Here is a 54,988-nt window from a genome sequence, read left to right on the forward strand (position 1 = left end):
CGCCGCGGCCACCCGGATCAGGACCTCGCCCGGCCCGGGCGACGGTGCCGCCACCTCCTCGAGGACGAGACGGGAGTCGGGGCCGGGCTGGTCGACGCGGATCGCAAGCATGCCGCGATGCTACGCCGCGCGCCTCCGTCGACCCCCTGCGCGGTCTACAGGTCGCGCGAGCTCGGCAGGCTCACGCGTGCTCCGCGAGGAACGCGAGCACCGCCTCCTTGAAGCCGCGCGCCGGCACCGTGCTCGTGTGGTCGCGGCCGGGGACGCTCACGAAGCGCGCACCCGCCTCGGCGGCCAGCCGCGCGCCTCCGGGGGCGATGGGGTCGGCGTCGCCGGTCACCATCAGCGTCGGCAGCTCCGGATGCTCGCCCGGCTCGGGGTGCGCCCCGCCGCGCACGCCGTCGGCGACCGCGACCAGCGCTGCGAGGTCGTTGCCCGCGACACCCTCGGCCATGCCGATGAACGCGCGGGTGAAGCCCTCGTCGATCTCGCCTCCGCCCGCCGCGCGCGCCCGCGCGGCCTCGGCGTCGAAGTGCCGCAGCGGCTCGCCGACCGTGAGCCCGCCGAGGCTCAGGGTCGCCAGGCGCTCCGGGTGCCGGAGCCCCAGGACCCAGCCCATCCGCGCGCCGAGCGAGTAGCCGAGGTAGTGGGGCTCGACGAGGTCGTAGGAGTCGAGGACGCGCACGATGTCGCCGACCATGACGTCGACCCCGTACGCGTCGGCGCGGTGCGGCTTCTCGCTGGCGCCGTGCCCGCGCTGATCGAGGGCGACGACCCGGTAGCCGGCGCGGACGAGGGTCCGCAGCCAGCCCGCGGTCTGCCAGTTGAGCACCGCGTGGGAGGCGAAGCCGTGCACCGCGAGCACGGTCGGCGCCGCCTCGTCGCCCACGGAGTAGGTGGCGATCCGGGTCCCGTCATCGGCCACGACGAACACGGGGGAGGGGAACTCGATCACCCCACCACCCTGCCACCCCGCGGGGGCCTCAGCGCGCCGGGCGGGAGGAGCGGACGAAGGGGACCGCGATCAGCAGGCGCACCGCCCTGCCGCGTCCCGAGCGGACGCCGAGCACGAGGCACAGCACGATGTTCAGCACGGCGAGCAGGAGGATCGCCGCGATCGTGAGGGTCGGCCACCCGCCGCCGAGGGTGTCGCGGACCGAGACGAGCGCGAGGTGCAGCGGCACCAGCATGAGCTGCAGCGCGAGGTAGGTGAGCTGCCAGTTGACGGCCACGACGCCGTTCCGATCGCTCAGCGGACCGGTCCGGCGCTTCGCCCCCCACGTCATCACCGTCGCGATCAGCGAGATGATCGGCGAGAGGATCACGAACCCGGCGAGCGCCGCGAGACCGGCGAGCCAGACGGCCCGGGCACCCTGGGCGTCCCGCGTGCGGAACCGGGTCTCGTCGTCGTCCATCCGCCGCCTCCTCGCGCCCGTCCGGCGACGCGCCGGCACCTCAGTCTCGCACCCGCCCCCTGGAGGACACGGGGGCTGTCCCCACCGCTCCGGGGGTTCGCCGGATGGGGGGCGTGCGAGCGCCTCCGTAGCGTGGAGACATCGCCGGGACGACCACTCCGGCACCCCGAGAAGGAGCACCCCATGACCACCGACGGCACCCAGACCCCGGCCGCTCAGACCCCCGCCGACCGGCAGCCGACCGAGGACCTCGGCACGACCGCCGTCCTCACCGCGCCGGAGCCGCAGCCGCAGCGCGCCCAGGCCCCCTACGGCACCCCGCCCGCCCCGTCCGTCGCGACTCCCGCGCCGTCGACCCCGTTCTCGCTCACCAGCCTCATCCTCGGCGTCACCTCGGTCTTCTTCGGCCTCACCGTCATCGCCCCGGTCGCCGGTCTCGTCTTCGGCATCCTCGGCCTCCGCCGCGAGCCGGCGGGCCGCACGCTCGCGATCTGGGGCATCGTCCTGAACGCCGTGATGACGGGAATCGCCCTCCTCATCGTGGTCGGGCTGCTGTTCTTCGGCCTCCTGATCCCGTTCATCGCCCTCGTGTCGGGCAGCGACTACCGCTGACCCCTCACGCCAGGAAGGCGCGCAGCAGCGCCGCCGAGGCCTGCACGTGCTCCGACATCAGCCGTTCGGCCTCGTCGGCGCGTCCGGTCAGGATCGCTGTGACGAGGGCCCGGTGCTGCTCGTCGGCGTGGGCGATGTTGCGCGGCAGCAGGGGGATGTCATCGAGCAGCGCGTTGACGCGCATCCGGCTCTCGGCCACGAGCGGCAGGAGCGACGGGACGCCCGCCAGCTCCGCGACCGCGAGGTGCAGCCGGGAGTCGAGCCGCCGGTAGTCCTCGGGGCTCGCCGCCTCGACGTCGGCGAGCGCCTGGAAGAGCTGCCCGCGGTCGGCCGCGGTGAGGTCGGCGGCCGCCGCCAGCCGGGCCGCTCCTCCCTCGAGGATCTCGCGCAGCCCCACCACGTCGTCGATCTCGGCGCGGTCGAAGCCGCGGCGCCCCGGCACCTCCGCCGGCAGCTCGTCGGCCACGAACGTGCCGCCGTAGCGTCCGCGCCGGACGCTGAGGAATCCGGCGTCGGCCAGGGACGAGATCGCGTCGCGCACCGTGTCGCGCCCGACCCCCAGCCGCGCGGCGAGCTCGCGCTCCGGAGGCAGCCGCTCGCCCGGCGCCACGAGCCCGAGCTTCACCGTCTGCATCAGGCGCTGCACGGTCTCCTCGAAGGAGTTGCCGGTCCGGACGGGCCGCAGCACCGCCTCCTCGGCGCTCGCCGCGGGGGCGGAGACGTCGCCGTCGCCGCCCGTCGTCCCGAGCCCGTTGTCGGTCACTCCGGAGTCACGTAGGCCGACGAGATGCCGCCGTCGACGAGGAAGGTCGACCCGGTGATGAAGGAGGCGTCGTCGCTCGCGAGGAACGCGACGGCGGCGGCGAGCTCCTCCGGCTCGGCGAAGCGGCCGACCGGGATGTGCACCAGGCGGCGCTGGGCCCGCACCGGATCCGCGGCGAACAGCTCCTGCAGCAGCGGCGTGCTCACCGGTCCGGGGCAGAGCGCGTTGACCCGGATGCCCTGGCGCGCGAACTGCACGCCGAGCTCGCGGCTCATCGCCAGCACGCCGCCCTTGGACGCCGTGTAGCTGATCTGCGAGGTGGCCGACCCGAGCACCGCGACGAACGACGCGGTGTTGATGATCGATCCGCTGCCCTGCTTCGTCATGTGCCGCAGCGCCGCGCGGCAGCAGAGGTAGACCGACTTCAGGTTCACGTCCTGCACGCGCTCCCACGCGGGCAGCTCGGTGATCTCGATGGAGTCGTCGTCGGGGGGCGAGATCCCCGCGTTGTTGAAGGCGATGTCGACCGAGCCGTAGGCGTCGACGGCGGCCTGGAACAGCGCGTCCACCTCGGCCTCGCTCGTCACGTCGACCTTCACGAACAGGCCGCCGAGCGCCTCGGCGACCTCGGTGCCGCGCGCCTGGTCGACATCGGCGATGACGACCCGTGCGCCCTCGCGGACGAAGCGCGTCGCGGTGGCCAGGCCGATCCCGCTCGCGCCTCCGGTGACGACCGCGACCTTGCCGGCGAGGCGCTGCCCGAGGTCGAGCGGGGTCGTGTCGAGAGGGGGGATCGCCATGGTCGGCCTTTCGAGAGAGGTGCAGAGGTGCAGAGGTGCGGGGGAGTCGCGGCTCAGTCGGCCGCGAAGAAGATGTTCTTGGTCTCGGTGAAGCCCAGCGCGGCGTCGGGCCCGAGCTCGCGTCCGAGTCCCGACTGCTTGAAGCCGCCGAAGGGCGTCGAGTAGCGCACCGACGAGTGCGAGTTGACCGAGAGGTTGCCGCTCTCGACCGCCCGCGACATCCGCAGCGCGCGGCCGAGGTCGCGGGTCCAGATCGAGCCCGAGAGGCCGTAGTCGGAGTCGTTGGCGAGCCGGACCGCGTCGGCCTCGTCGTCGAACGGCAGCACCGAGACGACCGGCCCGAAGACCTCCTCCCGCCACACCGCGTCCTCGCTCGAGGGCAGCAGCACGGTCGGCGGGAACCAGAAGCCGGAGCCCGCGGGAGCCGAGCCGCGGAACGCGACGGGCGCCTCCTCCGGGACGAAGGACGCCACGCGCTCGTAGTGCGCCGCCGAGACCAGGGGACCCATCTCGGTCGCCTCCTCGCGCGGATCGCCCACGACGACGCCCTGCACCGCGGGCTCGAGCAGCTCGAGGAAGCGGTCGAAGACGCTCCTCTCGACGAGGATGCGGCTCCTCGCGCAGCAGTCCTGCCCGGCGTTCTCGAACACTCCGTACGGGGCGGTGGCCGCCGCGCGCTCGAGGTCGGAGTCGGCGAACACGATGTTCGCGCTCTTGCCGCCGAGCTCGAGGGTCACCCGCTTCACCTGCTCGGCGCAACCCGCCATCACCCGCTTGCCCACGCGGGTCGATCCGGTGAAGACCACCTTGCGGACCAGCGGATGCGTCACGAAGCGCTCGCCGACGACGTCGCCCCGGCCGGGCAGCACCTGGAAGAGACCCTCCGGGAGCCCCGACTCGAGCGCCAGCTCGGCCAGGCGGAGACTCGTCAGCGGAGTCCACTCGGCCGGCTTCAGCACCACGGCGTTGCCCGCGGCGAGCGCCGGAGCGAAGCCCCACGAGGCGATGGTCATCGGGAAGTTCCAGGGGGTGATGATGCCGACGACGCCGAGCGGCTCGTGCACGGTCACGTCGAGACCGCCCGCGACGGGGATCTGCGCGCCGAGCAGCCGCTCCGGAGCGGCGGAGGCGTACTCGAGCACGTCGCGCACGTGCCCCGCCTCCCAGCGGGCCTGGGTGATCGGGTGGCCGGAGTTGCGGGTCTCGAGCGCGGCCAGCTCCTCGATCGCGCCGTCCACGGCCGCGGCGAAGCGGCGCAGCGCGCGGGCCCGGTCGACGGGGGCGAGGGCGGCCCAGCCGCGCTGCGCGACGGCCGCCCGGGCGATCGCGGTGTCGACGCCGGCGAGGTCGACGAGCGCGATCTCGTCGAAGGCGGTGCCGGTCGAGGGGTCGACGAGGGACTGCGTGCTCATGCGTGTGATGCTTCCGTTGCGAGGGCGGCGCGCCGGGCGAGTGCCGCGGCGACGAGACCGGTGAAGAGGCGGGCGTCCGAGGCGTCCTCCTCCGGATGCCACTGCACGCCCAGGGCGAAGCGCCGCCCGGGCACCTCGAGCGCCTCGATGGTGCCGTCGGCGGTGCGCGCGGCGACCTCGAGGCCGTCGGCCACCCGGTCGACCGCCTGGTGGTGGTAGACCTGCGCGACGACCGCGTCCTCGCCGAGGAGCCCGCGCAGCCGCGACTCCGGTTCGACCGCGACGTCGACGTGCGAGAACACGCCGCCGCCCGCCTGGTAGCGGCGGTCGCCGACGAGATCGGGCAGGTGCTGGTGCAGGGTGCCGCCGAGGCTCACATTGAGCAGCTGGGCGCCGCGGCAGATGCCGAGGAACGGGGTGTCGCTCTCGAGCGCGGCGGTGACGAGGTGGTCCTCCCACGCGTCGCGCTCGGGGCGGGGAGCGTCGGTCTCGGGGTGCGGCTCCTGGCCGTAGCGGGCGGGGTCGATGTCCTTGCCGCCGCAGACGATCAGCCCGTCGAGCCGGTCGACGACGGCGCGCGCCGTCTCGGCCGAGGCGGGCTGCGGAGGCAGCAGCAGCGCCACGCCGCCCGCCCGCGTCACCGAGTCGATGTAGTTCGCGGGGAGGAAGGACGCCTCGACGTCCCAGACGCCCGAGACCGCGCGCTCGCGGTACGTGGTCAGCCCGATGATCGGCCGCGGCGCGGCCGGGGCCTCAGAGCCGTTCAAATCCGCGCACCCTCTCCCAGTCGGTCACCGCCGCGTCGTACGCCGCGAGCTCGACGCGCGCGTTGTTGACGTAGTGGTCGACGACCTCGTCGCCGAAGGCGGCCCGCGCGAGGGCGGAGTGCTCGAACAGGTCGGCCGCCTCGCGGAGCGTCGTGGGGACCCGCGGTGCTCCGGAGCTGTAGGCGTTGCCGGTGCAGACCTCCTCCAGCTCCAGCTCGTTCTCGATGCCGTGCAGACCCGCCGCGATGAGGGCGGCGACGGCCAGGTACTGGTTGACGTCGCCTCCCGGCACGCGGTTCTCGACGCGCAGCCCCGGGCCGTGACCTACGACGCGGAGCGAGCAGGTGCGGTTGTCGAGCCCCCAGGCGACCGCGGTCGGCGCGAAGGAGCCGTCGACGTAGCGCTTGTACGAGTTGATGTTGGGCGCGAAGAAGAGCGTGAACTCGCGCATCGCGGCGAGCTGCCCCGCGAGGTAGTGCCGGAACAGCGGTGACATCCCGTGCTCGCCCTCGGCGTCGGCGAACACCGGAGTGCCGTCGGTCCCGCGCAGCGACAGGTGGATGTGGCACGAGTTGCCCTCGCGCTCGTTGAACTTGGCCATGAAGGTCAGGCTCTTGCCGTGCTTGTCGGCGATCTCCTTCGCGCCCGACTTGTAGATCGAGTGGTTGTCGCAGGTGACGAGCGCGGTGTCGTACTTGAAGCCGATCTCCTGCTGGCCGAAGTTGCACTCGCCCTTGATGCCCTCGCAGTACAGGCCGGCGCCCTCCATCGAGACGCGGATGTCGCGCATCAGCGGCTCCATCCGCGTCGAGGCGAGTAGTGCGTAGTCGATGTTGTAGTCGCTCGCCGGAGTCAGCTCGCGGTAGCCCTTCTTGAAGGCGTCGCGGTAGGAGTCGTCGAAGACGATGAACTCCAGCTCCGTCGCGACGAGCGCCTCGAGACCGCGCGCGGCGAGGCGGTCGAGCTGCGCGCGGAGGATCTGCCGCGGTGCCTCGCCGACCGGCGCCTCGTCGAGCCAGGTGAGGTCGGCCGTCACCATCGCGGTCCCGGGCAGCCAGGGCGCGAGCCGGAGGGTCGAGAGGTCGGGGACCATCGCCATGTCGCCGTAGCCGCGCTCCCAGCTCGAGATCGCGTAGCCGGCCACGGTGTTCATCTCGACGTCGACCGCGAGCAGGTAGTTGCAGCACTCCGCGCCGTGCTCGGCGACGTCGTCCTGGAACAGGCGCGCCGAGATGCGCTTGCCGACCAGGCGCCCCTGCATGTCGGTGAAGGCGACGATGACGGTGTCGATCTCGCCCGCGGCGATGAGCTCGTCGAGGCGCTCGAGCGTGAGCATGCCCCGTTTCGTCGTCGGATCGGTGCCGGCTGTGCTCATCGTCTGCCTCCGGGTGCTGGCTCCGCCGGTCGGCCGAGAGGAGGCGCAAGGTCGGATCGGGGACCATTAGACCACAGGCGCGACGGGCGGGCGGGTGACCCGCGCGCCAGAGCAAGCGGCGTCCGCCGACGGTTTTACCTCCCCGAAACGCCATTGGCCTTCACAGCGTCCATTGAGGTCCCTATGCTCGGTCGCGACGACCCGAGGAGACCCGATGACCCAGCAGTCCGACGCCCCGAAGTCCCCGCCCCGGAGCGCTGAGGGGAGGGCGCGCACGAAGAGCCCCGACTCCGCGAACGTGACGAGCACCGCGGGCGTGAGCTACCGCAAGGCCGAGGAGGGCTACTTCGAGAAGCGCACCCTGCGCCGCTCGGCGGGAGTCTGGGGCCTCTGGGGCCTGGCGGTCGCGGCGGTCATCTCGGGCGACTTCTCGGGCTGGAACTTCGGCATCGCCTTCGCCGGCTTCGGCGGGATGCTCATCGCCTTCGCGATCCTCGTGGTGATGTACTACGGCCTCATCTTCTCGATCGGCGAGATGTCGGCCGCCATGCCGCACACCGGAGGCGCCTACTCCTTCGCCCGCTCGGCCATGGGCCCCTGGGGCGGTCTCGTCACCGGGCTCGCCGAGACGATCGAGTACGTCGCGACGACCGCGGTCGTCGTCTTCTTCTCGGCGCAGTACGCGAACGGAGTGACGAGCGAGCTGCTCGGCTTCGACCTCTCCGGCGCGATGTGGATCTGGTGGCTCGTCCTCTACATCGTGTTCGTCGCGCTGAACTCGGCCGGAGCGGCCATCTCGTTCCGCTTCGCGATCGTCGTGTCGATCGTCTCGATCGCGATCCTGCTGGCGTTCTCGGTGATGGCACTGTTCTCGCCCGCTCTGGACTGGTCGAGCCTCTGGAACATCGCCCCCGATGCGGGTCAGAGCGAGTTCCTCCCGCACGGAGTGATCCCGATCCTGTTCGCGCTGCCCTTCGCGATGTGGTTCTTCCTGGGCATCGAGGAGCTGCCGCTCGCGGCCGAGGAGGCGCACGACCCCGTCCGCGACATCCCGCGCGCCGGCTTCTGGGCCCGCGGCACCCTGATCGTCACCGGCCTGCTCGTGCTGTTCCTCAACACCGCGCTGATCGGCTCCGAGGACATGGGCGTCTCGGCCGAGCCCCTGCTCGACGGCTTCCGCGCGATGGTCGGCGACGGAGCCGCGGCGGTGCTGGCCCTGTTCGCGCTGATCGGTCTCCTCGCCTCGCTCCAGGGCATCATGTTCGCCTACGGACGCAACATGTACTCGCTGTCGCGTGCCGGCTACTACCCGCGCGTCTTCTCGCTGACCGGCAAGCGCCAGACTCCGTGGATCGCGCTGACGGTCGGCGCCGTGATCGGCTTCGTCGCGCTGGTGGTCGTCGACCTGCTCACCGCGATCAACCCGGACACCGTCGCCGGTGCCGTCGTGCTCAACATCGCGGTCTGGGGCGCGGTCATCGCCTACTTCATGCAGATGGTGTCGTTCGTGCTGCTCCGCCGCCGGTTCCCGAACGCCTCCCGGCCCTACCTCAGCCCGTGGGGCGTGCCCGGTGCGGTCATCGCGGGGCTCATCAACGTGCTGATCTTCTTCGGATTCCTGCTGAACGAGGCCTTCCAGCCCGCGATCGTCGGCATCGCCGTGGTCTACGTCGTGATCCTGATCGGATTCGCCGTCTGGGGCCGCAAGCGCCTCGTGCTCTCGCCCGAGGAGGAGTACGCGCTGAGCGGCGGTCTGCACGCCTCCCCGACCATCCCGGAGCCGGACCGGGTCGACTGAGTCAGGAGTCGCCTCCGCGGCTGTCGTACTGCGGATCGACCGCGACGGGACGGTACCCGTCGCGGTCGACCGCGCGGACGAGGAGGAGCAGCCCGACGGTCGTGAGGACGGCGAGGGCGAGCAGCAGGACGAGCATGAGGAGTCCGATCCATTCGAGAAGGCGGCCACTTCCGGCCGTCGACCTCAGAATGGACCGCTCCTGTCTCGCTTCACACGTCGATGACCAGGCCAATGGCTCGTGGGAGGCTCGGAGGACTCCAAGATGACGCAGGTGGACTGCTGAGGTGCGGTCTGCCGGCTCTCATGCGGTCTGCGGGAGACCTCGAACGAGCCTTTCTCCGCATGACTCGTCGACCCCCCTCATCGCCTGCAGATCGCACCATCGCCTGCACCGCTCCCCGTCCCGGGAGCGGGCAGGCCCGCGGCGTAGGCTGGAAGGAGCAGTTCGCGGACCCCCTGCACTCCCGGGGCCGCACGACGACAGCAACGGAGCTGACGTGACCCTCGCCACGAGCACCCTCCCCGACGACCAGCCGGAAGGACGCGACCTGACCACCACCGCACCGGGTGACGCGGCGGAGCCCGCCCCCGCCGTCCGCACCGAGACCGACTCCCTCGGCTCGCTCGAGATCCCCGCCGACGCGTACTGGGGCATCCACACCGCCCGCGCCCTCGACAACTTCCCGATCTCGAAGCGGCCCATCTCGATCTACCCCGATCTGGTGAAGGCGCTCGTCACGGTCAAGCTCGCCGCCGCGCGCGCCAACACCGAGATCGGCAGTCTCTCGCCCGCGAAGGCCGAGCTGATCGAGGCCGCCTGCCGTCGCATCATCGACGGCGAGTTCCACGACCAGTTCGTCGTCGGCGTGATCCAGGGCGGAGCCGGCACCTCCACGAACATGAACGCGAACGAGGTCGTCGCCAACGTCGCACTCGAGATCGCGGGGCACCCGAAGGGCGACTACGCCTTCCTGCACCCGCTCGACGACGTCAACCGCAGCCAGTCGACCAACGACGTCTACCCGACGGCGATCAAGATCGCGATGACCTGGTCGCTCCGGCGCCTGCTCGACGAGCTCGCCCTGCTCCGGCAGTCGTTCTCGCAGAAAGCGGTCGAGTTCGGCCAGGTGCTCAAGGTCGGCCGCACGCAGCTGCAGGACGCGGTCCCGATGACGCTGGGCCAGGAGTTCCACGGCTTCGCCACCACGCTCGGCGAGGATCACGCGCGCCTCTCCGAGACCATCTGGCTCCTCGCCGAGGTCAACATCGGAGCCACCGCCATCGGCACCGGGATCACCGCCGATCCGCGCTACGGGGCCGCTGCGGTCCGCCACCTCAACGAGATCACCGATCTCGACCTCGAGATGGCGCAGGACCTGGTCGAGGCCACGAGCGACACCGGCGTGTTCATGTCGTTCTCGAGTGCGCTCAAGCGCTCGGCGATCAAGCTGTCCAAGATCTGCAACGATCTGCGGCTGCTCTCCTCCGGCCCGCAGGCGGGCTTCGGCGAGATCAACCTGCCGCCGCGCCAGGCGGGGTCGAGCATCATGCCGGGCAAGGTGAACCCGGTGATCCCGGAGGTGGTGAACCAGGTCGCGTACTCGGTCGCCGGCGCCGACGTCACCGTCACGATGGCCGCCGAGGCGGGCCAGCTGCAGCTCAACGCCTTCGAGCCGGTCATCGCGCACTCGCTGCTGCAGAGCATCACCTGGATGACGCAGGCCTGCCTCACCCTCCGCGTCAACTGCATCGACGGCATCACCGCCAACGAGGACCGCCTCGAGGCGATGGTCGCCTCGTCGGTCGGAGTCGTGACGGCGCTGACCCCGAGCATCGGCTACACCGCCTCCGCCGCCCTCGCCAAGGCGGCGCTGTCGACCGGCCGCAACGTGGCCGATCTCGTCGTCGAGGCCGGGCTGATGTCCAGGGAGGAGGTCCTGCGGCTGATCTCGCCCGCGCGCCTCTCGGGGATCGAGGCGATGACCGCGGCGATCCCGGTCGTCCCGCCGGGGAGCTAGTCCGCCCGGCCGCCGGCCCGCAGGGCGGCGACCCGCCAGAGGTGCATCCCCGCGTAGCTGCGCCACGGCGCCCAGCTCCGCCCGCGCTCGGCGAGCGCCCGGGCCTGCGTCGGCAGCCCGACGGCCGCCGCTCCGGAGCGCAGGGCGAGGTCGGCGGTCAGCAGCACGTCGGGGTCGCCCGTCACCCGCATCGCGACGTAGCCGGCCGTCCACGGCCCGATCCCCGGCACGGCGAGCAGGTGCTCGGCCAGCTCGTCGCGGCTCGCGCCCGCGTCCAGCCGCAGAGCCCCGTCGGCGAGCAGCGCGCAGACGCGGAGCACCGTGTCGACCCGGCGCGCGGGGCCGCGCAGCACCTCCGCCCCGCGCTCGGCGATGACGGCGGCCGCGGGGAACGAGCGGGTGATCGCGCCGGTCGCGATCTCGGGCGGCAGCTCGTCTCCGAGGGCCTCGACGAGGCGGCCCAGCGCGGTGCGGGCGGCGGCGACGGAGACCTGCTGCCCGAGCAGGGTCCGCACGAGGGTCTCGTCGGCGTCGACCGACCCGGGCAGTCGGATTCCCGGGGTCGCGGCGACCAGGGGAGCGAGCGCGGGGTCGGCGGCCAGCGCCTCGTCGATCGCCCGCGAGTCGGCATCGAGATCGAGCAGCCGGCGCACGCGGGCGACGAGCGGCCCCGCGTCGGCGAGCGAGGCGAGGGTCGCCGTGCAGCGCACCACCTCGCCGTCGAGTTCGAGTCGCGCGAGGGCCGGCCCGCCGGGGAGCGTGAGCGCGCGCGAGTAGACGCCGGGCGCCGCCTCCTCGAGCCCTGCGACCGCCCGGTCGCCGAGGAACGCGAGCACCCCCGCGTCGAACGGCGCGCGCACGGGCAGCCGCAGCTGCAGCGTCGTCGCCCCGGCCGTCGCCTCGGTCTCGGAGCGGTCGCCGCGAGCCGACGCGCGCAGGGCGCTCGGGGTGCGCTCGTACACCTCGACGAGCGTCGCGTTGAACTGGCGGATGCTCGTGAACCCGGCCGCGAAGGCGACGTCCGAGACCGGCAGCCCGGTCCCGGTCAGCAGCAGCCGGGCCGTCTGCGCCCGCTGCGCGCGGGCGAGGGCGAGCGGAGGCGCGCCCAGCTCCTCCCGCAGGATGCGGCCGAGGTGCCGTGATCCGTAGCCCAGCCGCGCGGCGAGCCCCTCGACGCCCTCGCGGTCGACGACTCCGTCGGCGATGAGCCGCATGGCGCGGGCCGCGGTGTCGTCGCGGAGATTCCACTCGGGGGAGCCGGGCACCGCGTCGGGCAGGCAGCGCTTGCAGGCGCGGAGACCGGCCTCGTGCGCGGCCGCGGCGGTCGGGTAGAAGCGGACGTTCCTCCGCTGAGGCGTGGTCGCCGGGCAGCTCGGCCGGCAGTAGATCCCGGTCGAGTGCACGCCGGTGATGAAGCGGCCGTCGAAGCGGGAGTCGCGGGAGGCGACGGCGCGGTAGCGCTCCTCGAACAGCGGATCGGCGGGCATGCGTCGAGCCTGTCACGCGCGGGGGCGGTCCGATCGCGGGAATCGGACACGGGTGTCCGGTCCGCGGGCGCACCGGCGCTCCGCCGTGTCAAGCGCCGGGGACGGACCGCGCCCGTGCCCTACTCTCGGACCCCATGAGCGCCTACCCGCCGCCGACTCCGCCCGCCCGCCCCTCCGTCGTGCCGACCGTGCTCGGCGCCGTCGGCGTCGCGCTGCTCGGCGTCCTGCTGCTGCTCGTCCTCGCCTACGTCGTCCTCGGCCTCGGCGTGAGCGCCGCCGCGGTCTGCGCCGTGATCGCGCTCGTCCCGCTGACCCTCGTGCTCCTCGGGGTCCGCTGGGTCGACCGCTGGGAGCCGGAGGCGCCGCTCGGCCTGTGGTTCGCGTTCCTCTGGGGCGCCGCCGGCTCGGTGGCCATCGCCCTCCTGGTCGACCTCGGCGTGCAGATCGCGGTCTACGCCTCCGGAGCGCAGCCGAGCGAGTCGGACTTCGTCGGCGCCGTGATCCAGGCGCCGCTGGTCGAGGAGACCGCCAAGGGCTTCGGCGTGCTCCTCGTGCTGCTGATCTGGCGCCGCTCGTTCGACGGGCCGGTCGACGGCATCGTCTACGCCGCGGTCGTCGCCTCGGGCTTCGCCTTCGTCGAGAACATCCTCTACTTCGGCAGCGCGCTGGTCGAGGGCGGTCTCGGCTCGCTCGCCGTCACGTTCTTCCTCCGCGGGGTGCTCTCGCCGTTCGCCCACGTGCTGTTCACCGCGTGCACGGGAGCGGCGCTGGGCTTCGCGGCGAGCAGACGCGCCGCGGCGGCCGTGCCGATCGCGCTCCTCGGTCTGGCGCTCGCCGCGTTCCTGCACGCGCTGTGGAACGGCTCGTCGTTCCTCGTCGCCGACTGGTTCGGCTTCTACGGAGTCGTCCAGGTGCCGCTGTTCGTCGTCGCGGTGATCGTGGTCGTGCTGCTGCGCCGTCGGGAGCGCACACTCACCCTCGAGCGGCTCGGCGACTACGCGGCCGCGGGCTGGCTCTCGCCGGCCGAGGTCCGGATGATCGGCACGGCCGAGGGGCGCCGGACCGCCCTGCGCTGGGCGCGGACCGCGGGCAGCGACCGCCCCCGCGCGATGACGGGCTTCATCCGCACGGCGACGCGCCTCGCGCACCTCCGCCAGCACCAGATCGCGGGCCGCGGAGGACGGGCGGCCGCGGTCGACGAGCGCGTGCTGCTCGACGAGCTCGTGGCCCGCCGGGCGGCGCTCACGCGCTGACGAGAACGGCGGAGCGCCGCCTCCGCAGGTCGACGACCGCCACGACCGCGGCGGACACGCACACGATCGCCACCGCGGGGGCGACCAGATCGATCGAGGCCTCGAGGCCGAGCCCGGTGGCCAGCGCCCCCGCCGTGATCGCCGTGAGGGCCTGGCCGAGGTAGCTCAGGAGGTAGACGGCCGAGATCATCGAGCCGCGGTGCTCGACGGGCGCGACCCGGCCGACCAGCGCGAGCCCGCCCGAGAAGCTGAGCGAGTAGCCGATGCCGCTCACCGCAGCGAAGGCGAAGAACAGCGGGAGCGAGCCGCTCGCGGCCGTCCACTCCAGCAGCCCGAGCGAGACGATCGCGATGAGAGCTCCCGCGATGATCGCCACGTGCGCGTGCACCCTCTGGATCGCGAGCGCCGTCGCACCGATGACGAGCGCCGAGAGCGCCAGCACCGAGCCGGTGACGAGCAGATCCGTGGTGCCGGTGAGCTCGCGCACCATCTCGGCCCCGAGCGAGAGCACCAGCGCGCCCACCGCGTAGGCGACGGTCACGGCGAGCGTCGCCGAGGCGTACGCCATCCGCAGGCCGGACGGCACGTGGGGGAGGCGAGGACGCCACCGGCGCGCACCGCTCGGCCGGTCGTCGCGGCTCGCGGCCAGCAGCAGGAGGGTCGCGAGGCCGACCGCGGCGAGCACCCAGAAGCTGAGCTGCAGGGGGAGCGGGGCGTACTGGGCGAGGGCGCCCGAGAGCAGCAGCGACAGGGTCAGCCCGGCGGCGGTGGAGACGGTCGTCAGCGACGACGGCACCCGGGGGTTACCCGAGACGTTGTTGTCGACGAGGGAGGCGCTCGCCGCACCCAGGGCCAGCGCGGTGCCGAGACCCTGCAGGGCGCGGCCGACGTAGAGCAGTGCGACCCCGTCCGCGAGCGAGAACGCGATCGCCGACACCGAGATCAGCCCGATGCCGATCAGCATGGTCCGCCGGCGCCCGATCACGTCCGACAGGTCACCGACCACGAGCAGGGCGAGCAGCAGCACGACGGGGTAGGCGCCGAAGACCGTCGTGACGACGACCGGCGAGAGATCCCACTCCCGCGCGTAGCTCGGGTAGAGCACGGAGGGGGAGCCGCTGGACCAGAGGCAGAGCGCCAGCACCAGGGTCGAGACCCAGAAGCTGCCGCGACGACCGAGGCGCCCGGGCCGCGGCATCAGGCCGCGGCGGCGCTGCGCACGCGGCGCTCGCCGGCGGTCACCGGCACCGAGAGGCGGTTCTGCGCGGGAGGCAGCGGGCAGTTGTAGTGCGGCGAGAAGCCGCACGGCGGGATGTAGGCGCGGTTGAAGTCGAGCAGCACGGGGCCGGGTGTCCCGGCGTCGGCCGCGCCGCCCAGGCGCTGCACGACGAGGAAGCGACCTACCGGGTAGCTCGCCAGCTCGGGGTCGTCGCTCCGGTTCGTCGGGTCGCCGAACGGGACGAGCAGCGTGCCGCCGTCGTCGAAGGCCGCGACCGTGTACTCGCGGGCCCGGCCGTCGTCGACGAGCGAGAAGGTGATGTCGCCCGGCACGACCAGGTCGCGGGTCGCGCCGTTGTCGCGCAGGTGCTCGAACGGGATCGTCCGCTCCTCGCCCACCGGCTCGAACCAGGCCTCGAGCACCCAGGCCGCGTCGAACGGGAAGGTCTCGATCGCGTCGAACCCGCGGATCGCCTCCGAGGCCGCGTCCCAGACGCGGTAGCCGTACTCCTCCTCGCCGGTGTCCAGGCTCGGGCGGCGCATGCGGGTGAGCGTGGCGGTCGGCCCGTGGCCGGCGAGGGCCGTCTCGTCGTCGACGCTCTCGCCCGGCTCCAGCCAGCGGGTCTCGACCAGGGCGAGGTCGCCGCGAGGGCCCGTGACGCGGGCGGCGCGGCGCAGGAGCCACGCCTCCCAGCCGGCGCGCGCCGACTCGGTCAGATCCATCGAGGCACGGGAGGGGGCGGTGATGCTGCTCGTCGACGACATGCGCAGTGCAACGCGCGGATCCCCGCAACTCTTCCCGGCGCACGGATCAGCGGTTAAAGAACTCGACGCCCTGCGGCAGCGGCGCAGCCGGCTGCTCTGACGGGGCGTCGAGCTCTTCTTGACGTCGATGATGCTCCCGCTCGATCCGATGCGCAAGGGGCACGCGGTGTGGGCCGACCGCGAGTCCGCCTCCCGAGCGCTCGTTAGACTGGACCGCCTGTTTTCTTGCGGCCCCCGGAGCGCATCCCGCGCCCGGACCGCGACGGCGATGCACGGGAAGGCGCACGATGGCAGACTCCGACACCGTCCTCGAGTCCGAGCTGACGCGCGAGCGCGACTACGTGGCCGGGCTCTACGCCCGCCTCGACGAGCTGATCGCCGAGGCGCGGGCGGCGCTCGACTCCGTGCGGATCGAGAGCGTCGGAGGCAACCACCAGAGCCGCTCCGAGCGCGATGCCTTCGCGCGGCTGTACGAGGACCGCCTCCGGATGCTCACGGGCGCCGACGACAGGCTCGCCTTCGGCCGGCTGACCCTCGCGGACAGCGAGACCGAGCACCGCTACATCGGCCGCATCGGCCTCCGCGACGAGGAGCAGGACGCGCTCCTGCTCGACTGGCGCGCTCCGCAGTCGGCCGCGTTCTACCAGGCGACCGCGGCGCAGCCGATGGGCACCCGCGCTCGCCGGCACCTCACCACCCGCGGCCGCGAGGTCCTCCGCTTCGAGGACGAGGTCTTCGACGAGGAGCTCCTGCGCGAGGGGACGGCCCTGCAGGGCGAGGGCGCGCTGATGGCGGCCCTCGGTGCCGAGCGCACCGGGCGGATGCACGACATCGTCGCCACCATCCAGAGCGAGCAGGACCGCATCATCCGCTCCGATCTGCGGGGCGTCCTGGTCGTCCAGGGCGGCCCCGGCACCGGCAAGACCGCCGTGGCACTGCACCGTGCCGCCTACCTGCTCTACTCCTACCGCGAGCGGATCGCCTCGCAGGGAGTCCTGGTCGTCGGCCCGTCGCGCTCCTTCCTGCGCTACATCGAGGCGGTGCTGCCCTCGCTCGGCGAGACCGGCGTCGTCCTCTCGACCCTCGGCCAGCTCTACCCCGGCCTGGACCTGGTCGAGGAGGACGAGCCGACCGTCGCCCGGGTGAAGGGCTCGGCGCGGATGGCGGAGCTGCTCAAGCGCGCCGTCCGCTCCCGGCAGATCGTCCCCACCGAGACGCAGATCCTCGAGGTGAACGGCGAGAGGCTGCGGCTCGAGCCGCACGACGTCGAGCGTGCGATCACCCGCGCGCGCGACTCCCGCAAGCCGCACAACGAGGCGCGTGTCACCTTCGTCAAGGCGATGCTCTCGCAGTTGACCCGTCAGCTCGCCGACCAGCTGCGCAGCCACGGCAACACGGTCGACGAGGCCGACGAGGCGGTCCTCCGCGAGGACGTCCGCACCGCCGACGACGTCCGCGTGGCGCTCAACACCGCGTGGATCCCGCTGACCCCCGAGAAGCTGCTGCAGGACCTGTACGCGCGCCCGAACTGGTTCGCCACGCTGACCCCGCGCTGGACCGCCGCTCAGCGCGCCCTGCTGCGCCGCGGCCGCGACGCGCCCTTCACCGTCTCCGACGTCCCGCTGCTCGACGAGGCGGCCGAGCTGCTCGGCGCCTACGACGACCACGCCGATGCGCAGAAGAAGGCCGAGAAGGAGCAGCGCCGCCGCGACGTCGAGAACGCGGAGGCGGCCATCCGCAACATGGGCGTCGAGGGCCTCGTGAACGCGAAGGACCTCGCCGCGGGCTTCGCCGAGCGCACCAGCCTCGGCACGACCTCGGAGCGGGCCGCCGCCGACCGCTCGTGGGCGTACGGCCACGTCGTCGTCGACGAGGCCCAGGAGCTCTCGCCGATGCAGTGGCGCGTGCTGATCCGCCGGTGCCCGATGCGCTCGTTCACGATCGTGGGCGATGTCGCGCAGGCGTCCGGCGCCTCCGCCGCGTCGAGCTGGGACGACGCGCTGCGCGACGCCTTCGGCCGCCAGGGACGCCCGGGGGAGGCGCCCGCGTGGCGCCTCGAGGAGCTGACCGTCAACTACCGCACCCCCGCGCAGATCGTGGCGCTCGCCGAGCGCACCGCCCGCGAGAACGGACTCGAGGTCACGCCGAGCCGCTCGGTGCGGTCGACGGAGTGGCCGGTCCGCACCGTCCGCGACCGCGGGGAGGGCGGGCTCGCCGACCGCGTGCTCGCCGCTGTCCGCGAGGACCGCGCGATCAGCACCGACGGCACGCTCGCGATCATCGCGCCCGACGCCGAGCTCGACGCGATCGCGGAGCGGGCCGAGGAGGCGCTCGGCCGGGAGGTCGGCCGCGGCTCCCGGGGTCTCGACCGGCCGGTGGCGATCCTCTCGACGACCGAGGCGAAGGGGCTGGAGTTCGACTCCGTCGTCATCGCCCGGCCGCGCCTGATCGCGGCGACGGGCGAGCGCGGAGCCGCTGCCCTCTACGTCGCGATGACCCGGCCCACGCAGCGGCTCACGCTGGTGGAGTGACGGGCGGGATCCTCAGTCCACCCCCGGGTCCTTCCCCCGGTCCGCAGGGGCCGCTCCGAGGCGCCTCGGCGACTCTGGTCTCAGCCGACCCCGAGGAGACGACGATGGCCGAGAGCCCGACCACCCGCCACACCCCGCGCACGCTCCGCTCCCGGGTCGCCGCGGGCGCCCTCGCACTCGGACTCCTGGGCGGGGCGCTCGGCGTCGGCGCCGTCGTCTGGCACGACATCGAGCAGCACTCGAGCACCGAGGCGGCGGGATCCGGGACCAGCGCTCCCTGAGAGTGGCGCGCGGGGCCGCGTCCTAGGATTGACGACCATGAGCAGCGAGAACCTGACCAAGCCCGAACTCGACGCCCCCGACGGCCCGGCCCCCGACACCCTCGTCGTCGAGGACCTCGTCATCGGCGACGGCGCCGAGGCCCAGCCCGGCTCGACCGTCGACGTCCACTACCTCGGCGTCGAGTACGACACCGGCGAGGAGTTCGACTCCTCCTGGAGCCGCAACCAGTCGATCAACTTCCCCCTCAACAACCTGATCCGCGCCTGGCAGCAGGGGATCCCCGGCATGAAGGTCGGCGGCCGCCGCAAGCTGGTCTGCCCGCCCGCCCTCGCCTACGGTCCCGCCGGCGGCGGACACCCGCTCTCGGGCAAGACCCTGATCTTCGTGATCGACCTGCTCGGCACGAAGTAGTCCTCGCCCCGGCGTGAAGAAGGCGCAGTCCCGAGCTATCGGGGCTGCGCCTTCTTCACGCGGTCGACGAGTTCGCGCCAGGCGCCGTCGAGCTCGGTCTCGCCGAGACGGACGTGGTGGGTCTGCACGCTGATCTCGTAGACGAAGCGGTCGGGGCGGCCGGAGGCGCCCTGCCGCGACGACGCGGTGTCGCCCCAGGGGAGCGAGCCCAGCAGCTCGAGCCAGGAACGCTCGTCCGGCTGCTCGGCGACGTCCACCCGCCACACCCGGCGCAGCCCGGCGAAGCCGCCGCTGCGCGACACGATCACGTCCATGCGCGCGATGCTACTCGCCGGGCCCGCGCGCGGCCGGGGTGTCGCGGATCAGGCCGCCGGCGGCAGTGCGACTCCGACCGTCGTCCACCCGGTGCGGACCGCCTGCTCGACGTCGGAGCCCGCGCCGTAGCGCGCGGCGGCCGCGCGCACGGTGAGACCCGCGAACGCCGAGAAGTCGGCGGTCGCCGTGAGCACGCCTCCGGTGAGCACGTCGTACCAGACCTGCCCCGCCCGCTCCCACGCCCTGCCGCCGAGCGTGGTCGCGGCGAGCGCGAAGGCGCGGTTGGGGATGCCGGAGTTGATGTGCACGCCGCCGTTGTCGTCGTCGGTGTCGACGTAGTCGGCCATCGAGCCGGGCTGCGGGTCGGTGCCGAGCACGTCGTCGTCGTAGGCGGTGCCCGGTGCGATCATCGAGCGCAGCGCCGCCCCCTCGACCTCGTCGGTGAAGAGGCCCTCGCCGATCAGCCAGGTCGCCTCCTCGGCGCTCTGGCCGGCGCCGAACTGCTCGAGCAGGGCACCGAACACGTCCGAGATCGACTCGTTGAGCGCACCCGACTGACCGCGGTAGACGAGGTTGGCCGTGTACTCGGTGATGCCGTGCGCGAGCTCGTGCCCGATGACGCTCGGCGAGACGGTGAAGCGGCGGAACACCTGCCCGTCGCCGTCGCCGAAGACCATCCGGGAGCCGTCCCAGAAGGCGTTGTCGTAGTCGTCGCCGTAGTGCACGGTCGCGTCCAGCGGCAGCCAGGCGTCGTCGATCGAGTCCCGGCCGTAGGCCTGCTGCAGGAAGGCGGACATCGCGCCGAGGCCGTCGTACGCCTCGTCGACGGCGGGATCGCCGGTCGCGGGCTCGCCCTCGCGCCGCACGACCGCGCCCGGCAGGACCTCGGCGGTCTCCGCGTCCGAGATGGTGCGCTGGAGCGCCTGCACCCGCTGCCGGGGCGTCGGCGTCGCGGTGGCCGACGCGCCCGGAGTACCCCGGCCGGGACCGGGCGCGGGCTCGCCCGGACGGACGCGGCGGAAGGGCACGTCCTGCTCGAGGGAGCGGCTCGCGGCCCGTGCCGCCCGCGCGAAGGCGGGATCGTCGAGGCGGGCGATGCGGACGAGGAGGTACGGCGGCACGACGGTTCGTCTCATGCTGCGATCCTCGCACCGACCTCCGACACCGTCCCGGGCTCGCGGGCCGGGAGCGGATGTTGTAGCGCCTGCTCGCCGCCCCCGCGCGATAGCCTGGCCAGCGACGAGCGGTTTCCATCGATCCGGGGCGCACCCGGGGAGCACGAGGGCGAGCATGGGCATCATCACGCGGGGCTTCTTCGGCAAGCGCGAGGAGAACCCCGACATCCCCCCGGGTCAGTACCTCGAGAAGGGCTTCCCCGTCCTCTCGATCGGTCCGACCCCCAACATCCACGAGTGGGCCTTCTCGATCGACGCGGGCCCGGCCGGTCAGCGCCGCTGGACGCGCGCCGAGTTCGACGCCCTGCCGCACGAGGACGTCCACACCGACATCCACTGCGTCACGCGGTGGTCCAAGCTCGGCACGAGCTGGCGCGGAGTCTCCGTCGACACCCTGCTGGACGGCATCGAGAGCGACGCCGGCTTCGTGATGGCCGAGAGCTTCGGCGGCTACACGACCAATCTGCCGCTCGCCGAGATCCGCGGCGGCAAGGCGTGGGTCGTCACCGAGTTCGAGGGCGCACCGCTGGCCCCCGAGCACGGCGGGCCGGCCCGCCTGCTCGTCCCGCACCTCTACTTCTGGAAGAGCGCGAAGTGGGTGAGGACCCTCCGCCTGATGCCCGGCGATCAGCCCGGGTTCTGGGAGCAGAACGGCTACCACATGCACGGGGACCCGTGGAAAGAGGAGCGCTACTGGTGATCTGGACGGAGGCGGTGACCGAGTCGGTCACGCCGCTCACCCCGACCTCGCGCCTGCTCACCCTGCGCGTGCCCGGCTGGCCCGGGCACCTGGCCGGGCAGCACCTCGACGTCCGGCTCACCGCCCCCGACGGCTACCAGGCGAGCCGGTCCTACTCGATCGGCGCCCCCTCCGATGGAGAGAGGGTCGAGCTCGCGGTCGAGCGCCTCGACGACGGCGAGGTCTCGCCGTACCTGGTCGACGGGCTCGAGGCGGGCGATCGCCTCGAGGTCAGGGGCCCGATCGGCGGCTGGTTCGTCTGGCGGACCGACCAGGTCGAGCCGGTGCAGCTCATCGCCGGCGGCAGCGGTCTGGTGCCGCTGATGGCCATGGCGCGCGAGCACGGCCGCTCCGGCAGCGCCGCCCCGATGCGGCTGCTCTACTCGGTGCGCTCGCCCGTCTTCGCCTACTACCAGGCCGATCTGCGGGCGCTGGCCGAGACTCCTCCGGAGCACGGAGGAGTGGCGACCGACATGGTCTACACGCGCGTCGCCCCGCCGGGTGCCGCCCGGCCGGCCGGGCGCGTGACTCCGGAGCTGCTGGCCACGGCGACCCTGCCGCCGTCGGCGCGGCCCACGGTCTACGTCTGCGGACCCACCGCCTTCGTCGAGGCCGTCGCCACGGCCCTCGTGGCTCAGGGCCATGCTCCCGAGCGGGTCCGCACCGAGCGCTTCGGCGGCCCCTGACGCGCACGCGCGTCCTGCTCCGCGAGTCTCCGTCCCGGGCAGCTCGGTCGCCCCAGCAGAGACTCGCGGAAGGGATCACACGGTCACTCGAAGGAGACGGTGCGGTTCTCGCCGATGTCGGGCTGCCCGCCCGTGACGGCCGCCGCGATCACCTTGAAGAGCACGACGGGGCGCGCGTCGTCGGTCGTCCACAGCTCGACGGTCTCGGCGGCGACGCGGATGAGCGCGATGGTCGGGTCCTCCTTGCCCTCGGGGAACCAGGCCGACACCGAGGGCGTCCAGAGCTCGTCGACCTTCGCCGTGTCGTGCACGATCGTCGCCGACCCGGCGACCGAGAGGTAGCCCTTCTTCGACTCGAACGCCACGTTCACGCTCGGGTTCGCGCGGATGTCGTCGACCTTGGGCGACGGGTCCTGGGTGAAGAACCACAGATCGCCGTCGAAGTCGGTGTCCTGGGCGGCGAGCGGGCGGCTGACGAGCTGCCCGGTCTCGTTGACGGTGGTGAGCAGCCCGATCCTGGCGCTCTTCACGAGCTCGGCGATCTGGGCGATGTCGTCGGATCCGGCGGGGGTGATCTCGGTGTCGGTCATGCGCTCGACGCTACGCGCGTGGCGCGACAGGGCAAGGGGTGGCGGGGTCGCCGCTCCCGTGTCTAGCGTCGAGGCATGGAGAACACCACGTACACGGCCATCCTCGACAGCGGCGCCGAGCAGGAGAGCATCCGCCTCGAATACGTCGACGGCGCGCCGCAGCCCTCGCTCACCCGGCTCGCCGACATCGACGGCGAGGACGTCGAGGTCGTCTGGGAGCTCGAGCCCGACGACGAGGGCTTCCACGTCTACCGCCCCGTGCGCGTCGCAGGCCGCGACGACGACAGCGGCGCGGTCTCGGACGAGAACCTGACCGACGGCAACGGAGCGGGCGCCTACTCCGGCGAATGACTCGATCCGGGGAGGGGCCCACTCGAGCCGGGGAGAAGCCATCTGCGGCGTTGTCCTCAGTCGCGATACCGCCGGTATCGCTTCCTCGTCCGCCTTGCAGCTGACTCCTCCCCGGCCCGAGTGAGCTCCGTGACGAGGAGGGCCGTCTGCGGCGTTGTCCTCAGTCGCGATACCGCCGGTATCGCTTCCTCGTCCGCCTTGCAGCTGACTCCTCCCCGGCCCGAGTGAGCTCCGTGACGAGGAGGGCCGTCTGCGGCGTTGTCCTCGGTCGCGATACCGCCGGTATCGCTCCTTCGTCCGCCTTGCAGCTGACCCCTCCCCGAATCGAGTCGGCTCAAGGGCCTGCGTGACCAGGGTCAGGCCACCGGGTGCAGGGCGTCGTACTCGCGGAACGCCGTCCGGGTCCGCAGCACCACCGCGAGGATCGCGATGATCGCGAGTCCGCCCGCCAGCGGAGGCAGCCAGAGCAGGGCGAGCGACGCCAGCAGCCCCGTGTAGAGGTCGCCGACCCGTGGGCCGCCGGTCACCACCACGATGAACACGCCCTGCAGGCGCCCCCGCATGTTGTCGGGCACCGCGGTCTGCAGCATGGTCTGCCGGAAGATCGAGCTGACGTTGTCGGCCGCACCGGCGCCGGCGAGGGCCACGGAGGCGGCGATCACGAGCGGCAGGTTCGGCACCGACGCGTCGTGCTCGACGAGCGCCGCCACCAGCAGCACGGCGCCGAACGCGACGATGAAGCCGCCGTAGACCTGGATCGAGCGGCCGATCGCGAGGCCCTGGCGGCGCACGCCGGTCAGCCGGCCCGAGAACACTCCGCTGAGGAGCGCTCCGACGGCGAACGCCGCGGTGAGCACTCCCACCGTCACCGCGCCTCCGCCGAGCAGGATCGCCGCGGCCGCCGGGAACACGACGCGGGGCTGACCGAAGGTCATCGCGACGATGTCGACCACGAACGACATCCGGATGTTCGGTGCTCCCCTGAGGAACCGCATCCCGAAGCGCAGCGACTCGAGCCCGGGCCGCTGCCGCTCGCCCTCGGGCACGAGCGCCGGCAGTCCGGCGATGCCGAGGAACGCCGCGAGGAACAGCACCACGTCGATTGTGTAGGTCACCGCGAACCCGGAGGAGGCGACCAGCACGCCCGCCAGCGCCGGCCCGACCGTCACCTCGACGCCGCTCGCGATGCCGCCGAGCGCGGCCGCCGCGGGCACCAGCTCCGTGCGCAGCAGTCGCGGCGCGAGCGTCATCCGCGTCGCGACGATGACGGTGGTGGCGACGGCGTTCAGCGCCGTCAGGAGGTAGAGCGACGGAGGCGTCTCTGCGCCCAGCCAGGCGAGCGCCGCGATCCCGGCGGTCGAGCCCCATGCGATGATCGCCGACACGAGCAGGACGAGCCGGCGGTCGAAGGCGTCGGCGAGCATCCCGCCGTAGAGCCCCGCGAGGACGGTGGGGACGAGGGCGACGACGCCGACCATCGCCACCGCGAGCGTGGATCCGGTGAGCTCGTAGATGTGCAGGCCGACCGCCACGATCGTCATCTGCCCGCCGATGCCCGAGATCACGTTGCCCGCCCAGAGGCGCGCGAAGGCCGGGGACTCGCGGAGGGGGGAGAGGTCGATGACGTGGCTGCGCCGGGGCGCGGGCGGGGGCTGGCTCACTCGCTCCATTGTGCTCGCTCCGCGCCCGCCGGTGCGCGGGAACCGGGGCTTCGGAGGCGGACCCTCTAGGGTGAGGACCATGAGCACGTCACCCGACGGCGCGCCCGGACGTCGGGCCGCGTCCGCGCGAACCGCCGGAGCCGCCCCTCGCGTCGGGCGGCCCGCGCCGCGGCACCGGCGCCGCGCACCGCCGCCCGCCGCCCCGCCCGCGCCGCGTCGACCGCCCCGGGCGCTCGCGCGACGGGTGCCTGGCGCCGCTACGGCCCGGCGCTCGCGTCGATCGCCGTCGCGCTCATCACCGTCCCGATCTCGTTCTTCGTCTGGTACGCCCTGATCTCGCTCGGCGCCTACCCGGGCGACCAGGCCGTGTCCGATCTGCTGGTCGGCGCGCTGTACACGGCGGTCGTCCACGCCCTGCTCCTGACGGGCGTCCTGCTCGGGGTGTCGTCGATCCGCGCGCGTCGCCGCGAGGGCCGCCCGGCGGTGGCCGGCTGGATCGGCGTGGTCCTCAACGTCCTGGTGGTCGTCTACTGGGAGCTGCTCGTCTCGCCGTGGCTCGTCGAGCTGTGGAACCGGGCGACCGGCTCGTAGTCGCCTCCCCGGTCGGGCGCCCTCTCTGGTAAGGTCGTGAAGTTGCCGTTCAACGGCCGCGGATCAAGAGAGCCCACGCATCAGGCGCCGGGCACCGCGCAACGAGAGAGAGGGGATCCATCTATGGCACTCGAAGCAGATGTCAAGAAGGCGATCATCGAAGAGTACGCGACCCACCCCGGTGACACCGGATCCCCCGAGGTGCAGGTGGCCGTCCTGACCAAGCGGATCAAGGACCTCACCGAGCACCTCAAGGAGCACAAGCACGACCACCACTCGCGTCGTGGTCTGCTGCTGCTCGTGGGTCAGCGTCGTCGACTCCTCGGCTACCTGTCGGATGTGGACATCAACCGCTACCGCTCGCTGATCGAGCGTCTCGGCCTGCGCCGCTAGTTCCCTCGGGAGCAGCGCGCGGTCTCGATGACACCGCGAACTTCTTGCCGAACGGGCCGTCCTCCTCGCGGAGGGCGGCCCGTTCCGTGTACCCCCCCCGCCTACGGCAGGCGCTCCGGCCGGTCGACGCCTCCCCACGAGAACGCGCTCGACGCCGCGAACCAGTCGACGGCGGCCCGCACGGCGGCCGCGTCCGCCTCCCGCCGCTCCGGTCGGGCGAGCGCCTCCGCGAGCGAGGGCAGCAGCCAGCCGTCCGAGAGGGCCGTCACCTGCGCCTCGCGCCACGCGCGCGAGCAGCCCCCGTTCCTCATCGCCGCCTCGGCCGCCTCCGTCACCGCCCACCCGCCGCTCGCGTGGACGAGGGCCAGCGCGCACGTCAGCGCCGCCGTGCGCACGACGCTGCGCGGGGCGCGCGGGGGCCCGGACGAGGCCGCGAGGTCCTGGGCCTCGACGACCGCCGTGAGCGCGAGGAACAGGCGGGTCCCCTCCGCATCCGGCTGCGGCGTCAACCGTCCCGGCCCCGCCGAGATCGCCGCGGAGGCTCCCGGTGCGAGGATCAGCCCGAGGCCTGCTCGCGAGGCGTGGGAGCTGAGCAGCCCGCTCACGCCTCCGGTCTGACTCACCACCCCGCGGACCGACGGATCGCTCAGCGCCCAGACGATCGGCGTCCGGTTGTGCACGGTGAGCCGGCGGTGGCCGTCGTCGACGCAGGCGACCAGGTGCCCCGCGACCGCGTCCGGGCCGCGGTCGAGCACGGATCCGGAGCCGAGGAGCTCGCGGGCGTCGCCGCACTGCGAGGGCGCGTCGGCGACGGAGGCCGAGGTCCCGGCCAGAGGCAGGAGGGTTCCGAGTCCGAGGGCGAGCACCGCGACGGCCACGACGGACGCGGTCACCGCGCCGAGCAGGCGGCCCCGGAGGCCCGGTTCCGGAGCGGGCCGCAGCGGACCCCGCCGCGGTCCCCGTCGGACCGTCGGCTCGGCCGTGCTGCGTCGCACCATCCGGCACTCCCTCTCCTCGGAGGCTAGTCCCGCGGCTGCCCCCCGAGGAGGGGTGCTGGAGAGAATCTTCGAGATTTCTCCGGATCAGTGCATCCGCCGAGGGCACTCGGCCGGAAGTAGTGCGTGAAGGCCCTTCTCGAGAACCCACCGACCCGCATGCGGGTCCCATCGTGAAAGAGGAACATCGTGAACACCTCCCGCTTCTCCCGCCGCCTCCTGACCGGCGCCTGCATCGGCACTCTCGCCGTCGTCGGCCTCGCCGCGGCTCCGGCGAACGCCGCCGACGCCGACTCGGCCGACCTCTACGTCCTCCACGCGGTCCCCGACACCCCGGTCGACGTGTACGTCAACGGAGCACTGACGCTCGACGACTTCACGCCCGGCTCGCTGGCCGGCCCGCTGGACCTGCCGACCGGCACCTACACCGTGGCGATCACCGCCGCCGACGCCGCCGACGCGAGCGCCCCCGTCATCGGCCCGGTCGACCTCGCACTCGAGGCCGGCAAGAGCTACACCGTCGCCGCGCACCTCAAGGCCGACAACACCCCCACGGCGACGCTGTTCCCGAACGACATCTCGGCGACGGCCGCTGGAGAGGGACGACTCACGGTCCGCCACATCGCCGCGGCTCCGGCCGTCGACATCCTCGCGGGCGGCACTCCGGTGCTGACCAACGTGACGAACCCCAACGAGGGCATCCTCAACCTCGCCCCGGCGACGATCTCGACCGTGGTCGCGGCGACCGGCACGACCGCTCCGGTGATCGGCCCGGCCGACGTCCAGGTCCAGGAGGGCGTCAACACGATCGTCTACGCCTGGGGCAGCCTCGAGAAGGGCAACCTCGCCCTCGCGACGCAGACCATCGGCGGACTGCACTCGACCCCGTCCGGCGTCCCCGCCGGTGAGGCCGGACTCGCGGCCGACAACCGCCCCGACGCGGCGGCCGGCTGGTGGGGCGCTGCGGCCCTCGCCGCCCTCGCCCTCGCCGGTGCGACCCTGATCGGGCGCCGCAAGGCCACCGCGGGTCGCTGACCCGCCCCGGGCCGCCGCTCCCTCGGGAGATCGGCGGCCCGGGCCCCCTACCCCCGACTGCCGGACGGCGGCGCGAGAGCGCGCCGGTCCGGCTCGCCGACCACGAGTGAGGAGCACGCGATGAGGTCGACCCCCCTCCGCCTCCGCGCCCTCGCCGTGGCCGGCGTGATCGTGGTCGGCGCCGGTCTCGGCGGATGCTCGGCACAGGCGGCCGGGGTCGTGCCCGCCCCTGACGCGAGCACACCGTCACAGCAGCCGGTGCCGACCACGATCCCCTCGGCGACGAGCAGTCCCGCAGCGCTCCCGTCGATCCCCATCGGCGACGCCCGCCTCGGGGCCACCCCGGCACCGACGGTGACGGCGCCGACCCGGATCGTGGTGGACGGCCTCCCGGTCGACATGCCCCTCGAGCCCGTCGGAGTCGCCGAGGACGGCACCATGGAGCTCGTCCCGGACACCGATGTCGCCGGCTGGTACCGCTTCGGAGCCGGCCTCGACGAGCCGGACGGCACGATCGTGATCGCCGCGCACGTCGACTCCCTCACCTACGGGCTGGGCCCCTTCGCCGAGATCAAGAAGGCGCAGCCCGGGCAGACGATCCGGCTCACCGCGCCGGACGGCTCCGAGCGGGCGTTCGTCGTCTCCGCGGTCGAGACGACCGAGAAGACGAGCGTCGACCTCTCCACGGTCTTCGTCCGCGACGGTCCGCCGCGCCTGGTGCTGATCACCTGCGGCGGCGACTTCGACTACGACACCCGCCACTACCTCAGCAACGTCGTCGTCACGGCGGAGCCCGCACCATGACTTCGTGCCCGAGACACCGCCCCGTACGATGAGCGGAGCAGTCCTCGCAGCGCCGCACACCGCCTCGGCGGGGCGCCGCTCTTCCCCCAGGAGGAACCCCCTGACCGACGCCGAGACGAGCGAGCCCCGCGACGGGGCCGCCGACGAGCGCGCCGTCGTGCACCGCCTCGGCCTGCGCTTCGCGGCGGGGGAGGAGCAGGCGCTGTCCGAGGCCTACTCGCGCTGGTCGCCCCTGGTCTTCACGCTGGCCGTCCGCTCGCTCGGAGATCGGGGCGAGGCCGAGGACGTGGTCCAGCGGGTGTTCGTCTCGGCGTGGACGGGACGCGAGAACTTCGACCCCGGCCGCGCGGCGCTCGGCGCCTGGCTGGTCGGCATCTCGCGGAACCGCATCGCCGACGCCCACGAGAGCCGGTCGCGCCAGCGGCGGCTCACCCAGGCGCTGGTCGCGATCGCCCCGCAGGACGAGGGTGAGGCCCCGGTCGATCTCGAGGCGAAGGTCCTGGTCGCCGACGAGCTCGCCCGCCTCGATCCCGTGCCGCGCCGGGTGATGAGCCTCGCCTTCTACGACGATCTCACCCACACCGAGATCGCCGAGCGCACCGGGCTCCCGCTCGGCACCGTCAAGAGCCACATCCGCCGCAGTCTCGATCGACTCCGCTCCCGTCTGGAGGTGAGCAGCACATGACCCATCTCGACCCCGATGAGCTCGCCCTGCTCGCCCTCGGCGAAGAGGCCTCCGCGGAGGACGATGCGCACCTGCGCGAGTGTCCCGAGTGCGCTCAGCAGCTCGTCGAGCTCGGCCACGCCGCCGGTCTCGGCCGCGAGAGCCGCGCGTACGCCCTCGAGACCCCGCCCGCGGCGGTCTGGGACCGCATCCGCGACGAGCTCGCCCTGCGCGACGTGCCGGTGCCCCAGGGCGACCGACCGGTCGCGCTCGCTCCCGTGACCCCTCTGCCGACCGGCCGCCATCGTCCGGAGCGACGACGCCCGCGTCGCGTGCTCGGCATCGCCGTCGCTGCGGCGGCGGCCCTGGTCGTCGGCGTCGCCGGAGGCGCCTGGTGGCAGGCGTCCCGGCCGGACCAGGCCGTCGTCGTCGCCCGAGCCGATCTCGCGGCGTTCCCCGGCTGGCAGGGCGCGAGCGGCACCGCCGAGCTCGAGGACACGGACGGCGAGCGCGAGCTCGTCGTGCACCTCGATGCGACCGGGGGAGCCCAGGCGTACCGCGAGGTGTGGCTGATCGCCTCGGACGCGTCGGGCCTGGTCGGCCTGGGCGTCCTCGACGGCACCGACGGGCGCTTCACGGTGCCGGCCGACGTCGATCTCTCGCAGTACTCGCTCGTGGACGTGTCCGAGGAGCCGCTCGACGGCGATCCGTCGCACTCCGGAGACTCGATCGTCCGCGGGCCGCTGCTCGAGGGCTGACCCCGGCGCTCGACGGCCGACTCGTGCTGGACGGCCGATCCGGGGCCCGATGCCGGCTCAGACGGTCATCCGCTCCTCGAGGAGTGCGACGAGCGCCTGGACCGCCGCCGAGGGGCGCGGCCCCGTGCACACGGACAGCTCCCACTCGAGCCCCGGCCAGTCGAGTTCGATCGCCGTCACGCCCTCGAGCGCGGCGATGCCGGCCCGGGGCACGACCGCCGGTCCGAGTCCGGACTGCACGAAGCGCGGGATGCCCGGCAGATCGGCCACCTCGGTGGCGACTCTCCGCGCGGCGCCCGCGGAGCGGAAGGCGCGGTCGACCGCGACCCGGTTGCCGAATCCGGCGGGAGTGTCGACGAAGGTCAGTCCCGCGAGGTCCTGCGGAGTCGGCCGGGTCGCCCCCGCCAGCGGATCGGTGCTCTCGACGAGGAGCACGTAGCCGCTGCGTACGAGGGTCGTCACGGCGAGATCGGCCAGCTCGGCCGCGGGCAGCGCGAGCAGTGCCACGTCGAGGCGGGCGCGACGCAGGTCCTCCGCGAGGCCCGTCGACCCGGTGGCCGAGGTGCGCAGCAGCAGATCGACGAGCGGATGGCGGCGGCGGTACACGCCGAGCGCGCCGGGCAGGTCCACCAGGTCGAGCGCCGAGAACGTGCCCACCCTGACCCGTCCGCGCAGGCCCGCCGCGTCCTCCGCCGCGAGGGAGCGCATCCGGTCGAAGCCGTCGATCGCCGCGCGGGCCGCCGGGAGGAGAGCCTCGCCGACCGCGGTGAGCGCCACCCGGCGCGTCGAGCGCGTGAACAGGGGCGCCCCGAGCTCGTGCTCGAGCGCGCGGATGCTGGCCGACAGCGTCGACTGGACGACGTAGAGCCGGGCGGCGGCACGGGTGAAGTTGAGCTCCTCCGAGACCGCGACGAAGGCGGCGAGCTGGCGGTCGTCCATCCGATCATTGTGCAGTATCGGCGATCAATGCGACCGAGATCATCCGTTGGACTCGGATGACGGGGGAGAGCATCCTGTGTCCGTGCCCACCTCAGACAGCGCCATTCTCACCGCCCCCTCCCGCCGCCCCGAGCTCCCGCACCGCCACGGGTTCTGGGTCATCGCGGTCGCGTTCCTCGCCGTCATGGCGTTCTCGACCGTGCCGACGCCCCTCTACGCGATCTACCAGCAGCGCGACGGGTTCCCCGCGTTCGTGGTCACGGTCGTCTTCGCGGCCTACGCGGTCGGAGTCGTCGCCAGTCTCTTCCTCGCCGGTCACGTCAGCGACTGGCTCGGCCGCCGCCGCATCCTGCTGGCCTCGATCCTCGTCGAGGTCCTCGCGAGCGCGGTCTTCCTGCTCTGGCCCGAGGTGCCGGGGCTCATCGTCGCCCGGCTGCTGACCGGCCTCGGCGTCGGCGCCCTCACCGCCACGGCGACCGCGCACCTCTCCGAGCTGCGCGCCATCGCACGCCCCGAGGAGGGGCCCGGCACCTCCCGAGCCGTCTCCACCCTGGTCAACATGGGCGGGCTCGCGCTCGGCCCGCTCGTCGGCGGGATCTTCGCGGTGACCGTCGACCGCCCGCTGGTCGTGCCCTACGAGGTGTTCCTGGTCCTGCTGATCGTCCTCGGCCTCGCCGTCGCACTCGTCCCCGAGACCGTCGAGCGTCGCGAGATCCTGCCCGCCTACCGTCCGCAGCGGCTCGCGGTCCCGGAGGCGTCCCGCGGCACGTTCCTGTCGGCCGCGGTCGGCGCCTTCGCGGGCTTCGCGGTCTTCGGCCTCTTCACCTCGCTCGCCCCCACCTTCCTCGCCGGCCGGTTCGGCGAGGCCTCGCACCTCGAGGCGGGCGCGGTGTCCTTCGGGGTCTTCGCCGCGGGAGCCGTCGCCCAGCTGGCCTCGGTCCGCCTGTCGTCCCGGCGCGCGCTCGGCCTCGCCGCCGTCGCTCTCACGGTCGGGCTCGCGCTCGTCGCGGTCGGCGCCGTCGTGGTCTCGCTCGCCGCCTTCGTCTCCGGCGGCGTGATCGCCGGTGCCGGCGTCGGTCTGCTCTTCCGCCTCGCGCTCGGAGTCGCGGGCTCGCTCGCCTCGGACGAGACCCGCGGCGAGGTGCTCGCGGCGATGTTCCTGGCCGCGTACCTCGGGCTCGCCGTGCCGGTCCTCCTGATCGGCGCCGCGCTCGCCCTGCTGCCCTCGGTGCCGGTGCTGCTCGGCTTCGTCGCCGTGGTGCTGGTGCTCGTGCTCGCGGCGATCGCGCGGATGCGGCGCTCGGCCGAGTGACTCCGCGCCGCAGTCGCAGAGGCCCGGCCCCGCGCTCCACAATGGAGGAATGAAGCTCTTCTCCTTCGGGCGCGGTGACGCCGACAACCCCCTGCCGTCGAACGACCGGGGATCGGGCAAGCTCGACGACTACGACTACGACCTGCTGCCCAAGTCGCGCCGGGGCGAGACCCTGCTCGGCATCGCCGACTCCCTCCCGCACCAGGACGAGCTGGCCCGCATCCTCGGCTTCGGCGAGGAGGAGGTCACGGCGATCATCCCGCGCCGCTCGCCCGAGGAGGAGCGCACCGACGCCCCCATGCCCGTGCGGCTCTTCGCGAACCAGCGTCCCTCGGACCTGGTGGGCTACGTGCCGCGGGGCCTCGAGAACGTCGTCGACGCCGCGCTGTCGCGGCTCTCGGAGGCGGGCAAGCAGCCCCGCGTCCCCGCCCGCATCGTGAAGACCAAGGGCATGCTCCGCGTGCAGCTGCTGATGCACGAGACCCGCGGCTGATCCGCGGATCCTCGCCGATCGGGACCCGTGCTGATAGCATGAACCGGTTCCGAATCCGAAAGCGGCCGCCGGCTGCAGCCGGATTCGAACCACGGAGCAGGCTGGCAGGAAGCTGGTCCTCGGTGGTGGAGTCCCGGATCGATGCCGCACACGCGGCCGAGGCAGACCCGGAGCTTTTCTACTGGTGGCCAGCACGAACGCCCTCCACACGACGGCACGGCGCGAAGCCCTGCCGTGGAATCGTCTCGATTCCTGACCGGAACGCTGCTCCGACGAACGCCGGCGCCCAGAAGGGGTGCCGCTGCAGACGTTAAGGAGACAGACCTCTTGGAAGGTCCTGAAATCACATTCGCCGAAGCCGTTCTCGACAACGGCTCGTACGGCACCCGCACCGTCCGCTTCGAGACCGGCCGCCTCGCGCAGCAGGCTCAGGGAGCGGTCGCCGCGTACCTCGACGAGGACACCATGCTCCTCTCGGCCACCTCGGCGTCGAAGAACCCGAAGGACAACTTCGACTTCTTCCCGCTGACCGTCGACGTCGAGGAGCGCTCCTACGCCGCCGGCAAGATCCCCGGCTCGTTCTTCCGTCGCGAGGGTCGCCCCTCGACCGAGGCGATCCTGGTCTGCCGTCTGATCGACCGGCCGCTGCGCCCCTCCTTCGTCGAGGGACTGCGCAACGAGGTCCAGATCGTCATCACCGTCCTGAGCATCGCTCCCGACGAGTTCTACGACGCCCTCGCGATCAACGCCGCGAGCGCCTCGACCCAGATCTCGGGTCTGCCCTTCTCGGGCCCCGTCGCCGGTGTGCGCCTCGCGCTCATGTCCGACGGCTCGGGCAACGACCAGTGGGTCGCCTTCCCCAAGGCCTCGCAGCTCGAGAACGCCGTCTTCGACCTCACCGTCGCGGGCCGCGTCGTCACCAACGAGGACGGCTCCTCGGACGTCGCCATCATGATGGTCGAGGCCGAGGCCACCGAGTCCTCCTGGAACCTCATCAAGGCCGGTGCGACCAAGCCCAACGAGGCCGTCGTCGCCGAGGGCCTCGAGGCCTCGAAGCCCTTCATCCGCGCGCTCGTCGAGGCGCAGGCGAAGCTCGCCGCCGAGACCGCGAAGCCGGTCAAGGACTACCCGGTCTTCCTGCCCTACACGCAGGAGACCTACGACAACGTCGCCGAGCTCAGCTACGACGAGCTCGTCCGCGTCTACCAGATCGCCGACAAGGTCGAGCGTCAGGACGCCGACGACGCCCTCAAGGCCAAGGTCAAGGAGCAGATCGCCGAGCGCATCGCCTCGGGTCAGCTCTCCGCCGAGGCCTACTCGCAGGTCGGCGCCGCGTACAAGTCCGTCACGAAGGTGGTCGTCCGCGGCCGCATCCTCCGCGACGGCGTCCGCATCGACGGCCGCGGCCTCGCCGACATCCGTCCGCTCGACGCCGAGGTGCAGGTCATCCCGCGCGTCCACGGCTCGGCGATCTTCCAGCGCGGCGAGACCCAGATCCTGGGCGTCACCACGCTGAACATGCTCAAGATGGAGCAGCAGATCGACTCGCTGTCGCCCGTCACGAAGAAGCGCTACCTGCACCACTACAACTTCCCGCCCTACTCGACCGGTGAGACCGGCCGCGTCGGGTCGCCGAAGCGTCGCGAGATCGGGCACGGCTTCCTGGCCGAGCGCGCCCTCGTGCCGGTGCTGCCGAGCCGCGAGGAGTTCCCCTACGCGATCCGCCAGGTCTCCGAGGCGCTCAGCTCCAACGGCTCGACGTCGATGGGCTCCGTCTGCGCGTCGACCCTGTCGCTCCTCAACGCCGGTGTGCCTCTGCGCGCCCCGGTCGCGGGCATCGCGATGGGCCTCGTCTCCGACGTGGTCGACGGTCAGACCCGCTACGCGGCGCTGACCGACATCCTCGGCGCCGAGGACGCGCTGGGCGACATGGACTTCAAGGTCGCCGGCACGTCCGAGTTCGTCACGGCCATCCAGCTCGACACGAAGCTCGACGGCATCCCGTCGTCGGTCCTCGACGCCGCTCTCAAGCAGGCCAAGGACGCCCGCACCACGATCCTCGCGGTGCTCACGGCGGCCATCGACCAGCCCGACGAGATGGCCCCGACCGCGCCCCGCGTGATCTCGGTCCAGATCCCCGTCGACAAGATCGGCGAGCTGATCGGCCCCAAGGGCAAGACGATCAACGCGATCCAGGACGAGACCGGCGCCGACATCTCCATCGAGGAGGACGGCACCGTCTACATCGGCGCCGTCGACGGCCCGTCGGCCGAGGCCGCTCGCGCCCAGGTCAACGCGATCGCGAACCCGACGAACCCCGAGGTCGGCGAGCAGTTCCTCGGAACCGTCGTCAAGCTCGCGACCTTCGGCGCGTTCGTCTCGCTGCTGCCCGGCAAGGACGGACTGCTGCACATCAGCGAGGTCCGCAAGCTCGCCGGTGGCAAGCGCGTCGAGAACGTCGAGGACGTCCTCGGTGTCGGCCAGAAGCTCCTGGTCCAGATCACCAAGATCGACGACCGCGGCAAGCTCTCCCTCGCGCCCGTCGTGGCCGAGGAGGCGGAGGCGCTCGTCGTCGCCGTCGAGGAGCCCGCGGAGAGCTGATCCCTCCTGCACGACCCGGACGCCCGTCCCACCTCGCGGTGGGGCGGGCGTCTGCGTTCGTCCGCGTGGGCCGTCCCACCTCGCGGTGGGGCGGGCGTCTGTGTTTCTCCGCGTGGGCCGTCCCGCCTCGCGGTGGGGTGGGCGTCCGTCGTCTCCCCGCCATGGGGTACGGTGGCCGGACCGTGCCGTCGCACCGCCCCGATCCGGAGGACCCCGTGACCGACCCGACGCCCCTGGCCACCGAGCTGGAGACGCCTCCTCCGTTCCGCACTCTCGGCCGAACCGGCCTCCCGATCCATCCGCTGGCCCTGGACGGCTCCGTCTTCGGCTGGGCCACGGCGATCGACGACACGACGGAGGCCCTCGACGGCTTCGCCGCGCTCGGCGGCACCCTGATCTCGACCGCCGACCACTACGCCACGGGGCGCAGCGAGTACATGATCGGCCGCTGGCTCGAGGCGAGCGGTGTCCGCGATCGGATGCTGGTCGCCACCAAGGTCGGCCGTCATCCCGACGCACCTGGGCTCGCCGCCGCCGAGGTGACCGCCGCCGTGCAGGGCTCCCTGGAGCGGCTCGGCACCCGGATCGACCTGCTGTCCTTCGATAGCGAGGACCCGGAGGTGCCGATCGAGGAGAGCCTCGCCGCGGTCGCGCCGTTCCTCGCCGACGGCTCCGTCGGTGCCCTCGGTGCCGCGCACTTCAGCGGCGCGGCCCTCGCCGAGGCCGAGGAGGCCGCGCGCACCCTCGGCCTGCCTCCGTTCTCGGTCGTCATCGCCGAGTACAACCTGATGGAGCGCAGCTCCTACGAGTCCGACGTCGCCCCCGAGGTCGAGCGCCAGGGGCTCGCGACGCTCGCGCGCCTCCCGCTCGCGAGCGGCTACCTCACGGGCCGCCTGCGCCACCGGTCGGACGAGCCGGAGTCGGTCATGTTCGAGGCGGCGCTCGACTACATCGGCCGGCACGGCAACCGCGTCCTCGGCGTCCTCGACGAGGTGGCGGAGGCGCACGGCTCGAACCCGGGCACGATCGCGCTCGCCTGGGTCCTCTCTCACCAGGAGGTGGCCGCCGCCGTCATCCGGGCGCGGGGGACCGCCGACCTCGAGTCGGTCTTCGGCGCCGCAGCGATCCCGCTCACCCGGAGCGACATCGCGCAGCTCGACCGCGCCTCGGCCTGACGGCCCCGGGCCGGCGGCCGCGTCTCGATCAGCGGCGGAGGATCCGCGCCTCCCACGGGCCGAGGGTCGACCCGGTGGCGCCGCGCACGTTGCCGAGCACCGTCTCGGCGCCCGCCCACTCCTCGAGCAGCGCGACCTCGAGCGGCTCGCCCGAGACGTTGCCGACGACGAGCAGCTCGTCGCGGCCGGTACGGGTGAACGCGAACAAGCGCGGGTGCTCCGCCTCGAGCAGCGTGAAGCGCCCGAGCTGCACCGTCTCGTCGTCGTGGCGGAGCGCGATCAGCGCGCGGTAGTACTCGAACACCGACCTCTCGGCGGCCCGGTCGGCCTCGACGTTGACCTCGACGTGGTTCGGGTTGACCGGGATCCACGGCTCCCCGGTCGTGAACCCGGCGTGCGGGCCCGCGTCCCACTGGACGGGGGTGCGGGCGTTGTCCCTGCTCTGCGCGCGGAGCCCGGCGAGCACCGCCTCCGGGTCCTCGCCCCGCTCGTCGACCGCCTCCGCGTAGTAGTTCAGCGACTCGACGTCGCGGAAGTCGTCGAGGCTCGCGAACGGCACGTTGGTCATGCCGATCTCCTCGCCCTGGTAGATGTACGGTGTGCCGCGCTGCAGGTGCAGGAGGGTCGCCCAGAGCGTCGCCGACTCGTAGCGCCACGCTCCGTCGTCGCCGAAGCGCGAGACGAGCCGGGGCTGGTCGTGGTTGTTCAGGTACAGGCTGTTCCAGCCCTTCTCGGCGAGCCCGTCCTGCCAGCGGGCGAGGTTCGCCTTCAGCGCGACGAGGTCGAGCGGCACCGGGTGGAACTTGTCGGCGCCGTGGTCGATGCCCACGTGCTCGAACTGGAACACCATGTCGAGCTCGCCGCGCTCCGGATCGGTGACGAGCGCCGCCTCCTCGAGGGTGACTCCGGGCATCTCGCCGACGGTGAGGTAGGCGCCGTCGCGGTGCGCGAAGACGGCCCGGTGCATCTCCTGCAGGTACTCGTGCAGGCGCGGTCCGACTCCGCCGACGATGCCGGAGCCGCCGCCCTCGCCGTCGATCGCCTCGACGTCCTTCGAGACGAGGTTGATGACGTCCATCCGGAAGCCGTCGACCCCGCGGTCGAGCCACCAGTTCATCATCGCGTGGACAGCCTGGCGCACCTCGGGGTTCTCCCAGTTGAGGTCGGGCTGCTGCACCGCGAACAGGTGGAGGAAGTACTCCTCGGTCGCGGGGTCGAGCGTCCACGCGGGGCCCGAGAAGTACGAGCGCCAGCCGTTGGGCTCCGCCACGTCGAGCCGGGCGTCGGAGGCGGCGTCGAGTGCGCGACCCTGCTCGACGGCGGCGCGCCCTCGACGCCACCAGTACCAGTCGCGCTTCGGATCCTCCTGCGACGAGCGCGACTCGACGAACCACGCGTGCTCGTCGCTCGTGTGGTTCACCACGAGGTCCATCACGATCCGGATGCCCCGCTCGTGCGCCTCGGCCAGCAGCAGGTCGAACTCGTCGAGCGAGCCGAACAGCGGATCGATGTCCTGGTAGTCGGAGATGTCGTAGCCGTTGTCGTGCTGCGGCGAGGGGTAGATCGGCGAGAGCCAGACCACGTCGACTCCGAGATCGGCGAGGTGGCCGAGCCGCGCGCGGACGCCGCCGAGGTCGCCGATGCCGTCGCCGTTCGAGTCGGCGAACGAGCGGGGGTAGATCTGGTAGACGACGGCGCTGGTCCACCAGGGCGCGGTCGGGGTGAGGGGCTCCATGGGGCCGAATCTAGCCGTGACGACCGACACTCCGGGTGCCGCCGCACCGCCGACGGGACGGCCGGGAGGCGAGCGTGTAACGATCGGGTTAATCGTCTCCGGAGTCGGCGGACCGACCCCGCGCTCCTCGACTACTCTCGCTGGTGGCGGGCCCGAGCCGCCGCGGGGAGAGTGGTGGCGTGCCGAGGGTCAAGGTCGGCGGAGCTCGCTCCGCGACTCTCGAGCCGGTCGTCGCGCACACCCAGCGCCGCCCCCTCGGCGAGAGCACCCAGACCCTCTTCCCCCTCGTCCTCGACGCCGCCGCGGTCGGCCGCGCGGGGAGCGATGCCCCCGCGCTGCTCGAGCGCTACGCGGCCTGGGGCGGCAACGCCGTCGTCGTGAGCGACGCCGGACGCTCGACAGAGGGCGCTTCGGCCGTCGGCGGCTGGCTCTCCGGGCGCCGCGACCGCGATCGGCTCCTCGTGATCGGCCGCTTCGGAGCCCCGGCCGGAGGCGTCGCCTCTCCCGGTGCTCTGGTGAGCCGGGTGGAGGAGTCGCTCCGCCGCCTCCGCACCGACCGGTTCGACGTGCTCGCCGTGCGCCCCGACGGAGCCGGGCGCCTCGACGAGCTGCTCGCCGCCGTCGAGGTCCTGCTCGCCCGGGGCCTCGCGCGCTCGGTCATCGCCTCCGGCTTCGCCGCCGAGGAGCTCTTCGAGGCGCGCGTACTCGCGGGCCACGGCCTCCCGCGCTTCACCGCCGTCGAGGTCGGCTACAGCCTGCTCGAGCGCGACGAGGCCGAGGGCGACGTCGGCCTGGTCGCGGCCGGTCAGGGCCTCTCGCTCGTCTCGACCGCCCCGCTGGCGCACGGCTTCCTCCGCGGAGTCGCGCGCAGCAGGAGGGAGCTGAGCCGGCTCCCGGACGGGAACCGCGCGCTCGTCCACGCCGGTCGTCGAGGGCGCCGCGTCCTGGCCGCCCTCGACGCGATCGGCACCGAGCTCTCCGCCGGTCCCGCCGCCGTCGCCCTCGCCTGGCTCCTCGCGCGCCCGCGGCTGGTCGCGGCGACCGTCGATCCCGGGAACGCGTCCGAGGTCGACGCGCTCGTCCGGGCGGTCTCGCTCGACCTCGACGAGGGGCACCTCGCCGCCCTCGAGCGCGCGCGCCGCTGACGCGCGGCCCTCGCGCGACAGAGCCGGTCGTCCGGCACCGGCGTGGCCTACGCTGGGTCGGATGAGCAACGGCGTGGCACTCCCTCTCGAACAGCCGGAGACGACCATCGGGGCCGCGGGCGGCTCCCTGGTCCGCCGGTCGGTCCTCCCGAGCGGAGTCCGGATCCTCAGCGAGGCGGTGCCCGGGGCGCGCAGCGCGACCATCGGCTTCTGGGTCGCCGCGGGCTCCCGCGACGAGGCGCCCGCCCGTCCCGGAGTCGGCGGAGCACCCGGCACGCCGTCGAACTTCGGCTCGACGCACTTCCTCGAGCACCTGCTGTTCAAGGGGACGCGGACCCGCACGGCGCTCGACATCGCCGTGTCGTTCGACTCCGTCGGTGGCGAGCACAACGCGCTCACCGCGAAGGAGTACACCTGCTACTACGCCAAGATCCAGGACCGCGACCTCCCGATGGCCGTCGAGGTCATCGCCGACATGGTCACCTCGAGCCTGCTCGACCCGGCCGAGTTCGAGACCGAGCGCGGCGTGATCCTCGAAGAGCTCGCGATGGCCGACGACGACCCGGCCGACGCGGCGAGCGAGCGCCTGTTCGAGGCGGTGTTCGGCGAGCACCCGCTCGGGCGGCCGATCGGAGGCAGCGCCGAGACGATCGGCGAGGCGACCCGCGACGCGGTCTGGTCGCACTACCGCGCGGCCTACCGCCCGAACGACCTCGTCGTGACGGTCGCGGGTGCCGTCGACCACGAGGCTCTCGTCGCGCTGCTCGGCCGGGTCCTCGCCGCCGACGGCTGGGACCTCGAGACGCCGGCGTCGCCGGTCGCCCGCCGCGTGGGCGGCTCCGCCTCCTTCACCCGCGGCACCCCGCTCTCCCTCGTGCACCGGCCCACCGAGCAGGCGAACCTGCTCATCGGCTTCCCCGGCCTCGCCGCGGCCGACGAGCGCCGGATGACGATGGGCGTCCTCAACTCGATCCTCGGCGGCGGGATGTCCTCCCGGCTCTTCCAGGAGGTGCGCGAGAAGCGCGGGCTCGCGTACTCCGTCTACTCCTTCGCCCCGTCCTACTCCGACGCGGGCCTCTTCGGCCTCTACGCCGCCTGCACGCCGGCGAAGGCCGGCACGGTCGCCGAGCTCCTGCTCAGCGAGTTCTCGCGCCTGGCCGAGCACGGCGTCACCGCCGACGAGCTGCGCCGGGCCCGGGGCCAGCTCTCGGGCGCCGCCGCGCTCGCCCTCGAGGACTCGGACACCCGCATGTCCCGTCTCGGCCGCGCCGAGCTGACCTTCGGCGAGTTCGTCGACCTCGACGAGAGCCTGCGACGGCTCTCCCGCGTCAGCGCGGAGGATGTCCAGGCACTCGCGGCAGACTTGTCGAGGGGGCCGTCGTCGATCTCGGCCGTCGGCGCGGTCGACGACTCGACGTTCGCCGGAATCGCCGAGATCGAGAGCGCTCCCGCGGTCTGAACGGATCGCACGACCGCTGACCGCGCATCGCCGCGCCGCACCAGGGAGGACCCCCGTGTCCCACTACATCTACCTCGTCCGCCACGGTGAGCAGCAGGACGCCGAGCACGGACTCCCGGACGGTCCGCTCTCGGCGCGGGGCGAGCGTCAGGCGCGACTGATCGCCGAGCGCCTGGGCGGCGTGCCGTTCACCGGGGCGTGGCACTCGCCGCTGCGCCGTGCGGAGGAGACCGCCGCGCGCTTCCAGGCCGTCCTGCCGGGGCTCGCCATCGAGCCGTCGTCGCTGCTGTTCGACTGCATCCCCTCGGGCCCCACCCCCGACATGCCGCGCTCGTTCGAGCCGTTCTTCGGCAGCGTGACCCCCGCCGAGATCGAGGCCGGGCACGCGCAGATGCAGGACGCGGTCGCCGAGTTCCTCGCCCCGTCGCGGGAGGACCGTCACGACCTCCTGATCACGCACAACTTCGTCATCGGCTGGTTCGTCCGCCACGTCTTCGACGCGCCGGACTGGCGCTGGCTGGGCGTCAACCAGGCGAACTGCGGTCTCACGATCATCCGGGTGCGCTCCCGGAAGCCCCCGGTGCTGGTCGTGCACAACGACCTCGCCCACCTCCCCGTGGAGCTGCGCACCGGCCTGCCCGAGGTGCAGCCCTACTGAGCAGCCCCTAGCGTGTCCGGGTGACCACGACACTCCTGCGCCCCGGCTCCGATCACGACGTCGACGCGTGCGTGCGGGTGTGGATCGAGGCGCTCGCGGCCCGCGACGGCCGCGTGCCGGCCGGCACCGAGGAGCGCGCCCGAGCGAAGCTCGCCGCGCCGCGCGTCTCCTTCGTCGTCGCCGGGGACGCCGGCACGGTCGACGGCGTCGTCCTGGTGTCGGCGCCCGGGAGCGGCTTCGCCGAGGACCCGCCGCACGCCGCCTACCTCTCGCTGCTCGCCGTGCGGCCGTCGGCCCAGGGAAGGGGTCTCGCGCGCAGGCTGCTCGCGGCGGCCGAGCGCGAGGCGGCGGACGTCGCCGACGAGGCCGTGCTGCACGTCCTGGCCGGCAACGAGGCCGCGCGGGCCCTCTACGCGTCGGCGGGCTGGACACCCGCGGGGGAGGCGTTCCCGCATCCGCTCTCGGGTGCCCCGGTGATCCCGCTCCGGCGACTCCTCCGCCACTGATCGTTAGGCTGAGCGGGTGACTACCTCCGTCGCCGTGGTCGGCGCGTCCGGCAAGCTCGGCTCCCTCACCTGCTCTCTCATCGAGGCGTCCGACGCGTTCGAGCTCGTCGCGCGCCTGGGCTCGCGGAGCGACCCGCGCGAGATGCTCGCGGCCGATGTCGTCGTCGACATGACGGTGCCCGCGGTCAGCCAGGGCATCGTCGACCTGGCGGTCGCGAACGGCAGGAAGGTGCTCGTGGGCACCTCCGGCTGGACGGGCGACCGGATCGCGACCCTGCGCCGCACGGTCGAGGCGCAGCCCGACGCCGGGGTCGTCATCGTCCCCAACTTCTCCCTCGGCTCCGTCGTCGCGACGGCGCTGGCGACCGTGGCGGCGCAGTTCTTCGACGCGACCGAGATCATCGAGACGCACGGGGCCCGCAAGGTCGACTCCCCGTCCGGCACGGCGGTGCGGACGGCGGAGCTGATCCTGCAGGCCCGCGCCGAGCGGGGCCCGGTGGAGGCGCCGCACACCGACCAGCGCGCCCGCGGCCAGCAGGTCGCGAGCATCCCGGTGCACAGTCTCCGGCTGCCCGGGGTGGAGGCGCGCCAGGAGGTCGTCTTCGGAGGCACCGGCGAGACGGTCACGATCCGGCACGACACCTCGTCGCCGGCGTCCTACGAGGCGGGCATCCTCCGCGCTCTCCAGGCCGTCGTGACGACGACGGGAGTCGTGGTGGGCCTGGACGCGCTGCTCGATCTCCGCGCGGCCTTCGACGCCGCACCGCTCGCCGCGCGCGCGACCGACGAGCCCCCGGTGGTCGACGACGTCCCCTCGGGCCAGGCGGCCGCCGCGACGAGCGCACCGTGAGGACCCGCATCGGCGTCGGGCTCATGGCGGTCCTGCTCGCCCTCTACCTCTTCGTCTGCCTGCAGTACTCGGTCGTCGCGTTCGCCGCGGGCACCGTGCCCGGGATCGTGATGGGCGTCGGACTGCTCATCCTCGGCGGCATCGGGGTCTGGGGTCTCGTCCGCGAGCTCCTCTTCGGCGTCCGCGCCGAGCGGCTCGCGCGCCGCCTCGAGCAGGAGGACGCGCTGCCGCAGGAGGTCCTCGACTCGCGCGAGAGCGGGCGGCCGCTCCGCGCGGAGGCGGACGCGCTCTTCCCGCGCTACGCCGAGGAGGTCGACGCCCACCCCGAGAGCTGGCGCGCCTGGTACCGCCTCGGCCTCGTCTACGACGCGAGCGGCGACCGCAAGCGGGCCCGCGGGGCGATCCGCCGCTCGATCGCCCTCGAGCACGAGGCTCCGGCCTAGTTCAGGACCCAGCCGAGAGCCTCGGCCACGGTCCCGTGCCGGAAGGCGAAGCCGTCGTCGATCAGGCGCTGCGGCACCAGCTGCTGGCTCGAGAGCAGCAGCTCGTGTCCCGCGTCCCGCAGGGCGAGCTCGATGATCTTCTCGGGTACCGCCAGCTTGAACGGCCGGTGGAGCTGCTCGGCGAGGGTCCGCATGACCTCGTTCGCCGTGGCCGGTGCGGGGCCCGCCAGGTTGACGGGGCCGGAGAGGGTCGAGGTGAGGAGGTGGCGGATCGCCGCCGCCTCGTCGTAGAGGCTGATCCACGGCCAGAACTGCTCGCCGCTGCCGAGCGGTCCGGCGAGGCCGAAGCGGGTCAGCGGCAGGAGCGGCTTGAGTGCGCCGCCCTGGCCGAGGACGAGACCGGTGCGGAACGTGACGACCCGCGTGGTCTCGGGCGCGAGGTGCGCGGCCTGCTCCCAGCTCTCGACGACGTCGGCGAGGAATCCCTCGCCGCGCGCGGACTCCTCGGTCAGCTCCTCGCCGGGCCGGTCGCCGTAGTAGCCGACGGCGGAGGCGTTGAGCAGGATCGTGGGGGGAGTGGTCGCCATCCGCATCGCGTCGGTGATGGTCTGCGTGGCCTTCACCCGCGAGTCGAGGATCTCGCGCTTGTACGACGAGGTCCACGGCAGCCGGCTGATCGAGGCGCCCGAGAGGTTGATCACCGCGTCGACCCTGTCGAGCACGCTGAAGTCGAGCATGTGCGACGTCGGCGCCCAGTGGAACTCGTCCGGGCTGGTCGGGGCGTGGCGCACGAGGCGGAAGATCTCGTGGCCGTCGGCGCGCAGCTGGGCGGTCAGCTCGGAGCCGATCATCCCGCTCGCTCCCGAGATCAGCACGCGGAGGCGCCGGGGCGGCTGCGGATCGGTCGCGGCATCCGGCAGCACCGACGGGCGCGGCTCGGTGGAGCGGTGGGACCGGCGTGCGGATCCGGCGGTCGCGCCCTCTCCGTCGTGATCGGAGTGGCGTGCGGATGAGTCGCTCATGGGGCCTCCCGAGGCTCGTCGCGGGCGGCCCGCGAGGCGGGTCCAGCCTAGGACGTCAGGCCCGGGAGCCCGCCGAGCGCCCGAGGAGTCTCGCGCGGACGAGGAGGAGGTAGAGCTCGCAGCCGAGGCAGAGCCCGAAGGCGGCGTTGAGGAACGCGGCCAGGAACGCGACGGCGGCGGCGATCGGGACGGCACCCGGGACTCCGGCCACGTGCAGCACGACTCCGGCGCCCGTCACGATCAGGCCGATGAGCTGCGCGAAGCGCGGCGGGCGGGCGTCCTCCCACTCGGCCGGAGGCGCGAGCCGCGGCCGCACGAGGCGGCGGAAGACGACGGCCCACGGGCCGGACCCCACTCCGCGCGCCGCCGACCAGGCGAACAGCGCCGCGAGCGCCAGCAGCAGGAGGAAGCCGGGCTGCAGGAGTCGCTCCGGCCCGTCCGCCGCCGGGGTCGCGAGGCCGAGGCCGACCGTCGCGAGCAGGAGGACCGCGGTGATCGAGGCGGCGAAGCGCGGCCCGCGCGGGTCGACGAGGCCGCGAGGGGACGTGCTGCCGGTCATCGTGCGGTCTCCAGTCTGTCGAGCTCGTCGAGGACGACGGCGCGGGTCGGGGCGCCGCCGATGCGGCTCCTGGCGATCCCGTCGGCGTCGAGCACGAGCAGTGTCGGGGTCTGCCGCACGCGGAAGCGGTCGGCGAGGTCGGCGCGGTGCGTGAGGTCGACGTCGAGGTGCACGACCCCTGGCCGCTCCCGGGCGACATCGGCGAGCATCCGGCGGACGGCCGGGCAGCGGGTGCAGAACTCGGTCGAGAACTGGACCACGGTGGCGGCGCCTCCGAGGACCGCTCCGTCCACGAGCCCCGAGGGGTCGATCCGCTCGAGGGACGCCGTCGACCGGGCACGCCCGGTCGCGCGCCGATGGGCGAGACCGAGGGCCGTCGCGAGCGCGACGAGCGCCAGCAGTGCGGCAGCGACGACGAGGGGATCCACGGGTCGACGGTACGTCGAGCCGCCACCGCACACCCGTTCATGACGTCGTGAGACGCTCGGGCCGTGCTCTAGGGTCGAAGCCGTGACCGAGCAGAACGCCCCCGAGGGCGACTTCACCTTCCGCTCCGATGTCGTCGTCGAGCTGATCAGGTCGAGCGCCCACGACTCCGACGTCCTCTTCGCGGCCCGCGTCTCCACGCAGGGCGAGCAGACGCTCGCCGCCGCCCTCGACGACGAGGACGCCGACGCCGAGAAGCAGCGCACGCGCGACCGCGGCCTCATCAACTACCTGATGCGCGACCGGCACGGCTCCCCGTTCGAGCACAACTCGATGACCTTCTACGTGCAGGCGCCGATCTTCGTGTTCCGCGAGTTCATGCGGCACCGCATCGCCTCCTACAACGAGGAGTCCGGCCGCTACCGCGAGCTCCGCCCGGTGTTCTACGTGCCCGGCCCCGAGCGCCGCCTCGTCCAGGTCGGCAAGCCCGGCGCGTACTCGTTCGAGCCCGGCACGCCCGAGCAGACCGAGCTCGTCGTCGCCGAGACCCGTCGCGCCAGCATCCAGGCGTTCGAGGCGTACCGGCGGATGCTGGACCAGGGCGTCGCCCGCGAGGTCGCCCGCATCGTGCTGCCGCTCAACATCTACTCGTCGATGTACGTGACGCTGAACGCCCGCTCGCTGATGAACTTCCTCTCCCTGCGCACCAAGCGCGAGGACTCGACGTTCCCCTCCTTCCCGCAGCGCGAGATCGAGATGGCCGCCGAGCAGATGGAGCAGCACTTCGAGCAGCTGATGCCCCTCACGGCCGCGGCCTTCACCGCGAACGGCCGCGTCGCCCCGTAGCCCCGTCCTCGCGGTGGGGGCTCTCCCCGCCGGGGCGCCGCGTCGCCGGTGCGTGGACGCTCTGCAGGTGCCGGTGCGGTGTGCAGGTGCCGGTGCGGTGTGCAGGTGTCGGTGGGGAGAGAGCGTTCTCCTCCGCGTGATCCGGGCGAGGAAGGCTCGATCTCCTGCAGATCGCACGCGCGCGTCTCCTCCACAGCCGTCACGAGCGCACCCGTGTCCACCGATCAGGGCGTCAGCCCCGCGGAGGCTGTGCCGGGCCCGGCACGATCGCCCCGTGCGCGCATCGACGACGACCATCCTCCGCTCAGGCGGAGTCGTGAAGACCGAGCAGTTCCTCCGCGAGGGATCGACCGCCCGGCAGCTGAGCCACGCCGTCGTGGGCGGATCGCTGGTGCGGGTCCGCAAGGGCTGGTACGCCTTCCCCGGCCTGGATCCCACGATCGAGCAGGCCTTCCGCGTCGGGGGAGTCCTCGCCTGCGCCACCGCCGCCGTCTCCCACGGACTGTGGGTTCCCCGCTTCAGCGGACTTCACGTCAGCGTGCCTGCGAACGCGTCGCGACTGCGCGATCGGGAGCGGCACGACCTCCGCCTGCCTGACGGAGGGAACACCGTCGTCCACTGGTCGAAGGACGCTCCGCGGCCCTGCGCGCTCATCCGGGATGTCGAGGACTGCATCGTCGAGGCGGCGTTCTGCCGAGGAGCTTAGTTCGCGTTCGTCCTCCTCGAATCGGCGTTGAGGCTCCGCCTCATCGGAGGGGAGGGGAAGACCCGCGTCCTCTCGAGACTGCCGGTCGGCATGCGCGCAGAACTGCGCTGGGCCGGACCCGCCTCCGAGAGCGGCCTGGAGTCGATGGTCGCCTTCCGACTGCGCCGCCTCGGGATCCGGTTCCGCCAGCAGGTCCGGATCGGGGGTCGCCGCTTGGATTTCCTGATCGGTGAGGTCCTCGTCCTCGAGATCGACGGAGCCGCGTTCCACGACGCCGATCGCGACAATCGGCGCGACATCGAGCTCGGGCGTCTCGGGTACCGGACTCGCCACTACCGCACGCAGACGATCGAGCTGCACTGGCCGTCCGCCGAGGCCGACATCCTCGCCGCGCTCTCCCGCGGCGACCACCTGCGCACCTGACGTCCTCGTCACCCTCACCCGCCCGAGGTGCAAGAAGCGCTCGCGCGGTGCGATCTGCAGGAGCGGACGGTGCGATCTGCAGGAGATGCCGGCTCCTCGGAAGCGAACGTGCGGAGAATTGGTCGGTTTCTTCTGCAGGCTCCTGCAGATCGTACCGTCGCCTGCAGAGCGCACCGTCGCCTGCAGACCGCACCAGCCGGCCCCCGAACCGCCACCGGATCGACTCCGACCGCCCCGCCGCCGACCCGATACCCTGATGCTCGTGTCAACTCCGGAGAATCCTTTCGGCCAGGTCCTGGTCGCCCTGGTCACCCCGTTCACCGCCGACGGCGAGGTCGACTGGCCGGGCGTCGAGAAGCACATCGACGACTGCATCGGCGCGGGTGCCGACGGCATCGTCGTCACCGGCACCACCGGCGAGACGAGCACGCTCACCGACCCCGAGAAGATCCGTCTCGTCGAGGTGGGCAAGGCCGTCGCCGCGGGCCGCGCGAAGATCATCACCGGAGGCGGCTCGAACGAGACCGCGCACGCCATGCAGCTCGCGCGGCAGAGCGAGAAGGCCGGCGCCGACGGCAACATGATCGTCACGCCGTACTACAACAAGCCCACGCAGGCCGGCATCCTCACGCACTTCCGGATGATCGCCGACGCGACCGACCTGCCCGTCATCCTCTACGACATCCCGGGGCGCACCGGCGTCCCGATCCGCTACGAGACGATCCTCCGCGCGGCGAAGCACCCCAACATCCTCGCCGTGAAGGACGCCAAGGGCGATCTCTCCGAGGTGAGCCGGGTCCTCAACCAGACCGACCTGATGTACTTCTGCGGCGACGACGCGAACGTGCTCCCCGAGCTCTCGATCGGTGCCGCCGGGCTCATCGGCGTCACGGCGAACATCGCCGCCGCCCCGTACCGCACCATCGTCGACGCGGTGAACGCGGGCGATCTGCACGCCGCCACGCGCGCGCACCAGCAGCTCGAGCCGCTCGTGCGCGCCGTCATGACCCACGTCCCCGGCACCGTCGCGGCGAAGTACATCCTGCACGGCCTCGGCCGCATCTCCTCGCCCCGCGTGCGGCTCCCGCTCGTCGGCCCCGAGGAGTCGGAGGCGGCGCTCATCGAGGACGAGCTCGGCCTGGTCCGAGACATCCCCGGAGTCGACTTCCGCAACTTCCGACCCGACCGCAACGCGGCGGCCGGCGGCGCTCTCCCGAAGATCGCGGGCACGACGCGCTGACGCCGCTCCCACCCCGGCCACGACGAACAGAGGAGGGCGCGCATGCCCGGTCCCGTGATCATCCCCGCGCCGCTCGCGGCCGGCACCCTGCGGATCATCCCTCTGGGCGGTCTCGGCGAGATCGGCCGCAACATGACCGTCTTCGAGATCGACGGCAAGATCCTCGTGGTCGACTGCGGTGTGCTCTTCCCCGAGGAGAACCAGCCGGGCGTCGACCTGATCCTGCCCGACTTCGGCCCGATCAAGGACCGGCTCGACGACATCGTCGGAGTGGTGCTGACGCACGGGCACGAGGACCACATCGGAGCCGTCCCCTACCTCCTCCGGCTCAAGCGCGACATCCCGCTGATCGGCTCCACACTGACCCTCGCCCTGGTCGAGGCGAAGCTCAAGGAGCACCGGATCACCCCCTACACCCTCGCCGTGAAGGAGGGGGACGTCGAGAACCTCGGTCCGTTCGAGCTCGAGTTCGTGGCCGTCAACCACTCCATCCCCGATGCGCTGGCCGTGGCGATCATCACCGACGCGGGCTCCGTGCTGCACACCGGCGACTTCAAGATGGACCAGCTCCCGCTCGATGGCCGGATCACCGATCTGCGCGCCTTCGCCCGCCTCGGCGAGGAGGGCATCGACCTCTTCATGGTCGACTCCACGAACGCCGACGTGCCCGGATTCACGCCGAGCGAGCGCGACATCGGCCCCGTCATCGAGGCGGTCATCGCGAAGGCGACGCGCCGTGTGATCGTCGCGAGCTTCTCGAGCCACGTCCACCGGGTGCAGCAGGTGCTCGACGCCGCGCACGCCAACGGACGCCGCGTCGCGCTCCTCGGCCGCTCGATGGTCCGCAACATGAGGATCGCCGCCGATCTCGGCTACCTGAAGGTGCCGCAGGGCGTCCTGATCGACGTGAAGAAGGCCGGGGACATCCCCGAGGACGAGATCGTCTACATGTCGACCGGGTCGCAGGGGGAGCCGATGGCGGTCCTCAGCCGGATGGCGAACCTCGATCACCAGATCGAGCCGGGGGAGGGCGACACCGTCATCCTCGCCTCCAGCCTCATCCCCGGCAACGAGAACGCCGTCTACCGCGTGATCAACGGGCTGACGAAGCTCGGCGCGACCGTCGTGCACAAGGGCAACGCGAAGGTCCACGTCTCCGGCCACGCCGCGGCGGGCGAGCTGATCTACTGCTACAACGTCCTCAAGCCGACCCACGTGATGCCGGTGCACGGCGAGTACCGCCACCTCGTCGCCAACGCGAAGCTCGCCAGGGACACCGGTGTTCCGGAGGAGAACACGATCATCGCCGAGGACGGCACGGTCATCGACCTCGTCGACGGCACGGTGACCGTCGTCGGCCGGCTCGATCTCGGCTTCGTCTACGTCGACGGGTCGTCGGTGGGCGAGATCACGGACGCGGATCTGAAGGACCGCAGGATCCTCGGCGAGGAGGGCTTCATCTCGATCATCGTCGTCGTCGAGGCGGGGACGGGGCGCCTCGTGGTCGGGCCGGAGATCCACGCGAAGGGCTTCGCCGAGGACGACCGCGTCTTCGACGAGGTCGTGCCGCGGATCGCGCAGGCGCTCGAGGAGGCGGTCCAGAGCGGAGTGAGCGACCCGCACGCGCTCTCGCAGAGCGTCCGACGGGTGGTCGGACGCTGGGTCAACACCCGCTTCCGCCGGAGGCCCATGATCGTCCCGCTGGTCATCGAGGCCTGACCCCACCGTCTCCGTCTGGCCGATCGCGCTGTGACCGGGCACACTGTGCGCGGAGGATCGTCGCACCACTCATCCGTCCGGAGGCCCGCGTGGACTACTCGATCCGCTCCGCTCGCCGCGACGACGCCCCGTTCCTCGCCGACATGCTCGTCGAGGCCGCCACCTGGACGGGCGGGACCTCCCGCACCCGGGTCGACGTGCTCGCCGACGAGGCGACCCGCCGCTACATCGCGGGGTGGCCGCGCGCGGGCGATCTCGGCTCCGTGGCGGCGACGGCGGACGGCGAGCGGATCGGAGCCTGCTGGACCCGCCTGTTCACCTCCGCGGTGCCCGGTCGCGGGTTCATCGCGCCGGGCGTGCCGGAGCTGACCCTCGGTGTGCGCCCGGTGCACCGCGCCCAGGGGGTCGGGAGGGCGCTCGTGCGCGCGGCGATGGCCGACGCCCGGGCGGCCGGGTACGCGCGGATCTCGCTCAACGTCGCGAGCGACAACTTCGCCCGCCGCCTCTACATCAGCGAGGGCTTCACCGTCGTCGCCGATCGGGGCGACGCCGAGACCATGGTCGCCCTGCTGCGCTGAGCACCGGCGCGGGTCCGCGGCGTTGTCGGAGGCGCCGGGTACGGTGGCCTCATGGCGACGAGCACCAAGACGACCTCCCGCGGGCGGGGCAGTGCGTCCGCGCGCTCCGGCGCACCGCGTTCCGGCCGCGGCTCGGGGCGGGGTGCCTCCGAGAAGGCCACCGTCGCCTTCGAGTCGGCCCCGCGCACGAACGTCGTCGTCCGCGTCTGGATGACGCTGGCGCACGTGGTCGGCGGTGCCGCCCGCGCCCTCGGCCCCGAGCGGCTCGCGAAGGAGGAGCGCCGCGACGGCGTCCCCTTCCTCCTCGTGCTCCTCGCCGTCTCCGGCGCCGTCGTCGAGTGGTTCCTGGCCACCGATCCCGTCGCGAAGGTCCTCGACGCCTGGACCTTCGGCGCGCTCTTCGGCCGGGTGGCCTACGTGCTCCCGGTCGTGCTCCTGCTCTTCGCGCTCTGGCTGTTCCGGCACCCGAGCTCGGTCGACGACAACGGCCGGATCGGGGTGGGGCTCACGTTCCTCCTCGTCGCGTCGGCGGGCATCTGCCACGCCCACCTCGGCGCTCCGGCGCCCGGTGTGGGCATCGAGCTGATGGCCGCGGCCGGAGGCGTGCTCGGCTGGCTGGTCGGGGCGCCGCTCGTCGCCGTGGCGACGGTGCCGGGAGCCACCGTCCTGCTCTCCGCGATCATCCTGCTCTCGCTCTTCATCATCACCAAGACCCCGCCCCACCGCGTCGGAGCGCGCCTGCGCGAGCTCTACTCCTACCTCTTCGGCACGCCCGTCCTCGACGACGAGGAGCGCGCCCGACTCAAGGCCGAGAAGGCCGAGGCGAAGGCCGCCGCGAAGGCGCAGGCCGAGGCGGTCGACGAGCAGGAGGACGGCGGCGAGCTGCCGTGGTGGCGCCGCACCGACTCGGGGCGCGAGGACGAGCCGACGGTGCAGACCGAGCTGCCGATCGACTCGCTCACCGAGGTCATCGAGACGCCGAAGGGCCGTCGCGGTCGCGCGAAGGGCTTCGACACGGCGCTCGAGGAGCACGACGAGCCGGCCGATCCGCCGACGCGGTCCTACGCCACCGAGGTCATCTCGGAGGCCGAGAGCGCCGAGGCGGCCCTCGCCCGGTTCGACAAGGGCACCGGCACCCGCCCGCTCCCCGGGGTCGTCGACGACGACGCGACCGGCGTCATCAGCCTCGACGACCTCGACGTCGCCCCGGCCGTGCCGCTGCCGCCCGTCATCGAGACGGGGCCGATCGCTCCCCTCCTGAGCGCCGAGCCGACCGCCGAGTTCGACTCCTCCTTCGAGGACGACGCCCCCTACCGCCTGCCGTCCGCCGCAGCGCTCTCCACCGGGACTCCGTCCAAGGCGCGCTCCGCGGCGAACGACGAGATGGTCCGCGCGATCACCGAGGTCCTGCAGCAGTTCAACGTCGACGCCACCGTCACCGGCTTCTCGCGCGGGCCGACGGTCACCCGGTACGAGATCGAGCTCGGCCCCGGCGTGAAGGTCGAGCGGGTCACCGCGCTGAGCAAGAACCTCTCGTACGCGGTCGCCAGCAACGAGGTCCGCATCCTCTCGCCGATCCCCGGCAAGAGCGCCATCGGCGTCGAGATCCCCAACACCGATCGCGAGATCGTCTCGCTCGGCGACGTCCTCCGCTCCGCCGCGTCGACGTCGTCCACGCACCCGATGACCATCGGCGTCGGCAAGGACGTCGAGGGCGGGTACGTCGTGGCGAACCTCGCCAAGATGCCGCACCTCCTCGTCGCCGGGTCGACCGGGTCGGGCAAGTCGAGCTTCGTGAACTCGATGATCACGAGCCTGCTGATGCGGGCCCGCCCGCAGGACGTGCGGATGGTCCTGATCGACCCCAAGCGGGTCGAGCTGACGATCTACGGGGGCGTCCCGCACCTGATCACGCCGATCATCACGAACCCCAAGAAGGCGGCCGAGGCGCTGCAGTGGGTCGTGAAGGAGATGGACATGCGGTACGACGACCTCGCGTCGTTCGGGTTCCGCCACATCGACGACTTCAACGCGGCCGTCCGCGGCGGAGACCTGAAGCTCCCCGAGGGCAGCAACCGCGTGCTCAAGCCCTACCCCTACCTGCTGGTGGTCGTCGACGAGCTCGCCGACCTGATGATGGTCGCCCCGCGCGACGTCGAGGACTCGATCGTCCGGATCACCCAGCTCGCCCGCGCCTCGGGCATCCACCTCGTGCTCGCGACCCAGCGCCCGAGCGTCGACGTCGTCACCGGGCTCATCAAGGCCAACGTGCCGAGCCGCCTGGCGTTCGCGGTGACCAGCGTCACCGACTCCCGCGTCATCCTCGACCAGCCCGGAGCCGACAAGCTCATCGGCCAGGGCGACGGCCTGTTCCTCCCGATGGGCACGAACAAGCCCATGCGCGTGCAGGGAGCGTGGGTCCGCGAGGACGAGATCGCGAAGGTGGTCGAGCACGTCACCCGCCAGGCCCAGCCGGAGTACCGCCAGGACATCACGGTGCAGGCCCAGCGCAAGGAGGTCGACTCCGACATCGGCGACGACCTCGAGCTGCTGATCGCGGCGGCCGAGCTGGTCGTGAGCACGCAGTTCGGCTCGACCTCGATGCTGCAGCGCAAGCTCCGCGTCGGCTTCGCCAAGGCGGGTCGCCTGATGGACCTCCTCGAGTCGCGCGAGGTCGTCGGCCCGTCCGAGGGGTCGAAGGCGCGCGACGTCCTCGTCACCGGCGAGCAGCTCCCCGGGGTGATCGAGCGGATGCGGGGCGGTGACGCCGCCCCGGCCCCGTCCGCGGTCGCGCCCGATCCCTACGAGGATCCGCTGGCCGAGCCCGCGGGTCCGGTCGCGACCGACTACCACGACGACGACGAGGGCTCCGGCGACGACGCCTGGGCGCTGACCGGGCGCGACTGAGCCGTGTCGCGCCACCACCGGATCCCGACCACCACGAGCGACGGAGCAGCATGAGCACCCCGACGGCCGGAACGCCCGCGCGCTCCGGCAACTGGAACCTGCCGAACGCGATCACCGTCGTCCGGATCCTGCTGGCGCCGCTGTTCTTCTGGCTGCTGCTGGCCGACGGGGGAGAGGACGGAGGGCTGCGCATCGCGGCCGCCCTGCTCTTCATCGTCGCCATCGCGACCGACGGGATCGACGGGCACATCGCGCGCAGCCGCGGACTCGTCACCGATCTCGGGAAGCTCCTCGATCCGATCGCCGACAAGGTGCTCACGGGCGCCGCTCTCATCGGCCTCTCGATCCTCGCCGAGCTGCCGTGGTGGGTGACGATCGTCATCCTCGCCCGCGAGATCGGCATCACGGTGTTCCGGATGGCCGTGCTGTCGGACCGGGTGATCCCGGCGTCCCGGGGCGGCAAGCTCAAGACGATCGTGCAGTCCGTCGCGATCTCCCTCGCCCTCCTCCCGCTCTGGCTCGTCCTCGGCGAGTGGGTGCACTGGCTCAACGGCCTCACGATGACGGCCGCTCTCGTGCTCACCGTCGTCACGGGGATCGACTACCTCGCCGACGCGGCGCGCCAGAGCCGGGCCGCGCGCAAGCGCCCGTGATCGCCGAGCCGCTCGTGCGGGCTCTCGCGGAGCGCGGTCTCGGGCTCGCGGTCGCCGAGTCATTGACGGGCGGGGCGGTGAGCTCGGCCGTCGTCGAGGTCCCCGGTGCCTCCGCCGTCTACCGCGGTGCGATCGTGAGCTATGCGACCGACCTCAAGCACCGTCTCCTCGGGGTCGATGAGGCCCTCCTCGCCGAGCACGGGCCGGTGCACCCCGAGGTCGCCCTGCAGATGGCGCGCGGCGCCGTGTCGGCGCTCGGTGCCGACGGGGCGCGCACGGTCGGCGTGGCGACCACGGGGGTCGCCGGCCCCGACCCGCAGGACGGTGCGGCGGTCGGGACGGTCTTCGTCGCCGTCGTGCTCGGCGACACCGAGCAGGTGCACGCGCTGCACCTCGAGGGCGGGCGGGCCGCCATCCGAGCCGCCTCGGTCACGGCGGCGCTCGAGGCGGCCACCCGGCTGGCGACCTCCTCTCCCCTGTGAATCACCCCTCTTCTCCGATCAGTTCCGGATCGTGGAATGCGCCGCGTTTCGCCCGGGTTACATCTGACGTCGCTCACACGCAAAGTCCAGTCATCCGGTATTAGAGTCGACGCACACGAACCGGGTAGTGAACAGCTATCCGGTTCCTTCGTACTCAGCCCCCTCGATCAGAATGCGCCCTCATGGCGCCTTCGCATCGACCGGGCCGGACGAGGTCGCGGTTGACGTGGAGAAGGAGGGTCCAATGGTTCTGGTTCGTCAAGAGATCGGCGATGTCCTCAGGGACTTTCGCCTGCAGAAAGGTCGCACGCTCCGACAGGTGGCGAGCAAGGCGAGTGTCGCGCTCGGCTACCTCAGCGAGGTCGAGCGCGGTCAGAAGGAGGCCTCCTCGGAGATCCTCGCTTCGGTCGCCGATGCGCTCGACACACCCATCTCGGTGATCATGCG

General features: G+C 72.7%; 58 protein-coding genes (2 of these 58 only partly in view). 36 read left to right on the top strand and 22 right to left on the bottom strand.

Annotation, left to right across the window (positions count from 1 at the left end; all coding sequences use genetic code 11):
• The 3 genes from GSU68_RS06440 to GSU68_RS06450 all read right to left on the bottom strand — a co-directional run.
• Positions 1 to 111, bottom strand: the beginning of a protein-coding gene (locus tag GSU68_RS06440; RefSeq protein ID WP_159906560.1) for an NAD(P)H-quinone oxidoreductase. Its footprint begins 861 nt before the window's first position; the window shows 111 of its 972 coding nt (coding positions 1–111); the start codon lies at positions 109 to 111; its stop codon lies beyond the left edge, outside the window.
• A gap of 70 nt (positions 112 to 181) precedes the next feature.
• The gene (locus GSU68_RS06445) at positions 182 to 955 is read right to left on the bottom strand and encodes an alpha/beta hydrolase (RefSeq protein ID WP_159906562.1); all 774 of its coding nucleotides are present in this window, start codon (positions 953 to 955) and stop codon (positions 182 to 184) included.
• A gap of 28 nt (positions 956 to 983) precedes the next feature.
• Positions 984 to 1,415 (bottom strand): DUF4870 domain-containing protein, encoded by a 432-nt coding sequence (locus GSU68_RS06450; protein WP_159906564.1) that lies wholly within the window; start codon positions 1,413 to 1,415, stop codon positions 984 to 986.
• 183 nt (positions 1,416 to 1,598) lie between these two features.
• Between GSU68_RS06450 and GSU68_RS19665 the strand changes: the two genes are divergently transcribed.
• Positions 1,599 to 2,027: a DUF4190 domain-containing protein gene (locus tag GSU68_RS19665; RefSeq protein WP_208544657.1), complete on the top strand. Its 429-nt coding sequence runs from the start codon at positions 1,599 to 1,601 to the stop codon at positions 2,025 to 2,027.
• A gap of 4 nt (positions 2,028 to 2,031) precedes the next feature.
• Here GSU68_RS19665 and GSU68_RS06460 read toward each other — a convergent pair whose 3' ends face one another.
• The 5 genes from GSU68_RS06460 to GSU68_RS06480 are packed head-to-tail and all read right to left on the bottom strand — an operon-like array spanning position 2,032 to position 7,144.
• Positions 2,032 to 2,790: an FCD domain-containing protein gene (locus tag GSU68_RS06460; protein WP_348272515.1), complete on the bottom strand. Its 759-nt coding sequence runs from the start codon at positions 2,788 to 2,790 to the stop codon at positions 2,032 to 2,034.
• Complete coding sequence (locus GSU68_RS06465; RefSeq protein WP_159906566.1) at positions 2,787 to 3,590, bottom strand: 3-oxoacyl-ACP reductase; 804 nt, start codon at positions 3,588 to 3,590, stop codon at positions 2,787 to 2,789. The genes GSU68_RS06460 and GSU68_RS06465 overlap by 4 nt, the downstream gene beginning before the upstream one ends.
• 53 nt (positions 3,591 to 3,643) lie before the next feature.
• Positions 3,644 to 5,002, bottom strand: coding sequence for an aldehyde dehydrogenase family protein (locus GSU68_RS06470; RefSeq protein WP_159906568.1), 1,359 nt, complete (start codon positions 5,000 to 5,002; stop codon positions 3,644 to 3,646).
• Positions 4,999 to 5,769, bottom strand: coding sequence for a gamma-glutamyl-gamma-aminobutyrate hydrolase family protein (locus GSU68_RS06475; RefSeq protein WP_159906570.1), 771 nt, complete (start codon positions 5,767 to 5,769; stop codon positions 4,999 to 5,001). Before GSU68_RS06475 ends, GSU68_RS06470 begins: the two co-directional genes overlap by 4 nt.
• On the bottom strand, positions 5,756 to 7,144 hold the full coding sequence (locus GSU68_RS06480) for a glutamine synthetase family protein (protein ID WP_279631056.1): 1,389 nt from the start codon (positions 7,142 to 7,144) through the stop codon (positions 5,756 to 5,758). The genes GSU68_RS06475 and GSU68_RS06480 overlap by 14 nt, the downstream gene beginning before the upstream one ends.
• Positions 7,145 to 7,358: 214 nt before the next feature.
• Between GSU68_RS06480 and GSU68_RS06485 the strand changes: the two genes are divergently transcribed.
• Positions 7,359 to 8,942 (top strand): amino acid permease, encoded by a 1,584-nt coding sequence (locus GSU68_RS06485; protein ID WP_159906572.1) that lies wholly within the window; start codon positions 7,359 to 7,361, stop codon positions 8,940 to 8,942.
• Between the two features lies 1 nt (position 8,943).
• Here the strand turns inward: GSU68_RS06485 and GSU68_RS20040 are convergent, their stop codons facing one another.
• Positions 8,944 to 9,078, bottom strand: coding sequence for a hypothetical protein (locus GSU68_RS20040; RefSeq protein ID WP_279631057.1), 135 nt, complete (start codon positions 9,076 to 9,078; stop codon positions 8,944 to 8,946).
• A gap of 412 nt (positions 9,079 to 9,490) precedes the next feature.
• Here GSU68_RS20040 and GSU68_RS06490 point away from each other — a divergent pair, with 412 nt between their 5' ends.
• Positions 9,491 to 10,960, top strand: coding sequence for an aspartate ammonia-lyase (locus GSU68_RS06490; protein WP_159910161.1), 1,470 nt, complete (start codon positions 9,491 to 9,493; stop codon positions 10,958 to 10,960).
• Here the strand turns inward: GSU68_RS06490 and GSU68_RS06495 are convergent.
• A complete protein-coding gene (locus GSU68_RS06495; RefSeq protein ID WP_159906574.1) occupies positions 10,957 to 12,447 on the bottom strand; it encodes an AlkA N-terminal domain-containing protein in 1,491 nt (496 codons plus the stop codon). The two genes, GSU68_RS06490 and GSU68_RS06495, sit on opposite strands and share 4 nt — an antisense overlap.
• Before the next feature lie 134 nt (positions 12,448 to 12,581).
• Here GSU68_RS06495 and GSU68_RS06500 point away from each other — a divergent pair, with 134 nt between their 5' ends.
• Positions 12,582 to 13,700, top strand: a complete 1,119-nt coding sequence (locus GSU68_RS06500) for a PrsW family intramembrane metalloprotease (protein ID WP_159906576.1) — start codon at positions 12,582 to 12,584, stop codon at positions 13,698 to 13,700.
• On the opposite strand, the gene GSU68_RS06505 is transcribed toward GSU68_RS06500, so the two are convergent.
• Together GSU68_RS06505 and GSU68_RS06510 are read right to left on the bottom strand one after the other, a co-directional pair.
• Positions 13,690 to 14,898: an MFS transporter gene (locus GSU68_RS06505; protein WP_159906578.1), complete on the bottom strand. Its 1,209-nt coding sequence runs from the start codon at positions 14,896 to 14,898 to the stop codon at positions 13,690 to 13,692. The two genes, GSU68_RS06500 and GSU68_RS06505, sit on opposite strands and share 11 nt — an antisense overlap.
• Positions 14,898 to 15,641 carry a DUF1684 domain-containing protein gene (locus tag GSU68_RS06510; RefSeq protein ID WP_244259413.1) on the bottom strand — a complete coding sequence of 248 codons (744 nt, stop codon included), beginning with the start codon at positions 15,639 to 15,641 and terminating at the stop codon, positions 14,898 to 14,900. Before GSU68_RS06510 ends, GSU68_RS06505 begins: the two co-directional genes overlap by 1 nt.
• A 329-nt stretch (positions 15,642 to 15,970) precedes the next feature.
• Between GSU68_RS06510 and GSU68_RS06515 the strand changes: the two genes are divergently transcribed.
• The 3 genes from GSU68_RS06515 to GSU68_RS06525 all read left to right on the top strand — a co-directional run bounded on the left by GSU68_RS06515 (position 15,971) and on the right by GSU68_RS06525 (position 18,907).
• Positions 15,971 to 18,214, top strand: a complete 2,244-nt coding sequence (locus GSU68_RS06515; protein WP_159906582.1) for a UvrD-helicase domain-containing protein — start codon at positions 15,971 to 15,973, stop codon at positions 18,212 to 18,214.
• Between the two features lie 104 nt (positions 18,215 to 18,318).
• The gene (locus GSU68_RS06520) at positions 18,319 to 18,495 is read left to right on the top strand and encodes a hypothetical protein (protein WP_159906584.1); all 177 of its coding nucleotides are present in this window, start codon (positions 18,319 to 18,321) and stop codon (positions 18,493 to 18,495) included.
• Between the two features lie 37 nt (positions 18,496 to 18,532).
• Positions 18,533 to 18,907, top strand: a complete 375-nt coding sequence (locus GSU68_RS06525) for an FKBP-type peptidyl-prolyl cis-trans isomerase (RefSeq protein ID WP_056042273.1) — start codon at positions 18,533 to 18,535, stop codon at positions 18,905 to 18,907.
• Between the two features lie 35 nt (positions 18,908 to 18,942).
• Here the strand turns inward: GSU68_RS06525 and GSU68_RS06530 are convergent, their stop codons facing one another.
• Positions 18,943 to 19,221: a protealysin inhibitor emfourin gene (locus GSU68_RS06530; protein ID WP_159906586.1), complete on the bottom strand. Its 279-nt coding sequence runs from the start codon at positions 19,219 to 19,221 to the stop codon at positions 18,943 to 18,945.
• Between the two features lie 48 nt (positions 19,222 to 19,269).
• Positions 19,270 to 20,358 (bottom strand): M4 family metallopeptidase, encoded by a 1,089-nt coding sequence (locus GSU68_RS06535; protein ID WP_159906588.1) that lies wholly within the window; start codon positions 20,356 to 20,358, stop codon positions 19,270 to 19,272.
• Positions 20,359 to 20,512: 154 nt separating this feature from the next.
• On the opposite strand from GSU68_RS06535, the gene GSU68_RS06540 reads away from it, so the two are divergent.
• Complete coding sequence (locus GSU68_RS06540) at positions 20,513 to 21,097, top strand: molybdopterin-dependent oxidoreductase (protein WP_159906590.1); 585 nt, start codon at positions 20,513 to 20,515, stop codon at positions 21,095 to 21,097.
• A complete protein-coding gene (locus tag GSU68_RS06545) occupies positions 21,094 to 21,822 on the top strand; it encodes a ferredoxin reductase (protein ID WP_244259414.1) in 729 nt (242 codons plus the stop codon). The genes GSU68_RS06540 and GSU68_RS06545 overlap by 4 nt, the downstream gene beginning before the upstream one ends.
• An 83-nt stretch (positions 21,823 to 21,905) precedes the next feature.
• Here GSU68_RS06545 and GSU68_RS06550 read toward each other — a convergent pair whose 3' ends face one another.
• Complete coding sequence (locus tag GSU68_RS06550) at positions 21,906 to 22,412, bottom strand: pyridoxamine 5'-phosphate oxidase family protein (RefSeq protein ID WP_159906592.1); 507 nt, start codon at positions 22,410 to 22,412, stop codon at positions 21,906 to 21,908.
• Between the two features lie 75 nt (positions 22,413 to 22,487).
• Here GSU68_RS06550 and GSU68_RS06555 point away from each other — a divergent pair, with 75 nt between their 5' ends.
• The gene (locus GSU68_RS06555; protein WP_159906594.1) at positions 22,488 to 22,763 is read left to right on the top strand and encodes a hypothetical protein; all 276 of its coding nucleotides are present in this window, start codon (positions 22,488 to 22,490) and stop codon (positions 22,761 to 22,763) included.
• A gap of 356 nt (positions 22,764 to 23,119) precedes the next feature.
• On the opposite strand, the gene GSU68_RS06560 is transcribed toward GSU68_RS06555, so the two are convergent.
• On the bottom strand, positions 23,120 to 24,424 hold the full coding sequence (locus GSU68_RS06560) for an MFS transporter (protein WP_244259415.1): 1,305 nt from the start codon (positions 24,422 to 24,424) through the stop codon (positions 23,120 to 23,122).
• A gap of 366 nt (positions 24,425 to 24,790) precedes the next feature.
• On the opposite strand from GSU68_RS06560, the gene GSU68_RS06565 reads away from it, so the two are divergent.
• Entirely contained in the window at positions 24,791 to 25,015 is a 225-nt protein-coding gene (locus GSU68_RS06565) for a hypothetical protein (RefSeq protein ID WP_159906598.1), read from the top strand.
• A 123-nt stretch (positions 25,016 to 25,138) separates the two neighbouring features.
• Complete coding sequence (rpsO, locus tag GSU68_RS06570; RefSeq protein ID WP_068252328.1) at positions 25,139 to 25,408, top strand: 30S ribosomal protein S15; 270 nt, start codon at positions 25,139 to 25,141, stop codon at positions 25,406 to 25,408.
• Positions 25,409 to 25,509: 101 nt separating this feature from the next.
• Here the strand turns inward: rpsO and GSU68_RS06575 are convergent, their stop codons facing one another.
• Positions 25,510 to 26,406 (bottom strand): hypothetical protein, encoded by an 897-nt coding sequence (locus GSU68_RS06575; RefSeq protein WP_159906600.1) that lies wholly within the window; start codon positions 26,404 to 26,406, stop codon positions 25,510 to 25,512.
• 186 nt (positions 26,407 to 26,592) lie between these two features.
• Between GSU68_RS06575 and GSU68_RS06580 the strand changes: the two genes are divergently transcribed.
• The 4 genes from GSU68_RS06580 to GSU68_RS06595 all read left to right on the top strand — a co-directional run bounded on the left by GSU68_RS06580 (position 26,593) and on the right by GSU68_RS06595 (position 29,664).
• Entirely contained in the window at positions 26,593 to 27,438 is an 846-nt protein-coding gene (locus tag GSU68_RS06580; protein ID WP_244259416.1) for a DUF4397 domain-containing protein, read from the top strand.
• A gap of 120 nt (positions 27,439 to 27,558) precedes the next feature.
• Positions 27,559 to 28,242: a class F sortase gene (locus GSU68_RS06585; RefSeq protein WP_159906602.1), complete on the top strand. Its 684-nt coding sequence runs from the start codon at positions 27,559 to 27,561 to the stop codon at positions 28,240 to 28,242.
• A 28-nt stretch (positions 28,243 to 28,270) separates the two neighbouring features.
• Positions 28,271 to 28,927 (top strand): sigma-70 family RNA polymerase sigma factor, encoded by a 657-nt coding sequence (locus GSU68_RS06590; RefSeq protein WP_159906604.1) that lies wholly within the window; start codon positions 28,271 to 28,273, stop codon positions 28,925 to 28,927.
• Positions 28,924 to 29,664: an anti-sigma factor gene (locus GSU68_RS06595; protein ID WP_159906606.1), complete on the top strand. Its 741-nt coding sequence runs from the start codon at positions 28,924 to 28,926 to the stop codon at positions 29,662 to 29,664. Before GSU68_RS06590 ends, GSU68_RS06595 begins: the two co-directional genes overlap by 4 nt.
• 57 nt (positions 29,665 to 29,721) lie before the next feature.
• Here GSU68_RS06595 and GSU68_RS06600 read toward each other — a convergent pair whose 3' ends face one another.
• Positions 29,722 to 30,603: a LysR family transcriptional regulator gene (locus GSU68_RS06600; RefSeq protein ID WP_159906608.1), complete on the bottom strand. Its 882-nt coding sequence runs from the start codon at positions 30,601 to 30,603 to the stop codon at positions 29,722 to 29,724.
• 82 nt (positions 30,604 to 30,685) lie between these two features.
• Here GSU68_RS06600 and GSU68_RS06605 point away from each other — a divergent pair, with 82 nt between their 5' ends.
• From GSU68_RS06605 to GSU68_RS06620, 4 genes are all read left to right on the top strand, one after another.
• A complete protein-coding gene (locus tag GSU68_RS06605) occupies positions 30,686 to 31,915 on the top strand; it encodes an MFS transporter (RefSeq protein ID WP_244259417.1) in 1,230 nt (409 codons plus the stop codon).
• Positions 31,916 to 31,964: 49 nt separating this feature from the next.
• Complete coding sequence (locus GSU68_RS06610) at positions 31,965 to 32,408, top strand: hypothetical protein (RefSeq protein WP_159906612.1); 444 nt, start codon at positions 31,965 to 31,967, stop codon at positions 32,406 to 32,408.
• 327 nt (positions 32,409 to 32,735) lie between these two features.
• Positions 32,736 to 35,009 (top strand): polyribonucleotide nucleotidyltransferase, encoded by a 2,274-nt coding sequence (locus GSU68_RS06615; RefSeq protein ID WP_159906614.1) that lies wholly within the window; start codon positions 32,736 to 32,738, stop codon positions 35,007 to 35,009.
• Between the two features lie 215 nt (positions 35,010 to 35,224).
• The gene (locus GSU68_RS06620) at positions 35,225 to 36,184 is read left to right on the top strand and encodes an aldo/keto reductase (RefSeq protein ID WP_159906616.1); all 960 of its coding nucleotides are present in this window, start codon (positions 35,225 to 35,227) and stop codon (positions 36,182 to 36,184) included.
• 28 nt (positions 36,185 to 36,212) lie between these two features.
• On the opposite strand, the gene GSU68_RS06625 is transcribed toward GSU68_RS06620, so the two are convergent.
• Positions 36,213 to 37,919 (bottom strand): alpha-glucosidase, encoded by a 1,707-nt coding sequence (locus tag GSU68_RS06625; protein ID WP_159906618.1) that lies wholly within the window; start codon positions 37,917 to 37,919, stop codon positions 36,213 to 36,215.
• A gap of 179 nt (positions 37,920 to 38,098) precedes the next feature.
• Here GSU68_RS06625 and GSU68_RS06630 point away from each other — a divergent pair, with 179 nt between their 5' ends.
• The 6 genes from GSU68_RS06630 to GSU68_RS06655 all read left to right on the top strand — a co-directional run bounded on the left by GSU68_RS06630 (position 38,099) and on the right by GSU68_RS06655 (position 42,980).
• Complete coding sequence (locus GSU68_RS06630; protein WP_159906620.1) at positions 38,099 to 39,064, top strand: aldo/keto reductase; 966 nt, start codon at positions 38,099 to 38,101, stop codon at positions 39,062 to 39,064.
• Between the two features lie 61 nt (positions 39,065 to 39,125).
• Positions 39,126 to 40,523, top strand: a complete 1,398-nt coding sequence (locus GSU68_RS06635; RefSeq protein ID WP_159906622.1) for a pitrilysin family protein — start codon at positions 39,126 to 39,128, stop codon at positions 40,521 to 40,523.
• A gap of 55 nt (positions 40,524 to 40,578) precedes the next feature.
• Entirely contained in the window at positions 40,579 to 41,181 is a 603-nt protein-coding gene (locus GSU68_RS06640; protein WP_159906624.1) for a histidine phosphatase family protein, read from the top strand.
• 20 nt (positions 41,182 to 41,201) lie between these two features.
• Positions 41,202 to 41,687: a GNAT family N-acetyltransferase gene (locus GSU68_RS06645; RefSeq protein ID WP_159906626.1), complete on the top strand. Its 486-nt coding sequence runs from the start codon at positions 41,202 to 41,204 to the stop codon at positions 41,685 to 41,687.
• Positions 41,688 to 41,703: 16 nt separating this feature from the next.
• The gene (gene dapB / locus GSU68_RS06650) at positions 41,704 to 42,537 is read left to right on the top strand and encodes a 4-hydroxy-tetrahydrodipicolinate reductase (RefSeq protein WP_159906628.1); all 834 of its coding nucleotides are present in this window, start codon (positions 41,704 to 41,706) and stop codon (positions 42,535 to 42,537) included.
• A complete protein-coding gene (locus GSU68_RS06655; RefSeq protein ID WP_159906630.1) occupies positions 42,534 to 42,980 on the top strand; it encodes a hypothetical protein in 447 nt (148 codons plus the stop codon). The genes dapB and GSU68_RS06655 overlap by 4 nt, the downstream gene beginning before the upstream one ends.
• Here the strand turns inward: GSU68_RS06655 and GSU68_RS06660 are convergent.
• From GSU68_RS06660 to GSU68_RS06670, 3 genes are read right to left on the bottom strand one after another with little or no spacing between them, the layout of a single operon-like run.
• On the bottom strand, positions 42,977 to 44,002 hold the full coding sequence (locus tag GSU68_RS06660; protein ID WP_159906632.1) for a TIGR01777 family oxidoreductase: 1,026 nt from the start codon (positions 44,000 to 44,002) through the stop codon (positions 42,977 to 42,979). The two genes, GSU68_RS06655 and GSU68_RS06660, sit on opposite strands and share 4 nt — an antisense overlap.
• A gap of 55 nt (positions 44,003 to 44,057) precedes the next feature.
• Complete coding sequence (locus tag GSU68_RS06665; protein WP_159906634.1) at positions 44,058 to 44,561, bottom strand: DUF4395 domain-containing protein; 504 nt, start codon at positions 44,559 to 44,561, stop codon at positions 44,058 to 44,060.
• Positions 44,558 to 44,989 (bottom strand): thioredoxin family protein, encoded by a 432-nt coding sequence (locus tag GSU68_RS06670; RefSeq protein WP_159906636.1) that lies wholly within the window; start codon positions 44,987 to 44,989, stop codon positions 44,558 to 44,560. The genes GSU68_RS06665 and GSU68_RS06670 overlap by 4 nt, the downstream gene beginning before the upstream one ends.
• Before the next feature lie 82 nt (positions 44,990 to 45,071).
• Between GSU68_RS06670 and thyX the strand changes: the two genes are divergently transcribed.
• The 10 genes from thyX to GSU68_RS06720 form a co-directional block, all read left to right on the top strand.
• Positions 45,072 to 45,833, top strand: a complete 762-nt coding sequence (gene thyX / locus GSU68_RS06675) for an FAD-dependent thymidylate synthase (RefSeq protein WP_159906638.1) — start codon at positions 45,072 to 45,074, stop codon at positions 45,831 to 45,833.
• 274 nt (positions 45,834 to 46,107) lie between these two features.
• Positions 46,108 to 46,539, top strand: a complete 432-nt coding sequence (locus GSU68_RS06680) for a type IV toxin-antitoxin system AbiEi family antitoxin domain-containing protein (RefSeq protein ID WP_159906640.1) — start codon at positions 46,108 to 46,110, stop codon at positions 46,537 to 46,539.
• 90 nt (positions 46,540 to 46,629) lie between these two features.
• Complete coding sequence (locus GSU68_RS06685) at positions 46,630 to 46,962, top strand: DUF559 domain-containing protein (protein ID WP_159906642.1); 333 nt, start codon at positions 46,630 to 46,632, stop codon at positions 46,960 to 46,962.
• Positions 46,963 to 47,224: 262 nt separating this feature from the next.
• The gene (dapA, locus tag GSU68_RS06690; protein WP_159906644.1) at positions 47,225 to 48,202 is read left to right on the top strand and encodes a 4-hydroxy-tetrahydrodipicolinate synthase; all 978 of its coding nucleotides are present in this window, start codon (positions 47,225 to 47,227) and stop codon (positions 48,200 to 48,202) included.
• A 42-nt stretch (positions 48,203 to 48,244) separates the two neighbouring features.
• A complete protein-coding gene (locus GSU68_RS06695; protein WP_159906646.1) occupies positions 48,245 to 49,921 on the top strand; it encodes a ribonuclease J in 1,677 nt (558 codons plus the stop codon).
• A gap of 89 nt (positions 49,922 to 50,010) precedes the next feature.
• The gene (locus GSU68_RS06700) at positions 50,011 to 50,499 is read left to right on the top strand and encodes a GNAT family N-acetyltransferase (protein WP_244259418.1); all 489 of its coding nucleotides are present in this window, start codon (positions 50,011 to 50,013) and stop codon (positions 50,497 to 50,499) included.
• Positions 50,500 to 50,550: 51 nt separating this feature from the next.
• Positions 50,551 to 53,406 (top strand): DNA translocase FtsK, encoded by a 2,856-nt coding sequence (locus GSU68_RS06705; RefSeq protein WP_159906648.1) that lies wholly within the window; start codon positions 50,551 to 50,553, stop codon positions 53,404 to 53,406.
• A gap of 50 nt (positions 53,407 to 53,456) precedes the next feature.
• Entirely contained in the window at positions 53,457 to 54,059 is a 603-nt protein-coding gene (gene pgsA, locus GSU68_RS06710) for a CDP-diacylglycerol--glycerol-3-phosphate 3-phosphatidyltransferase (RefSeq protein WP_159906650.1), read from the top strand.
• Complete coding sequence (locus GSU68_RS06715) at positions 54,056 to 54,541, top strand: CinA family protein (RefSeq protein WP_159906662.1); 486 nt, start codon at positions 54,056 to 54,058, stop codon at positions 54,539 to 54,541. Before pgsA ends, GSU68_RS06715 begins: the two co-directional genes overlap by 4 nt.
• Before the next feature lie 244 nt (positions 54,542 to 54,785).
• Positions 54,786 to 54,988, top strand: the 5' portion of a protein-coding gene (locus tag GSU68_RS06720) for a helix-turn-helix transcriptional regulator (protein WP_056042334.1). 106 nt of this gene lie beyond the right edge of the window; 203 of the gene's 309 nt are visible here — the first part of the coding sequence; it begins with the start codon at positions 54,786 to 54,788; the stop codon falls past the right edge of the window.

Source organism: Rathayibacter sp. VKM Ac-2759 (assembly GCF_009834225.1).
Taxonomy (GTDB): domain Bacteria; phylum Actinomycetota; class Actinomycetes; order Actinomycetales; family Microbacteriaceae; genus Rathayibacter.

Bases quoted from the DNA above. Each gene is read 5' to 3' on its own strand.
- GSU68_RS06450 (WP_159906564.1), bottom strand. From the start codon at position 1,415: ATGGACGACGACGAGACCCGGTTCCGCACGCGGGACGCCCAGGGTGCC.
- GSU68_RS19665 (WP_208544657.1), top strand. From the start codon at position 1,599: ATGACCACCGACGGCACCCAGACCCCGGCCGCTCAGACCCCCGCCGAC.
- GSU68_RS06465 (WP_159906566.1), bottom strand. From the start codon at position 3,590: ATGGCGATCCCCCCTCTCGACACGACCCCGCTCGACCTCGGGCAGCGC.
- GSU68_RS06470 (WP_159906568.1), bottom strand. From the start codon at position 5,002: ATGAGCACGCAGTCCCTCGTCGACCCCTCGACCGGCACCGCCTTCGAC.
- GSU68_RS06480 (WP_279631056.1), bottom strand. From the start codon at position 7,144: ATGAGCACAGCCGGCACCGATCCGACGACGAAACGGGGCATGCTCACG.
- GSU68_RS06485 (WP_159906572.1), top strand. From the start codon at position 7,359: ATGACCCAGCAGTCCGACGCCCCGAAGTCCCCGCCCCGGAGCGCTGAG.
- GSU68_RS20040 (WP_279631057.1), bottom strand. From the start codon at position 9,078: ATGCTCGTCCTGCTGCTCGCCCTCGCCGTCCTCACGACCGTCGGGCTG.
- GSU68_RS06495 (WP_159906574.1), bottom strand. From the start codon at position 12,447: ATGCCCGCCGATCCGCTGTTCGAGGAGCGCTACCGCGCCGTCGCCTCC.
- GSU68_RS06500 (WP_159906576.1), top strand. From the start codon at position 12,582: ATGAGCGCCTACCCGCCGCCGACTCCGCCCGCCCGCCCCTCCGTCGTG.
- GSU68_RS06505 (WP_159906578.1), bottom strand. From the start codon at position 14,898: ATGCCGCGGCCCGGGCGCCTCGGTCGTCGCGGCAGCTTCTGGGTCTCG.
- GSU68_RS06510 (WP_244259413.1), bottom strand. From the start codon at position 15,641: ATGGATCTGACCGAGTCGGCGCGCGCCGGCTGGGAGGCGTGGCTCCTG.
- GSU68_RS06515 (WP_159906582.1), top strand. From the start codon at position 15,971: ATGGCAGACTCCGACACCGTCCTCGAGTCCGAGCTGACGCGCGAGCGC.
- GSU68_RS06520 (WP_159906584.1), top strand. From the start codon at position 18,319: ATGGCCGAGAGCCCGACCACCCGCCACACCCCGCGCACGCTCCGCTCC.
- GSU68_RS06525 (WP_056042273.1), top strand. From the start codon at position 18,533: ATGAGCAGCGAGAACCTGACCAAGCCCGAACTCGACGCCCCCGACGGC.
- GSU68_RS06530 (WP_159906586.1), bottom strand. From the start codon at position 19,221: ATGGACGTGATCGTGTCGCGCAGCGGCGGCTTCGCCGGGCTGCGCCGG.
- GSU68_RS06535 (WP_159906588.1), bottom strand. From the start codon at position 20,358: ATGAGACGAACCGTCGTGCCGCCGTACCTCCTCGTCCGCATCGCCCGC.
- GSU68_RS06540 (WP_159906590.1), top strand. From the start codon at position 20,513: ATGGGCATCATCACGCGGGGCTTCTTCGGCAAGCGCGAGGAGAACCCC.
- GSU68_RS06550 (WP_159906592.1), bottom strand. From the start codon at position 22,412: ATGACCGACACCGAGATCACCCCCGCCGGATCCGACGACATCGCCCAG.
- GSU68_RS06555 (WP_159906594.1), top strand. From the start codon at position 22,488: ATGGAGAACACCACGTACACGGCCATCCTCGACAGCGGCGCCGAGCAG.
- rpsO (WP_068252328.1), top strand. From the start codon at position 25,139: ATGGCACTCGAAGCAGATGTCAAGAAGGCGATCATCGAAGAGTACGCG.
- GSU68_RS06575 (WP_159906600.1), bottom strand. From the start codon at position 26,406: ATGGTGCGACGCAGCACGGCCGAGCCGACGGTCCGACGGGGACCGCGG.
- GSU68_RS06585 (WP_159906602.1), top strand. From the start codon at position 27,559: ATGAGGTCGACCCCCCTCCGCCTCCGCGCCCTCGCCGTGGCCGGCGTG.
- GSU68_RS06590 (WP_159906604.1), top strand. From the start codon at position 28,271: ATGAGCGGAGCAGTCCTCGCAGCGCCGCACACCGCCTCGGCGGGGCGC.
- GSU68_RS06595 (WP_159906606.1), top strand. From the start codon at position 28,924: ATGACCCATCTCGACCCCGATGAGCTCGCCCTGCTCGCCCTCGGCGAA.
- GSU68_RS06600 (WP_159906608.1), bottom strand. From the start codon at position 30,603: ATGGACGACCGCCAGCTCGCCGCCTTCGTCGCGGTCTCGGAGGAGCTC.
- GSU68_RS06610 (WP_159906612.1), top strand. From the start codon at position 31,965: ATGAAGCTCTTCTCCTTCGGGCGCGGTGACGCCGACAACCCCCTGCCG.
- GSU68_RS06625 (WP_159906618.1), bottom strand. From the start codon at position 37,919: ATGGAGCCCCTCACCCCGACCGCGCCCTGGTGGACCAGCGCCGTCGTC.
- GSU68_RS06635 (WP_159906622.1), top strand. From the start codon at position 39,126: ATGAGCAACGGCGTGGCACTCCCTCTCGAACAGCCGGAGACGACCATC.
- GSU68_RS06660 (WP_159906632.1), bottom strand. From the start codon at position 44,002: ATGAGCGACTCATCCGCACGCCACTCCGATCACGACGGAGAGGGCGCG.
- GSU68_RS06665 (WP_159906634.1), bottom strand. From the start codon at position 44,561: ATGACCGGCAGCACGTCCCCTCGCGGCCTCGTCGACCCGCGCGGGCCG.
- GSU68_RS06685 (WP_159906642.1), top strand. From the start codon at position 46,630: ATGCGCGCAGAACTGCGCTGGGCCGGACCCGCCTCCGAGAGCGGCCTG.
- GSU68_RS06695 (WP_159906646.1), top strand. From the start codon at position 48,245: ATGCCCGGTCCCGTGATCATCCCCGCGCCGCTCGCGGCCGGCACCCTG.
- GSU68_RS06705 (WP_159906648.1), top strand. From the start codon at position 50,551: ATGGCGACGAGCACCAAGACGACCTCCCGCGGGCGGGGCAGTGCGTCC.
- pgsA (WP_159906650.1), top strand. From the start codon at position 53,457: ATGAGCACCCCGACGGCCGGAACGCCCGCGCGCTCCGGCAACTGGAAC.